At 70.8% G+C, this 57,671-nt stretch carries 20 protein-coding genes (2 of these 20 cut by a window edge); 16 read left to right on the top strand and 4 right to left on the bottom strand.

Features of this window, described 5'->3' with window-relative positions:
• The 13 genes from ABIE65_RS15845 to ABIE65_RS15785 all read left to right on the top strand — a co-directional run.
• Positions 1-894, top strand: partial view of an ATP-binding cassette domain-containing protein gene (locus tag ABIE65_RS15845; protein ID WP_354078962.1) — the 3' portion only. It extends 756 nt beyond the left edge of the window; 894 of the gene's 1,650 nt are visible here — the last part of the coding sequence; the start codon falls outside the window, past its left edge; its stop codon occupies positions 892-894.
• On the top strand, positions 891-1,439 hold the full coding sequence (locus ABIE65_RS15840) for a hypothetical protein (RefSeq protein WP_354078961.1): 549 nt from the start codon (positions 891-893) through the stop codon (positions 1,437-1,439). The genes ABIE65_RS15845 and ABIE65_RS15840 overlap by 4 nt, the downstream gene beginning before the upstream one ends.
• A 40-nt stretch (positions 1,440-1,479) precedes the next feature.
• The gene (locus ABIE65_RS15835) at positions 1,480-2,556 is read left to right on the top strand and encodes a prohibitin family protein (RefSeq protein ID WP_354078960.1); all 1,077 of its coding nucleotides are present in this window, start codon (positions 1,480-1,482) and stop codon (positions 2,554-2,556) included.
• On the top strand, positions 2,553-2,774 hold the full coding sequence (locus ABIE65_RS15830; RefSeq protein WP_354078959.1) for a hypothetical protein: 222 nt from the start codon (positions 2,553-2,555) through the stop codon (positions 2,772-2,774). Before ABIE65_RS15835 ends, ABIE65_RS15830 begins: the two co-directional genes overlap by 4 nt.
• Positions 2,771-3,484 carry a thioesterase II family protein gene (locus ABIE65_RS15825; protein ID WP_354078958.1) on the top strand — a complete coding sequence of 238 codons (714 nt, stop codon included), beginning with the start codon at positions 2,771-2,773 and terminating at the stop codon, positions 3,482-3,484. The genes ABIE65_RS15830 and ABIE65_RS15825 overlap by 4 nt, the downstream gene beginning before the upstream one ends.
• Complete coding sequence (locus ABIE65_RS15820) at positions 3,477-4,211, top strand: 4'-phosphopantetheinyl transferase family protein (RefSeq protein WP_354078957.1); 735 nt, start codon at positions 3,477-3,479, stop codon at positions 4,209-4,211. The genes ABIE65_RS15825 and ABIE65_RS15820 overlap by 8 nt, the downstream gene beginning before the upstream one ends.
• A complete protein-coding gene (locus ABIE65_RS15815) occupies positions 4,208-5,299 on the top strand; it encodes an ABC transporter substrate binding protein (RefSeq protein WP_354078956.1) in 1,092 nt (363 codons plus the stop codon). The genes ABIE65_RS15820 and ABIE65_RS15815 overlap by 4 nt, the downstream gene beginning before the upstream one ends.
• Before the next feature lie 491 nt (positions 5,300-5,790).
• On the top strand, positions 5,791-14,253 hold the full coding sequence (locus ABIE65_RS15810) for an SDR family NAD(P)-dependent oxidoreductase (protein WP_354078955.1): 8,463 nt from the start codon (positions 5,791-5,793) through the stop codon (positions 14,251-14,253).
• A 5-nt stretch (positions 14,254-14,258) separates the two neighbouring features.
• On the top strand, positions 14,259-18,377 hold the full coding sequence (locus ABIE65_RS15805) for a non-ribosomal peptide synthetase (protein ID WP_354079165.1): 4,119 nt from the start codon (positions 14,259-14,261) through the stop codon (positions 18,375-18,377).
• 23 nt (positions 18,378-18,400) lie between these two features.
• Positions 18,401-25,195 (top strand): non-ribosomal peptide synthetase, encoded by a 6,795-nt coding sequence (locus ABIE65_RS15800; protein WP_354078954.1) that lies wholly within the window; start codon positions 18,401-18,403, stop codon positions 25,193-25,195.
• Positions 25,192-29,826, top strand: a complete 4,635-nt coding sequence (locus ABIE65_RS15795; protein WP_354078953.1) for a non-ribosomal peptide synthetase — start codon at positions 25,192-25,194, stop codon at positions 29,824-29,826. Before ABIE65_RS15800 ends, ABIE65_RS15795 begins: the two co-directional genes overlap by 4 nt.
• A gap of 55 nt (positions 29,827-29,881) precedes the next feature.
• Positions 29,882-40,381 carry a non-ribosomal peptide synthetase gene (locus ABIE65_RS15790; RefSeq protein WP_354078952.1) on the top strand — a complete coding sequence of 3,500 codons (10,500 nt, stop codon included), beginning with the start codon at positions 29,882-29,884 and terminating at the stop codon, positions 40,379-40,381.
• A 5-nt stretch (positions 40,382-40,386) separates the two neighbouring features.
• Positions 40,387-49,239, top strand: coding sequence for a non-ribosomal peptide synthetase (locus ABIE65_RS15785; protein ID WP_354078951.1), 8,853 nt, complete (start codon positions 40,387-40,389; stop codon positions 49,237-49,239).
• A 15-nt stretch (positions 49,240-49,254) separates the two neighbouring features.
• On the opposite strand, the gene ABIE65_RS15780 is transcribed toward ABIE65_RS15785, so the two are convergent.
• Both ABIE65_RS15780 and ABIE65_RS15775 read right to left on the bottom strand, forming a co-directional pair.
• A complete protein-coding gene (locus ABIE65_RS15780) occupies positions 49,255-50,220 on the bottom strand; it encodes a CAP domain-containing protein (RefSeq protein ID WP_354078950.1) in 966 nt (321 codons plus the stop codon).
• Between the two features lie 82 nt (positions 50,221-50,302).
• Positions 50,303-51,817 carry an MmgE/PrpD family protein gene (locus ABIE65_RS15775; protein WP_354078949.1) on the bottom strand — a complete coding sequence of 505 codons (1,515 nt, stop codon included), beginning with the start codon at positions 51,815-51,817 and terminating at the stop codon, positions 50,303-50,305.
• A 129-nt stretch (positions 51,818-51,946) separates the two neighbouring features.
• Here ABIE65_RS15775 and ABIE65_RS15770 point away from each other — a divergent pair, with 129 nt between their 5' ends.
• The 3 genes from ABIE65_RS15770 to dctP all read left to right on the top strand — a co-directional run bounded on the left by ABIE65_RS15770 (position 51,947) and on the right by dctP (position 55,726).
• The gene (locus ABIE65_RS15770) at positions 51,947-52,687 is read left to right on the top strand and encodes a polyamine aminopropyltransferase (RefSeq protein ID WP_354078948.1); all 741 of its coding nucleotides are present in this window, start codon (positions 51,947-51,949) and stop codon (positions 52,685-52,687) included.
• Positions 52,688-53,184: 497 nt separating this feature from the next.
• Entirely contained in the window at positions 53,185-54,597 is a 1,413-nt protein-coding gene (locus ABIE65_RS15765; RefSeq protein WP_354078946.1) for a tetratricopeptide repeat protein, read from the top strand.
• Between the two features lie 103 nt (positions 54,598-54,700).
• The gene (gene dctP, locus ABIE65_RS15760) at positions 54,701-55,726 is read left to right on the top strand and encodes a TRAP transporter substrate-binding protein DctP (RefSeq protein WP_354078945.1); all 1,026 of its coding nucleotides are present in this window, start codon (positions 54,701-54,703) and stop codon (positions 55,724-55,726) included.
• Between the two features lie 65 nt (positions 55,727-55,791).
• On the opposite strand, the gene ABIE65_RS15755 is transcribed toward dctP, so the two are convergent.
• Positions 55,792-57,330 (bottom strand): amidohydrolase family protein, encoded by a 1,539-nt coding sequence (locus ABIE65_RS15755; protein WP_354078943.1) that lies wholly within the window; start codon positions 57,328-57,330, stop codon positions 55,792-55,794.
• A 34-nt stretch (positions 57,331-57,364) separates the two neighbouring features.
• Positions 57,365-57,671, bottom strand: partial view of an ABC transporter ATP-binding protein gene (locus ABIE65_RS15750; protein WP_354078941.1) — the final stretch only. The gene runs 503 nt beyond the window's last position; 307 of the gene's 810 nt are visible here — the last part of the coding sequence; its start codon lies off the right edge, out of view — the gene reads right to left on this strand; its stop codon occupies positions 57,365-57,367.

Here is a 57,671-nt window from a genome sequence, read left to right as displayed (position 1 = left end):
GCGGCGATCATCTTCATCCTGCCGATCTTCGTGGAGATCCAGCTCGATGTCCTGATCAAGCTGATCGGCATCACGCTCTTCTCGCTCGGACCGCTCACCAGCGTGATCACGGCGCTGCCGGCGCTGTCGAAGGCCGAGATGCTGATCCGCAACATCCTTGCCTTCGAAGAGCGGCTGCAGACCCTGCGGGAGCCCGAGACGACGCAGCCGGCGGAGCCGCTGCCGTTCGAGCGGATCGCCCTGCAGGACCTGCGCTTCGCCTATCCGGCGCCTGACGGCACCACGCAGTTCTCGGTCGAGGTCGACGCCTTCGAACTGCAGCGCAACGAGATGGTCTTCGTGACCGGCGGCAACGGCAGTGGCAAGACCTCCTTCATGAAGCTGTTCGCCGGGCTCTATACGCCGGATACCGGGTCGATCAGGCTCGACGGCGTCGCCGTCCCGGAGATCGGGATCGACGCCTATCGCGGCCTCTTCTCCATCGTCCTCATGAACTTTCACCTGTTCGAGCGTCTCTACGGCGTCGGCCAGCGCGACGACGCCTACGCCAATCGGCTGCTGACGGAACTGCAGCTCGGCGGCCGGACCAGCCTCGCGGAGGACGGAAGTTTCGTGACCACCGATCTTTCGAGCGGCCAGCGGCGGCGCCTGGCGGTGATCGCGGCCTTGCTGGAGAAGCGTCCGGTCCTGCTCTTCGACGAGGTGGCGGCGGACTTCGATCCCCAGTTCCGCCGCTTCTTCTACGAGACCTTTCTGCCGCGCCTGAACGAGGAAGGACGCACGATCCTCGCCATCTCGCACGACGACCGCTACTTCCATGTCGCGGACCGCGTCGTGACGATGCGCGACGGCCGGATCGTGTCGGTCGACGGCGGCGAGGCGCGGGACCGATGACCGCTCGTGCACCCGACGGCGAGGGCGGCGTACCGGCGCCGGATCCGGGACTGCCGGCCGGGAGCCGCGCGATGCTCGCGGCGATCTTTGCGGCTTCGGCCGTCGTCGCCGTCCTGTTGCTGCTGGTGTTCGTTCCGTGGAACGTCTCGCCCGTGCGCACCGAGAGCGATGCCGAATTCCTGGTCCGGCTCTCCCGCGAGGTGCCGCATCTCCCAGTGCCGCTGCGCGAGGCGGAGGCGTTCGGCGCCATCGTCGACGCTCGCCTTCGCTGCTATCGCGACAGTGCCAGCCTTGGCGATCGCATAAGGGGCTGCGCCAGGCGCTATACGCGCGACGTCCTGGTGTTTGCGCACCAGTCGGCGCGCACGAACGCCGGTCTCAGCGAGTTCGTCGGGCGCGTATCGGCCTGCCCGGCGCTCTTCAACATCTGCCGGGGCGAGGGAGGCGGTACGGCCGACGTCTGCGTCACGCGCGAGTTGGAGTGCCTGAACTTCGCGCTCGACGGCTACCGGTATGGCAGCCGCACCGCGCGGTCTTTCCAATGACACGCGATACCATTCCGGGGAGAGGGCGGGGGGACCCGGCATGAACCAGACCAGAAGACGGCGCAGACCGAATCTCGAGGCGGTCATCGCGATCATCGTCGGCCTCTTCGTGCTCGTCGCGCTCTGGCCATACGTCACGGTCAGCATCAAACCGGGCGAGGTGGGCGTTCTCTACTCGCGGCTGTTCGGCGGCACGGTGCGCGACCGGACCTATGACGAGGGCATCCACTTCATCCTGCCTTGGGACATCATGTACGTGTACGATGCGCGCGTGCGGGAGGAAGGCACGGAGATACAGATCCTCAGCCGCGAGGGGCTCGCGATCGAGGTCTCGGCCTCCATCCGCTACCGGATCGTCCGCAGCCAGGTCACCGAACTTCACGTGAACTACGGGCCCGCCTACGAGCGGGTCCTGATCCGGCCGGTGTTCCTGTCCTCGATCCGCGAAGCGATCGGCCAGTACCGTCCGGAGGAACTCTACAGCACGGCCCCGGAAGAGATTCAGGAGAAGGCCACGATCGAGGCAGTGCACGAACTCAACCGGCTGCCCGTCGAGGTGGATGCGATCATCTTCAAGTGGGTGCGCCTGCCCGCCGGGCTGAGCACGACGATCGAGGAGAAGCTCCGCGAGGAGCAGCAGGTCCTGAAATACCAGTTCATCCTGGAGCGTACCTACAAGGAGGCGATCCGGCGCGTGGTCGAGGGCGAAGGCATCCGGCTCTACCAGCAGGCCATCAACGAGGGCCTGTCCGAAAACTTCCTGCGCTTCAAGGGCATCGAGGCGACCCAGGCCCTCGCCGCGTCCGACAATGCCAAGATCGTCGTCGTCGGCGGCAAGGACGGTCTGCCGCTCATTCTCAACCCGGACGGCGGCGGCGCCGGCCTATCGAAGAGCGCCTCGGCCGAACAGGCGGGGCCGCCGGCCGCGCCGGACGACGATCTGCCACGCTCACGGCCGCATAGCCTGCCTGCCGAACATGCGGAATCGGCGGTCGAGACTCTCGACGAGCGGATCGCACGCTTTTCCGACAGGCTGCACGGCTTGTGGGACAGCGTCGTGTCCGCCAGGATTCCCGCCAAGGTGATTGTCTCTCCCACCGAAGAGGGTAGGCCGTGATCAAGCTCGGCATCCTGTACTTCGTTCTCGCGCTGCTGATCGCCTGGCTCGGCAGGAACCGAAAGCTGGGCTTCTGGGGGTACTTCTTCGCCTCCCTGCTTCTGTCGCCGCCGATCGGCGCGCTTCTGGTCCTGGTCAGCGGTCCGCTGAACCCGCCGGCTGCGGCGGGCCGGGATGCCCGATATCGCGATTCCGCCCAGCGCGAGCCGTCGCGATGACGCGCCTGTACGTGCTGCCGCACGCAGGCGGTGCAGCGCACGGATATGCGCCGCTGAAGCGGGCGCTGGAGCCGCAATTCGACGTGGTGTGCTACGATCTGCCCGGCCACGGCAAGCGCGCGCGCGAGGCGCCTCCGGCGACGGCGGAGGCGGCGATCCGCGACATCGCCGCGACGCTGGCGCCGCCCGACGACCGGCCATGGGCGATCTTCGGGCACAGCATGGGCGCGCTTCTCGCGCACGGGCTGGTGCATGCGCTGCACCAGGGCGGCCGGCGCATGCCGGAGGCGCTGTTCGTCTCGGGCACGGTGGCGCCGCCGGCCCGGAAGGCGAAGGCGATCTCCCACCTGCCGAAGGAGGCGTTCTGGTCCGAGGTGCGCAATTATGGCGGCGTCCCCGACGAGATCATGCAGGTCGAGGAGTATCGGGACTTCTTCGAAACGATCCTGCGCCGCGACTTCGCCCTGCTGGAAGGCTACCGGACGCCGGCGCCGCGGCCGGTCCCCGTGCCGATCGTCGCCTTCTTCGGCATGGACGACATGAACGAGGCGCAGGCGGTGTCGTGGGAATGGGAGACGAGCCGGTCCTTGGAGACGCACGCGTTCCCCGGCGGCCACTTCTTCCTGTTCGACCATATCGATGCGATCGCCCCGATCATCGTCGAGACGCTCGCCCGCGCTCCTGCGGCGGCCGGCCGCCGCTATGCCTGACATTGAGGGGGCGGGCGGTGCGCCTGTTCTGGTGATCCTTTGCCGGGTCGCCGGCAGCGATCCCGAGCACGCCCTCATGCGCGGCCTCCCGCACCTCACGCCGCGCATGCAGGGCGAGATCCTCCGCTACCGGCGCGCCGAAGACCGGCTGGCGCGTCTCGTTGTCCGCCTCGCCCTGCGGCATGCACTCCTCCGTCTCGGCTTCGCCGCCGAGAGCGACCTGAACGCCTGGACGCGAACGCCGACCGGGCGGCCGCACCTCGCCGGCTCCGCCGCCGACTTCTCGTTGAGCCATGCCGGCGATCTCGTCGCGGTGGCGGTCGGCACCGGCTATCGGCTCGGGGTGGACGTCGAGTGGTTCAGGCCGGTGGAGCGCGAGGCGTTCCGCCGATTTCTCCTGCCTCGCGAGGTGGATGGCGACGATCCCGACTGCCGTCGCCTCCTGCGGGCATGGTCGCTGCGCGAGGCGGTCCTGAAGGCGGACGGTAACGGCCTGCTGGCCTCCGAAGCCGATGTGAGAAGGGTGGGCGAGGGATGTGGACCGGGCGGCCGGCGCTGGTGGACCGACACCCTCGATGTCGAAGGGGGGTGCCTGACACTGGCGGCGGATCGTCGCCCCGATCGGGTGGTGCGAGAAGATGTCGGGCTGTCCGATCTGTTGGGAACCGCACCGATCGTGGGATGGTCGGGGCCTGCTTCCGCACCGGAACGGGAATGGACGGTATGAGGCGCCTTCTCGCCGCGGCGCTGTTCGTTCTGACGCTCGTGCCTCCGGCAGCCGGCGCTCAGGTCGACCCGCCGCCCGTTAGGATCGGCATTCTCCAGGCGAGCGACGCCTGGAGCCACCGGCTGGCGGTCGACGGCTTTCTGCACGGAATGGCGGAGAGTGGCTGGCGGGATCGTATCGTCGTCCCGGACGGTGCGCGGATCACCCTCGATGCGCCGCTCACGCCGGACACCATGCAGGCTGCCGCCCGGCGACTGACGTCGCGCGTCGACCTGGATCTGATCCTCTCGCTCGGCACGGCCGCGTCGCGGGCGCTTCTCGCGGAGGATGGCGGTGCTCCGGTCCTCGCGCTCGATGTCGTCAATCCCGGCCAGGCGGGACTCGTCGGCGGCGAGCGCCATCGGAACCGCGCGAACTTCGCCGTGCTGCAACTGACCCGGCAGTGGAACGACATGTTCCACCTCTTTCACGAGGTGGTGAACATCCGGCGGCTCGGCGCGATGGTCGCCGAACACGAGAATGGACCGATCGTTACGAAACTGCGCGAGGTGGCACGGGACGGCGGATTCCAGCTGGAGCTCTATCGTGGCATGGACGGCGCGCCGGATGCCTGCGAAACCGCCCTGCGATCCCTGCTCGCGACGCATATCGATGCCTTCGTCATTCCGTCCCTGGGCTGCTTCGACCCCGATACGCCCGGCAGCGCCGCGCTTCTCGAAGCGCTGGCCGACCGGCGCGTCGCGACGCTCGCGTTCGAAGGCACGCCGCTGGTGCGGCACGGCGCCCTACTCGGTCCCTCCGCTACGGCCGCGGAGCGCGCCGGCGCTAAGGCGGCGCAGATGGCCATCAGCATTCTCGGGGGTGCACCGCCGGGATCGCTCGAAACGGAGATGACGTTCGCGCCGTCGGTCGCGGTGAATCTCGCGACTGCCGCTCGTCTGGGGATCGACGTTCCGATGGACCTTCTACTGGCTGTCGACCAGGTGTTCCTGTCGCGTGGAATGCAGCCGAAGACCGATGACCGTGGTGCGGCGGCGCCATCGCATCCCCGGGCGTTGGCGACAGCCACCGCGCATTCCGGCTTGTAGGGCCTTTCTCCTGCCGAAGAGCGTGCCATTCGAAGATTGCACAATTCCGCGTCTATTGCTGATCGGAACGTCAATATTATCGCGAATTAAAGAAAATATCCGACGGAATTTACTTTTGAGAAACGCGCTGGTGATCTTCGCGGATCTCGGGTCTGCTGCGCGTGGGGGCGTTGTGCCTCGCCCGGTCTGTGTCACGACTGTGGAACATGTGAAGTACCAGAATTGGGGGGGTGACTTGCCGTTGCGGCAGGTACGGCACCCTAGTACACTTCATGAACGATTGCGGGGCCCTGCGCACGCAGGACGGCGCAGAGCGAACACGGAGAAGTGCGTTCGGGGTGCGCCATCGGTTCGGCGTCGGCAATGCCGTTGTTCTTCGTCGCGCTGGTGGCGGCGACGGCCCCCGGTATCCAAGAAAGAGCGAAGTCGGTTCGCATGCCGGAGCGTCGCGCAAAGCGATCGTCCGGTCCGTCGCGTCGGGGAGGGTGAGGATGAGCGGCCGCGGGGATGACGGCGAACGTCCGGCATGGTCGGCTGGCGGTGCGCTTCGCCTTCCGGCCAATGCGCCGCCCACCATGGGCGAGGCGCTGCTGCGCGCTGGAGCCGACGCCGCGCGCGGCGTCGTCTATGCGGACGGCGTCGATGCGGGGAGTTTTCAGTCCTATACGGCGCTCGCCGAGGATGCCCGCCGCATTATCGGCGGCCTGCGCGAACGTGGTGTGCGACAGGGCGATCCTGTCGTCTTCCAGGTGGATCGCGGCGACGACTTCATACCGCTGCTCTGGGCCTGCTTCCTCGGGGGCCATGTCGCCGTTCCGGTGACGGTGACGTCAGTCTTCTCGCCGGACAATGCGAACTTCCTGAAGCTGCGCAACGTCTGGACCATGCTGGGCGAGCCGCTGCTGGTCGCTGACAGCGCGGCGCTCGATGCGCTCGGTCGGGCGCTGGGAGGTGAGCCGGCGGCCTGCAACCTCGCCTCGCCCGAAGATCTCCGCCGCGGCGATCCGACAGTCGATCTGCCCGACGTCGACCCCGAAGACGTCGCCCTGCTGCTGTTCACGTCGGGAAGCACGGGGTTGCCGAAGGGCGTCGTCCAGCGCCACGCGAACCTGCGCGCCATGGCCGCGGGCACGGCACAGATGAACGGCTTCCACGCCGGCGACGTCACGCTGAACTGGATGCCGCTCGATCATGTCGGCGCCATCGTCTTCATGAGCGTCCTGCCCGTCTGGCTGGGTGCGTCTCAGGTGCACGTGCCGACGCGGCTGGTCGTCGAGCAGCCGCTGGCTTGGCTGGCCCTGATCGACCGGTATCGGGGCTCGATTTCCTGGGCGCCCAACTTCGCCTTCGACCTCGTCAACAAGTGCGAGGCGGAACTGGCGGAGCCGCGGTTCGACCTCTCGTCGATGCGCTTTCTGGTGAATGCCGGGGAACAGGTCGCGGCGCAGACGGGTCGTCGCTTCCTGGAGATCCTGGAGCGCCAGCGCCTGCCGGCCGATGCACTACGCCCCGCCTTCGGCATGTCGGAGACATGTTCAGGCGTCACCTGGTCCTCCGGCCTGACCCGCGAGCGGCTCACCGACGACCTGATCTACGTGCCGCTCGGCCGGCCCATTCCGGGTGCCGAGATCCGCATCGTCGACGAGCGCGGCGATCTGATGCGCGAAGGCGAAATCGGCCGGTTCGAACTGCGCGGACCGTCGGTAACCTCCGGCTATCACCAAAATCCCGATAAGAACGCGGAAGCCTTCTCGCCGGACGGCTGGTTCCGCACCGGCGACCTCGGCTTCGTGCGCGACGGCGAACTGCACGTCACCGGCCGCGACAAGGACGAACTGGTCGTCAACGGCCGCAACATCCCGGTCCACGAGATCGAGGCGGCGGTCGAGGCGGTCGACGGGGTGGCCGTCTCCTATTCCTGCGTGTTTCCCGTCCGTGCACCGGGGCAGCCGACCGAGGCTATGGCCGTCGCCTTCAGCCCCGAGAGCGACGATACGGCCGCCTGGGGGGAGGTGGCGGTTCGGGTCAGGCGCCACCTCGTGCGCAACGTCGGACTGTCGCCCGCCTTCGTCATTCCGCTGGCGTGCGCGGCGATGCCGCGTACCAGCATCGGCAAGATCCAGCGCAGCAGCCTCCGGCAGGCGTTCGAGGCGGGTGAGTTCGCCGGCGCGATCGCCACCTACGACGCGGCCCCCGGCACTGCCGGTAACGCCGCGGATCTGCCGGCCTCCGAGATCGAGCGCCGGATCGCCGAGATCTGGCGCACAGTCCTCGGCGTGCCGGCCGTCGGGCGCAACGACAATTTCTTCGACCTCGGCGGGCATTCGCTGCTGCTGATCAAGGTCCATGCGCGGCTGGAAGGGCTGTTCGGCGACGTGCCGCTCTCGGAACTCTTCCTCCACCCGTCCGTCGCGGCACAGGCGGGCTATTTCGGCGGCCGGGCCGCGGGCGGCGAGGCGCGGGCGCCCGAGGATCCGGTGCGCCGGTCGCGGATCGCGCGCCGGCGGGGCGGGGCGCGCGAGACCGACATCGCGGTGATCGGCATCGCCTGCCGCTTCCCCGGGGCCGACGATCCGGACCAGTTCTGGCGCAACCTCTGCGAGGGCGTCGAATCGATCCGCTTCTTCGATCGCGCCGAATTGACCGGTGCGGTCGATCCACGCAGCCTCGGCGATCCCGCCTATGTGCCAGCCAGCCCGGTGCTGAACGACGCAGCGGGCTTCGATGCGACCTTCTTCGGCTTCTCCGAGAAGGAGGCCGAGACCATGGACCCGCAGCACCGGCTGTTCCTCGAATGCTGCTGGGAGGCGATGGAGGCCGGCGGTTACGATCCGCTGACCTGGCCGGGCGCGATCGGCCTCTATGCCGGCGCCAGCATGAACACCTATCTCGTCAACAACGTGCTGCCGAACCGCGGCCGGTTCGATCCGCAGGACGATCTGCGGACGATGACGCTGGATTCCATGGGCGGCTTCCAGCTCATGGTCGCCAACGACAAGGATTATCTGAACACCCGCGTCTCCTACAAACTCAACCTCCGCGGGCCCAGCCTCAATATCCAGACCGCCTGCTCGACCGGGCTCGTGGTGATCCACCAAGCGGTGCAGAGCCTGATCGCCGGCGAATGCGACATGGCGCTCGCCGGCACGTCCTCGGTCCAGAGCCCCCAGGCGATCGGCCATCTTTACCAGGAGGGCATGATCGTTTCGCCCGACGGTCACTGCCGGGCCTTCGACGCGGCCGCGCGCGGCACGATCTTCGGCAGCGGCGTCGGTGCCGTGCTGCTGAAGCGGCTGAGCGATGCGCAGCGCGACGGCGACCTTGTCCTCGCAGTGGTGAAGGGCTCGGCCATCAACAATGACGGCCTGCGCAAGGTCGGCTACATGGCCCCCAGCGAGGCCGGTGAGAGCGACGTGGTCCGCGAGGCGCTGGATGTGGCGGGCGTCGATGCCGCCAGCATCGGCTTCGTCGAGGCACACGGCACCGGCACGGCGATCGGCGATCCCATCGAGGTGGCCAGCCTGACGCGCGCCTTCCGCGCCGACACCGATGCCACGGGTTTCTGTGCGCTGGGCTCGGTGAAGACCAATGTGGGTCACCTGCAGATCTCGTCGGGGATCGCCGGCTTCATGAAGGCGGTGCTGGCGGTCCGGCACGGCCGGATCCCCGCCACGCTGCATTTCGAGCGCCCGAACCCGGCGATCGACTTCGCACGAACGCCGTTCCGCGTGAACACCGAGGCGACGGCTTGGCCGGCCGGCGCCTCGCCGCGGCGCGCCGGCGTCAATTCGCTCGGGATCGGCGGCACCAACGCGCACGTCATCCTGGAAGAGGCGCCGGCGGTCGAACGGGCGGTGCCGGCGGTGGAGCGGCCCTGCCACGTGCTCGGCCTCTCCGCCCGGACGCCATCGGCGCTCGGCTTGCTGATCGAGCGCTATCGCGCGCGCGTCGCCGCCGACCCGTCGCTGCCCCTGGAAGACCTCTGCTACACGGCTAACACCGGCCGGCACGCTTTCCCGCACCGTTTCGCGGCCGTGTTCGCGACGCGGGCGGAACTCGTCGCCCAGCTCTCGCTGCCGCCCGAGGGCGGCGCTGCAGGCAGCGATGCCGGGGGGGTCGCCTTCCTGTTCACCGGCCAGGGCGCCCAGTATGCCGGCATGGCGCGCGAGCTCTACCGCATCGAGCCGGTCTTCCGGTCGACGCTCGACCTCTGCGCCGAGATCCTCGCCGAGGACCTGGATCGCCCGCTCCTGGACGTGATCCATCCCGCCGAGGGCGCGGCGACGCCGCTCGACGACACCGCCTATACGCAGCCGGCGCTGTTCGCCGTCGAATATGCGCTGGCGAAACTGTGGCAGTCGTTCGGCATCGCGCCGGCCGTGCTGATCGGCCACAGCGTCGGCGAATACGCCGCGGCCTGCGTCGCCGGCGTCTTCACCCTGGAGGAGGGGCTGCGGCTGATCGCAGCGCGCGGACGCCTGATGCAGGCTCTGCCGCGCGACGGATCGATGACGGCGGTGATGGCCGATGAGGCCACGGTGTCCGCCGCCCTCGCGCCCTTTGCGGATCGCGTGGCCGTCGCCGCGGTGAACGGCCCGCACAGCACCGTCATCTCGGGCGATGCCGGTACGGTGGCCGCACTGGCAGCGACGTTCCAGACCCAGGGCGTGCAGACCGTGCCGCTCAAGACCTCGCATGCGTTCCATTCGCCGCTGATGCGGCCGATCCTCGACGCCTTCCGCGCCGAGGCCGAGACGGTGCAGTTCCGCTTGCCCCGCATCCCGGTGGTCTCGAACGTCACCGGCCGCATCGAGACGGACCTGCTGGCGGATCCCGACTATTGGGTGCGGCACATCGTCGAGCCCGTCCGCTTCATGGCGGGCGTGCAGGCGGCCCAGGCTGTCGGCTGCGCGACCTTCGTCGAAGTGGGGCCGAAGCCCGTGCTCCTCGGCCTGATTCGCGGCGCGCGCGACGGTGCGGTGGACGGCCCGATCCTGCTGCCGTCGCTGCGCAGCGGCGTCGGCGAGAGCCGCCAGATGCTGGAGAGCGTCGCGAGCCTGTTCCGCGCCGGACACCCGGTTGCGTGGACGGCGCTGTACGACCCGGCGGCGCGCCGCCGGATCGACCTGCCGACCTATCCGTTCGAGCACAGGCGTTTCTGGCTGGAGCCGCCGCGCATGTCCGGCGCCGTCGCGGCGGAAGGGCCGATCCTGCACCCGCTCGTCCACCGCCGCATCCGCACGCCGGGCCTGCCGCAGATCGTTTTCGAAGCCGATCTCGACCCCGCGCGCCTGCCGCTGCTGGGCGAGCATCGGGTGTTCGGGCGGATCGTCGTCGCCGGCGCGGGCCATCTGTCGATGCTCCTCGCGGCGAGCGAATTGGCGTTCGGCGCGCGGCAATGCGTCCTGTCGGACATCGCCTTCGCCGAGGCCCTCGTGCTTCCCGACGACGGAGGCCGCCGCGTCCAGGTGCAGTTCCTCCCGGCGCCGGCAGGACAGGAGGTGCGTCTCGTCAGCTTCCCCGTCCAGGAGGAGACGGACGAGGACGGCGGCGGACACAAGCTGCACGTCACCGGTTTGCTGCGTGTCCTCGGTGAAGAGGAGCCTGCGCCGACGCGCGATGCCGATGCGGTGCGGCCCCGCTGCGGCGAGCGGATCGAGGGTGCCGCCGTCTATCGTCGGCTCGCCGACCGTCGCATCGACCTTGGCGCCGCCTTCTCGTGGCTCCGGACCGTGTGGACGGGCGACGGCGAGGCCCTGTTCGAGATCGAGCCGCCGATTGGCGTGGCGGTCGATCCCGCCTTCCAGCTCCACCCCGGCCTGATCGACTCGCTGCTCCAGCCGGCCCTCGCCGTGCTGGCGATGGGCGAGGGCGACGAGACGTACGTGCCCTTTGCGATGGAAACCTTCCGTTTCCGCCGCAGGGCGAACGCCTTTCCGCTCCAGGGGCATGCGCGCCGGCGGCTGGCCGACGGCGGCCGGGAGGTCGCGGACATCGCCGTCTACGATGCGGACGGTGCCTGCGTCGCCGAGGTGCGCGGCTTCGAGTTCCGGCGGGCCGATCCCGCCCTGCTGCTGAAGAGCGGCGGCCTCCGTGACGCCCTCTACGAGATCGTCTGGCGCGAGATCGAACCTGGCGCCGCAGCCACTCCCGCCTCCGAGGCGATCCCGTTGGGGGCGTTCATGGCGGACCGGGCGCGGCTGGCGGCCGGCATGGCGACGCTGCTGGAAGAGGTCAACGGCCCGCACTATCGCGAGCAGGCGGATGACCTGGAGACCCTCGGCCTCGGCTATATCGTGGCACTCCTGCGCGACGCCGATGCGTTGCCCGCTCCGGGTACGACACTGTCGACGGCGGAGATCTGCGACCGACTGGGAGCCGCGCCCCGCTTCCGGCCGTTCGTCGGCCGGATCCTGCAGGTGCTGGAACAGCACGGCCGCGTCTTCGCCACCGGCGACCGCTGGGAAGGGTGGGTCTGCCCCGAGCTGCCCGACGTCGCGGCGCAGACCGCGCGGATCCGCCGACGCCACGGCGAACGGGCGGCGGCGGAACTTGCGCTGCTGCAGCGCTGCGGCGACGCGCTGCCGGCGATCGTCCGCGGCGCCTCCGATCCGCTCGAAGCGCTCTTTCCCGGCGGCGATCTCGGTCCGGCGACCCGCCTCTACCGCGATTCCGCCGGCTTCCGCGCGCTCAACCTGCTGGTTGCGAACGCGGTCGCCGCGCTGGTCGCGACCATCCCGGCGCCCGCCAAGGTGCGGATCCTCGAAATCGGTGCGGGAACAGGCGCCACCAGCCACCACGTCCTGCCGCGCCTCGACCCGGCGCGCAGCGACTATTGCTTCACCGACGTCTCCAACCTGTTCCTCGCCCGGGCCCGCCAGTCGTTCCCCGACTATCCCTTCGTCGACTATCGCCTGCTCGACATCGAGCGCGATCCCGCCGCGCAGGGGATCGAGGGCGGCTATGACATCGTCATCGCGGCCAACGTGCTGCACGCCACGCGCGACATCGGCGAGACGCTCGCCAACGTCCGCAGGCTGCTCCGGCCGGGCGGACACCTGATACTCCTGGAGGTCAATGTTCCGACGGTGCCGGTCGACCTGACGTTCGGCCTGCTGGAGGGGTGGTGGCGGTTCGCCGATCACGGCCTCCGGCCTGACTACCCGCTGCTGTCGCGGCGGCAATGGCTGCAGCAATTGGCCGCGAGCGGCTTCGGCGAGGCGGCGGCCGCGGACGTGGAGGTGCCGACCCCCGGCGGGCTGCAGAGCGTCGTCGTCGCGCGCGCCGGCCAGGCCGTGGCGCCGTCCTCCGGCGCCTGGGCGATCCTCGCCGACCGCGGCGGCATGGGGGTCGCCCTTGCCGCAGCGCTCGAAGAGGCGGGCCAACCCTGCCGCCTGTTCAGCGCCACCGATCCCGGTACAGGGGCGGCGCGCGGCCCCTGGCGCGGCATCGTCCATCTCGCTGGGCTCGACGGTGCCGCCGACCCGGACCGGCCGCTCCAGGTGGGGTGCGGCCGCCTCGTGGCGACCGTTCAGGCGCTTCTGCGCGGCACGGCCTGTCCGATCCATATCGTCACCCGCGGCGCGCAGCAGGCGGGCGCGGAGCCGGTCGATCCGGTGCAGGCGGCGCTCTGGGGGCTCGGCCGGGTGCTGTTTCGCGAGCATCCCGAACTGGCCGGGGCGCTGGTCGACCTGGATCCGGCCGAAGCGCCGGAGCTGTCGGCCCGCCGGCTCGCGGATCGACTGCAGCGTGATACGGCCGAGCGGGAGGTTGCGCTGCGGTCCGAGGGAACCTGGGTGCCACGGCTGACCCCCGCCGCGCCGACCGTCCCGGCCGGCGCTGCCCCGATCCAATCCGACGGCACCTACCTGATCACCGGCGGACTGGGAGGACTCGGCCTGCGGCTGGCGCGGGCGCTGCTGGAGCGCGGTGCGCGGCATCTGGTGCTGGTCGGCCGCTCGGCGCCGGACGCGGCGGCGCGGGACGCCATCGCCGCCATGGCCGGCGCGCACGTCGACCTGCGGATCGAACAGGCCGACGTGACCGACGAGGCGGCCCTGCAGGGCCTGCTCGAACGGATCGCTGCACGCGCGCCGCTGCGCGGCGTCTTCCACCTCGCCGGGACCCTGCAGGAGACGGCGCTGCACCGCCTCACGGAGGAGGATCTCGACGAGGCCACGGCGGCTAAGGTCCTCGGCGCGCGGCATCTCGATCGGCTGACGCTCGGCCTGCCGCTCGACATGTTCGTGCTGTTCGCCTCGGCGGCCGGGCTCCTCGGCCTGCCGGGACAGGGCGCCTATGCGGCGTCGAACGCGTTTCTCGATGCGCTGGCTCGTTTGCGCCGCGCCGACGGCGAGCCCGCGCTGGCCATCGACTGGGGACGCTGGTCGGAGATCGGCATGGTGGCGGGGGATGCCGAGCGCCTGTCGCGCGAAGGCTTCGACCCGATCACGCCGGACGACGGGATGGCGATCCTCTTCGACCTGATCGCGACGGACCGCAGCCAGATCGCGGTACTGCCCGTCCGCTGGGAGCGCGTCCTGGCCGACGTGCAGCCGGTGCCGAGCCTGCTCGCCGACCTGCGCCGAGGTGCGGCACGGACCGCGGCCGCGGCACCGGTGGCGGAAGCCCGCCGCAACGTGGCGGCGGTCCTGCCGGCTGTGCCGACGGTCGCCGATATCCGCACCTATCTCGCGGTTCAGGTGCGCGAGCTTCTGGGTACGCCGGCCGATCCGGAGCCGGCGGCGCTGCTGACCGAACTGGGGCTGGATTCGATGATGAACATCGACCTGCGCAACCGGATCGCGCGCGACGTCGGCATCAACCTGCCGCTTGGCGCGCTCCTCGAAGCCAGTATCGAGCGGTTGGCCGTCGACCTGCAGGCGCGCCGAGGTGTCGCCGGCGCGGATGACACCGCGACGGACGGCGAGCTGGAAGAGGAAATCCTGCTGTGAGCGGGATGCGCGAGCTCATCCAGGAACTCGCCGGGCGCGGCGTGCGCCTCGGCGTCGAGCAGGGGCAGCTGCGCGTGCGGGCGCCGAAGGGCGTCGTCGACGATGCGCTGCGTACGCGTCTCGCGTCGCACAAGGCGGAGCTGATCGCGTGGCTCGAACGGGACGCCGCCGGCGAGGACCGGCTGCCCACGGTCGTGCCGGACCCAGCCCGCCGGCACGAGCCGTTCCCGCTGACAGACATCCAGCAGGCCTACTGGGTCGGCAGCAGCGGCGGCCTCGAGGATGGCGGCGGCTACCACTACTACCTGGAGTTCGACTGCGCCGACCTCGATCTCGTGCGCCTGAACGCCGCCTGGCAGGCGCTGATCGACCGGCACGAGATGCTCCGCGCCGTCGTCCTACCGGACGGGCGGCAGCAGATCCTAGCCGAAACGCCTTCCTACCGCTTCGCCGTCCACGAATTGGAAGGCCATGCCGATCCCGAGACGGCGGTGGCGGCGATCCGTGCGCGGCTCTCGCATATGGAGCGGCCGCTCGACCGCTGGCCACTCTTCCAGATCGAGGTGAGCCGGCTCGCCGGGGGCCGCCAGCGCCTGCATGTCAGCCTCGGCCTGATCGTGCTCGATAGCGGCAGCATGATGATCCTGTTCGACGAATGGCAGCGTCTCTACCGAACACCCGATCTCCGCCTGCCGCCGTTGCCGACCTCGTTCCGCGACTATGTGACCGCCGAGGCCAGACTCGCGGACACGCCGATCTACCGCCGCGCCGAGGGCTATTGGCGGCAACGCCTCGACTGGCTTCCGCCGGCGCCAGACCTGCCGACGGCGCGGGGCACGGGCAGCGGTCGTTTCGTTCGCCTCACCGGCGGCCTCGATGCGCCGGCCTGGGCTGCGTTGAAGCAGCGGGCCGGTCGATTCGGCGTCACGCCGTCCGCCGTGCTGCTGACGGCCTTCTCCGAGGTCGTCGCGACCTGGAGCGCCGACCCGCGCTTCACGCTCAACCTGACGCTGTTCAACCGCCTGCCGATGGGCGAGGGGATATCCGGCGTCGTCGGGGACTTCACCTCGGTGACGCTGCTGGCGGTCGACTTCGGCGCGCGGCGGGCCTTTGCCGAACACGCGGCGGCCGTAAACCGCCAGCTGCGCGACGACCTCGATCACCGTGCCTATTCGGGCGTCAGGGTCCTGCGCGAATGGGCGGGGCGGCTCGGCAGTACGGGCAGGCCGCTGGCGCCCGTCGTCTTCAGCAGCACCCTGGTGCTCGATACCAATCCCGATTTCAGCCTGCACCGGCTGTTCGGTGGGTCGCTCTGCCACGCCATCAGCCAGACGCCGCAATGCCACCTCGACCATCAGCTCATGGAGGACGAGGGGCAGCTGGTCTTCCACTGGGACGTGCTCGACGGCTTCTATCCCGACGGCATGGTCGATGCCATGTTCGCCGCCTACGGTGCACTGCTCGCCCGCCTCGCGGTGGACGAGACGGCCTTCACCGAGGTGCGCACCCTGGCTCTGCCCGCCGAGCAGGCGGCCCGCCGCGAAGCGGCGAACACGACCGCCGCCGCCGTTCCCGAGGACACGCTGGTCGACCTTTTCACCGCACAGACGCGCCGGCGGCCGGATGCACCCGCGGTCGTGGCGGGCGACGTCCGTCTCTCCTATGGCGAACTGGACCGCCGCGCCCGGCAGGTCGCGTCGCTGTTGCGCCGGCAAGGGGTCGCACGCGAGGAATGCGTCGCCGTCGTCATGGACAAGGGATGGGAGCAGGTCGTCGGCGTACTCGGCATCCTGATGGCCGGTGCCGCCTATCTTCCCGTCGACATCGCACAGCCCACGGCGCGTCGGGCGCATCTCCTGCAGGAGGGCGAAGTTCGCGTCGCGCTGACGCAGCCCGGGCACCGCGCGGCGCTGGAGGCCGATCATCCCGCCGTTCGCTGGATCGCGATCGAGCCACGCTCGGACGCCGTCGACCCGCCGCCTCCATCGCCGTCGTCGCCCGGCGACCTCGCCTACGTCCTCTACACATCGGGTTCGACCGGGCGACCCAAGGGCGTGATGGTCGAGCAGCGCAGCGTGGTGAACCGGATGACCGACGTCGTCCGGCGTTTCGGCCTCGGCCCCGGCGACAGGGCGATCGCCCTCACGGCGCTGCATCACGACCTGTCCGTGTTCGACATCTTCGGCATGCTCTGCTGTGCCGGGGGCACGCTGGTCTTCCCCGACGCGGCCGGACTTCGCGAGCCGGCGCACTGGCAGTCGCTGATGGCCCGCGAGGGCGTGACGGTCTGGAACACGGTGCCGGCCTTCATGGGCATGCTGGTCGACCATCTGGAGGCAAATCCCGGCACGCGGCTGCCGCTACGCTGGTGCATCCTCTCCGGCGATTTCATCCCCGTGCCGCTGCCCGACCGGATGCGTGCCGTGATGCCCGGACTGGAGGTGGTCGCGGCGGGCGGCCCGACCGAGACGACGGTCTGGGACATCTGCCATCCCCTCGGCAGCGTCGACACGTCCCGGCCCAGCATCCCCTATGGCCGCCCGATGACGAACGCGCGCTACCACATCCTGAAGGACAATCTCGACGCCTGCCCCGACTGGACGCCGGGCGAACTCTTCATCGGCGGCGTCGGGCTGGCGCGCGGCTACTGGCGCGACCCGGAGACGACGGCGGCGAAGTTCATTGAGCACCCGGTGACGGGCGAGCGTCTCTACCGCTCCGGCGACATGGGTCGGTGGCTGCCCGACGGCACCATCGAGATCCTGGCGCGACGCGACTTCCAGGTGAAGATCCAGGGCCAGCGGATCGAACTCAGCGAGATCGAAGCGGCGCTCGAAGGTCTGCCGCAGGTCGAACGCGCGGTGGTCACCCTCGGCGGCGAGGACGGCCGGCGCACCCTCGTGGCGCATGTCGTGCCGAGCGGCGGCGGCATCCCTGCGTCGCAGCCGGCCGCTGCCGCCGACGCGATGGAGTTCAAGCTGCGCCAGCCGGGCGTGCGCCGCCCCGCGCCCGGCGATCGGCTCCTGCCGCTCCCGTCCGCCGAGACGGATGCCGCAGGGATCATGGCGCGGCAGAGTCACCGGCGTTTCACCGGCGAGGCCGTGCCGGCGGAAGCGCTGTCCGTGCTGCTGGCAGGCCTTCGCCAGAACAGTGTCGACGGCGCGGCCCTGCCGAAATATGCCTACCCCTCGCCGGGCAGCCTCTATCCGGTGCAGGCCTACCTTCACGTCCGACCGGGCGGCGTGGCCGGGGTCGATGCCGGTTTCCACTATTATCACCCGCAGCAGCATGCGCTGGTCCGGGTCGGCGACGATGTGGGGGACCTCTATTCCGGGCCGAACGCCCCGCTGTTCGCGGCCTGTGCCTTCACCATCATGCTGGTCGGCAACCTGGATGCGGTCGAGCCGCTCTATCCCGGCGCGGGCCGCGACTTCTGCCTGATCGAGGCGGGGCATATCGGACAGCTGCTGATGCAGCGGGCGGCCGACGGCACCATCGGCCTCTGCGGCGTGGGCATGGGCGTCGACGAAGCACGCCTGCGTGCCGCCTGCGGCCTCGGCGACAGGCATCTGCTCGCCTACGCCATGGTCGGCGGCGGGATCGAGGCGGCCTGGAAGACGCGCTGGATGAGCCATGCGGCGCCTGCGGCCGCGGTGGCGTGGCACGAACCGCTCCGCCGGGCGCTGGCCGACGTGCTTCCTGCTCACATGGTGCCGTCAGTCTATGTCCGCCTGACCGAACTGCCGCTGACGGCGAACGGCAAGGTCGACCGCCGCCGGCTGGCCGAACCACCCGTGCAGGCGCCGGAAGCCAACGCGCCGCCGGCGACCGAGGCCGAGGCGAGGTTGGCCGCGCTGCTGGCCGAGATCCTGGGTGCCGGCCCGCTCGACGTGCAGACGCAGTTCTTCGAACTCGGCGCGAATTCGCTGACGCTCGTGCAGTTCCGCAACCGTATCCGGCAGGAATGGGGACGGACGGTGCCGATGGCCGACCTGTTCGCCCAGGGCACGATCCGTCGCCTGGCACACCTGATCGACGGCAGGCCGGATGCGGCAGTGACGAGCCTGCGCGAAGCGACGGCGGGCGCACGACGGCGGATCCTGGAGGCGGCGGGTACCGGATGATCAAGGCTGGCGCAGGACGCGCGATGCAACCGACCGCAGGCGACACGCGCAACTGGATTGCCGTCGTCGGCATGAGCGGGCGCTTTCCGGGCGCGCGCGACATCGACCAGTTCTGGGACAATCTGGTCCAGGGACGGGACTCCATATCGCGCCTGGAGCGGGCCGACCTCGTCCGTGCCGGGGTCGACGCCGGCCTGATCGACAGGCCGGATTACGTCCCCGCGTCGCCGGTGCTCGACGACATCGACCAGTTCGACGCGGCCTTTTTCGGCATCAGTCCCCGCGAGGCGAAGGAGCTGACGCCGGCGATGCGGCTCTTCCTGGAATGCTGCTGGGAGGCGTTCGAGGACGCCGGTCATGTGCCGGGAACGGCAGCCGGACCTGTCGGCGTCTTCGCCGGTGCCAACATGAGCAACTACTGGCGCCTGAAGGCCGGCACGCTGGAGCCGACGCTCGAGGAGATCCTCGGCAACGACAAGGACTATCTGGCAACCCACGTCGCCTACAAGCTCGACCTCAGGGGCCCTGCCGTCGGCGTGCAGACTGCCTGCTCGACGTCCCTCGTCGCCATCCACCTGGCGGCGCAGGCGCTGATCGGGAACCAGTGCGACATGGCGCTGGCCGGCGGCGCCGCGGTCCGCATCCCGCACGAGACCGGATATCTGCGCGAAGAGGGCAGCATCCTGTCGCCCGACGGCCGGTGCCGGCCATTCGACGCCGCCGAGAGCGGTCCCGTCTTCGGCAGCGGCGTCGGCGTCGTCCTGCTGAAGCGGTTCGACCGGGCACTCGCCGACGGAGATCGCATCCGCGCCGTGATCCGCGGCTCGGCGGTCAACAATGACGGTGCCGGCAAAGTCGGCTTCGCCGCCCCCAGCGTCGATGGTCAGGCCGCCGTGGTCGCATTGGCGCAGGCGCTGGCCGACACGCCGGCGCGGACGATCTCCTATGTCGAGGCGCACGGCACCGGTACCCGTCTGGGCGACCCGATCGAGATCGCCGCACTCGACCGCGCCTTCGGACTGGATACGCAGGACCGCGGCTTCTGCGCGATCGGCTCCGCCAAGGGCAATGTCGGGCATTTGGAGACGGCGGCCGGCGTCGCCGGATTTATCAAGACGGTGCTCGCCCTGGAGCATCGCGAGATACCGCTGAGCCTCCACTTCGAGCGCCCCAACTCCGAAATCGATTTCACGCGGACGCCGTTCTTCGTCAATACCGCCCGCCGGGCCTGGGCCGGCGATGCGCCGCGGCGCGCGGGCGTCAGTTCGTTCGGCATGGGCGGCACCAACGCGCATTTGGTGCTCGAGGAGGCACCGCCGCAGCCGCGCGCCGATGCGGAGGAACGCGCGCAGCTCATTGTCCTGTCGGCCCGGACGCCCTCGGCGCTGGCGCGCGCCGGCCGCAACCTGGCGGCGCATCTGCGCACGCACCCCGAGGAGCGGCTCGCCGACATCGCCTTCACGCTGGGCGCCGGCCGGGCGCGGTTCCGCTTCCGCCGCGCGCTGGTCGTCGGCTCGGTCCGCGAACTGGCCGAACGGCTGGCGCTGCCGATTTCTGCTGACGGTGCGGCCCGCGACCGGGGGCAACCTGCGGAGGCGACCCGAGCGGCCGCCGACCTGTCGGTCGATCTGGCGAACGCTGCGGGGGGTGCGGATGCCGCTTCCGCCCGGCAAGCCCTCCTCGAACGGCTCGCCGATCTCTGGCGCGCCGGTGCGGACATCGACTGGAAGACGGTCGTCGCGGACCCCGACGTCCGCCGGACACGCTTGCCGACCTATCCGTTCGAGCGCCAGCGCTTCTGGGTGGATGAGGGGACGCGGGCCGTCCGGTCCCAGGAGGCGCCCGCGGAACAGGAGGCTCCGAAGCCTGCACGGGCCCCGGCACCGGCGGTCGTCGATGCCGCAGGCATTCGGGACAGCCTGTGCGCGATCGTCGGCAAGGCGCTCCACCTGCCGCCGGCGCAGATCGACCCGCAACTGCCGTTCATGGAGTTCGGTGCCGACTCGCTGGTCCTCATCGAATCGGTCCAGGCGATCCAGCGGGCCTATGGCGTCCAGCTCGCCGTGCGCGACGTCTTCGAGACGCTGACCACCGTCGCGGCGTTGGCCGCGCACATCGAGGGCGAACTGCGCGCCGGCCGCGCGGCCGCGCCGCAGGCCGAAGCAGCGCCCATACGTGCGCCCGCCCTCGTCCCCCCGCCGGCGGCACCCGCCGCCCCCGCGCTGCCGGGCCGGATCGCGGCACCACGCTGGGGGATCGCCGACACGAAGGGCGAGACGCTCGATCCGCGCCAGCAGGGCCATCTCGACGCATTGATAGCGCGATACACGGCAAAGACCGCGGGATCCAAGCGGATCGCCGCGGAGAACCGCGCGACGCTCGCCGACGTGCGCGCGACGGCCGGCTTCAAGCTGTTCATCAAGGAGATGCTCTACCCGATCGTCGTCGAACGTAGCCGCGACGGCCATGTCGTCGACGTCGACGGCAACGACTATGTCGACGTGACGATGGGCTTCGGCGTGCATCTGTTCGGGCACAAGCCGGCCTTCCTGACGGCGGCCCTCGCCGACCAGTTGGAGCGCGACGTGCCGCTGGGCCCGGAGAACCGCGACAGCGGCGTCGTCGCGCGCCTGATGACCGAGATGGCCGGGGTCGAACGCGTCGCCTTCTTCAACACCGGCACCGAGGCGGTGATGACCGCGCTGCGCCTGGTGCGCGCCAGGTCGAAGCGCGACAGGATCGTGCTCTTCAAAGGCTCCTATCACGGCCATGCCGACCTGACCCTGGCGATTGGCCTGGGCAACGGGCAGGTGGCGCCGCTGTCGGGGGGCGTTCCGGCCGACACGCTGCGCCATCTCGTCATCCTCGACTATGGCGACCCGGAGGCGCTGCGGACGATCGAGGCCTTGGCGGACGACCTCGCCGCCGTGGTCGTCGAGCCGGTGCAAAGCCGCTATCCGGACCGCCAGCCGGCCGATTTCCTGCGCGAACTGCGGCGGATCACCGAACAGCGCGGCGTCGCGCTGATGTTCGACGAGATGATCACCGGGTTCCGCATCGGCCCGGGCGGCGCCCAGGCTTGGTTCGGCGTGCAGGCCGACATCGTCACCTACGGCAAGATCGTCGGCGGCGGCATGCCGGTGGGCGTGATCGGCGGCAAGGCCGTCTGGCTCGACTGTCTCGACGGCGGCCAGTGGCGCTACGGCGACGCCTCGTTCCCGGCCAGCGAGACGATCTTCTATGCCGGCACCTTCAACAAGAACCCGTGGACCATGGCGGCCGCGCGCGCGACCCTGGAGGAGATACGGCGCCTCGGTCCGGCGCTCTACACCCGGCTGAACCGTGCCACGGCTTATCTCGCCACCACGCTCAACGCCTTCTTCGCGGCCGAAGGCATCCCGATGGAGGTGGTGCACTTCGCCTCGCTGTTCCGCTTCGTGGCGCGCGGGCGCGTGGATCTGTTCTTCTTCCACATGATCGAGCGCGGCATCTATGTCTGGGAGGGCCGCAACTGCTTTCTGTCGCATGCGCACAGCGACGCCGACATCGAGGCGATCATCGATGCCGCGAAGGCGAGCGTCCTCGCCATGCGCGACGCCGGCCTCCTGGACGCGGTCGCGGTGGCGCGGCTGCGTCACCCGCTGACCGAGGCGCAGCGCCAGCTCCTGCTGCTGGGCGAGGTCGCCGAGGACGGGCTGCTCGCCTATAACATCCACCTGACGACGGCGGTATCCGGCGAGGTGGATGCGGATGCGCTCGAACTCGCGCTGAATGGCCTCGTCCGACGCCACGAGGCGCTGCGCACGATATTTCCGTCCGGCGCCGACCATCAGGAAGTGCTCCCCGCCCTCTGGCTGGCGCTGCACCGTCGCGATCTCGGCGGCGAACCCGACCCCGCGGCCGCCTTCGCCGCCTGGTTCGAGGCCGAGAACCACCACCGGTTCGATCTCGCAGAGGGGCCGCCCCTGCGCGCCCACCTGCTGCGCCTCGGCGCCGGCGATTTCCGGATCGTCCTGACAATCGCGCACATCGTCGGCGACGGCATCACGCTGAACATCCTGCTCGAGGAGCTGACCGCCCTTTACGGCCAGGAGCGGACCGGGCGGCTGGCCGCGCTGCCGCCGCCCGTGCCGTTCGGCGCGTACGCGGCCTGGCAGTCGGCGCAGATGGCAAGCGCGGCGTTCCGGTCGCACGAGCGCTACTGGCTCGAACGGCTCGTCGCGCCGCTGCCGCAACTGGATCTGCCGCTCGACCATCCCCGTCCCGCGGCCAAGCGCCACGCGGCTGCGGTGGCCGAGATCCGTCTGGACGCCGACGTCGGAACGCGGTTGCGGCGCTATGCGCGCGAGCGTCAGGCGACCGTCTTCGCCACCTGTCTCGCCGCCTTTCTCCTGCTGCTGCACCGGATCGGCGGCGAGGAGGAGCTGCTCGTCGGCGTCCCCACGGGTGGCAGGGGCATGGAGGGCGGCGACCGCGTGGTCGGCTACTGCACGCATTTGCTGCCGATCCGCAGCCGTCTCGCCGGCGAGCCGAGCTTCCGGGCGCATCTCGACAGGGTGAAGTCGACGCTGCTCGATGCGTTCGAGCATCAGGACTACCCGTTCGCGGCGCTGCTGACGAAGCTCGACCTGCCGCGCGACCCCAGCCGCCCGCCGCTCCTGTCGGCGACCTTCAACATGGACCGGCCGCCCCCGGTGCCGAGCCTCGGCGGCGCGGCCATGACGATGCTGCCGCCGCCCGTCCGCTTCGCCAGCTACGAACTCGCCTTCAACGTTACCGACCTCGGCGGCGAACTCGTGCTGGAGTGCCGCTACCACACGTCGCTCTTCGCGCCGGAGCGGATGGACCTCATGCTTCGCCAGTACGAGGCGCTGCTCCGGCAGGTCGCCGACGGCGGCGACCCGTGCGTCTTCGACTTCGACCTCGGCGATGTACCGGGTGGGCCGGCACTGCCCGACCCGTCGCTCGCCTTGCCGCAGCCCGCCTACGCGCTGCCCGTCGACCTGATGCTGCGCCATGCCGACGCCGCGCCCGAGCGGCCGGCGATCGTCGACGGCGCCGGCACCCTGTCGTACGGCGATCTCGCCCGGCAGTCGCAGGCGTTCGCCCGCCTGCTGGTCGCGCGCGGCGCTGCACCCGGCGACCGCGTGGCGGTGGCGGGACCGCGCGATGCGCGCCTGGTGGCGGCGTTCTGCGGCATCTGGCGTGCCGGTGCAGCCTTCGTCGCGCTCGACCCGAACCTTCCCGCGGCGCGGCGCAGCGCCATCGTCGCGCTCAGCGGTGCGCGTTTCCTGCTGGACCTGGGTGAGGCGCCGGCAGAGCCGGTCGCGGACGGGGTGACCGTCCTGCGCGTCGGCCGGCTCGGCGACCTCCCGGCGGGCGACGAAACCGTGCCGCTGCCCGCCGTCTCGCCCGAGGATGCGGCCTGCGTGTTCTTCACCTCCGGCACGACCGGCGTGCCGAAAGGCATCGTGACCCTGCACAAGGGCATCGCGCATTTCGTCGCCTGGCAGCGCGACCGGTTCGGCATCGGCGCCGACGACCGGGTGGCGCAACTGACGGGCGTCGCGTTCGACGCCGTGCTGCGCGACATCTTCCTGCCGCTGTCGGCCGGCGGGACGCTGCACATCCCGACGGCGGAGGTCATCGACGAGGCCGAGCGGCTGATCGACTGGATCTGCCGCGAACGCGTCACCGTCCTGCACACCGTGCCGTCCCGAGCCGCGAGCTGGCTGGCGGCGGCGACCCGCCGGAGCGACTGTTCCCTGCGCCACGTCTTCTTCTCGGGCGAGCCGCTCACCCCCGGCCTCGTCGATCGCTGGCGCGCGGTGTTCGGCGAGGCGGCGCTGCTCGTGAACCTCTACGGCAGCACCGAGACGACGATGACGAAATGCTATCGCGTCGTGGCGCGGGACGACGTGGCGGGGGAGCCGCTGGGTGCCGTGCTGCCGATGAGCGACACCCAGGCCCTGGTCATGCGCGGCGACTGGCGCTGCGGCGTCGGCGAGCCCGGCGAGATCGTCATCCGCACGCCGTTTCGGACCGCCGGCTACGTCGACGGTGGCAAATCGGCGGCCTTCGCCGCGAACCCCTATCTGCCCGGCGACCTGCTCTATCGCAGCGGCGACCGTGGCCGCTATCGCCCCGACGGGTCGGTCGAGGTGGAAGGCCGCCTCGACGATCAGGTGAAAATCCGCGGCGTCCGCGTCCAGCCGGCCGAGGTGAAGGTGGTCATCGATGCCCACCCGGCGGTCGTCAGCAGCGCGGTCGTCGCCCGCACCGTGAGCGGGGATCAGGAACTGATCGCCTATGTCGTCGCCGCGGGACACGCGATGCCCGACGCGAGCGACCTGCCCGAACGGCTCCGGCAGCATCTCGTGGAAAACCTGCCGCTCGGCTTGGTGCCGCGCGCGATCGTCGTGCTCCCCCGTCTGCCGCTGCTGCCGACGGGCAAGGTCGACAGGGCCGCACTTCCCGAACCCGAGGCGGCAGCGGCCTGCGCGCCGGTGCCGCCGCGCGACGGCACGGATGCCCTGCTGCTCGCGGCCTGGGCGGACGTGCTGCCGGTGGCGCCGCGGGGCGTGCGCGACAATTTCTTCGAACTGGGCGGCAACTCGCTCAGTGCGACGCGCATCGTCTCGCGCGTCCGAAGCGAGACCGGGGTGGAACTGCCGCTCAAGGCCCTGTTCGAGTGCCCGACCGTCGAGACTCTCGCCGACCGTGTCGCCCTGCTGCGCATGGCTGCGGCGATGCTGGAGCCGGCCCCTGCCGACGAACGGGCGAATGCCGACGACTGGGCGCTGGCGGAAACCCTATGAGGACGATCGACCAGCTCGTCGCCGCCCTGAACGGCGCCGGCGTGCGCTTCCGCCTGGAGGACGGCACGCTGCGCTATCTCGGCCCGCCGGACCTTCCGGCGGCGTTGCGCGCCGAGATGGTGGCGCGCAAGGACGAGATCCGCGCGCTGCTCGCGGGCGTTCCGGCCGAGGCCGAGCCTGCCATCCGCCCGGTGCCGCGCACCGGCCCGCTGCCGCTCTCGTTCGCACAGCAGCGCCTGTGGTTTCTCGACCAGTGGCAGCCGGGCAATCCGATCTACAACGAGCCCGCCGCCGTACGGATCGAAGGTGCGCTCGACGAGGCGGTCCTTTCCGGCGCGCTGCGCGAGATCGTCCGCCGCCATGAAATCTTCCGCACCGTGTACGAGGCCATCGATGGCGAGCCGCGGCAGGTGGTCCGGGAGGACTGGCGTCTCGAACTCCAGCTCGTCGACCTTTGCGGCCAGGGCCGGGAAGACCGGGACGCCGCCCTGGTCGCCGAGGCACGCCGCCCGTTCGATCTGAGCCGCGACATCATGCTGCGTGCCGTCCTGTTCCGGACGGGCGACGACGAGCATCTGCTCTCGCTGGTGATGCACCACATCGCCTGCGACGGCTGGTCGGCCGGCGTACTCGTGCGCGAGCTGGTGGCGCTCTACACGGCCTTCCGCGAGAAGCGTTCGTCGCCGCTGCCGCCGCTGCCGATCCAGTATGCCGACTTCGCCTCCTGGCAGCGTGCGCCGGAGCAGGCGTCGAGACTGGCGCGGGACCTCGATTTCTGGCGCGATCACCTTTCCGGGGCGCCGACGCGCACGGACCTGCCGACCGACTTTCCGCGTCCGGCCCACGAAACCTTCAACGGCGCCCGCCACGACTTTCGGATCGACCCCGAGACGACCGCGCAGGCGGGCGCGCTCGCACGCCGGCACGGCGCATCGCTGTTCATGGTGCTGCGCGCCGCGTTCGACGTCCTGATGTACCGCTACAGCGGACAGTCCGACATCGTCGTCGGCACCGCCATCGCCAATCGGGACCGCGCCGAACTGGAGCCGCTGGCCGGCTTTTTCGTGAACACGCTGGCGCTGCGGAGCGACCTGTCGGGGGAGCCGTCCTTCGCGGTGCTCGTCGAGCGCGTCAAGGCCGCGGCCCAGGCGGCCTATGCGCACCAGTCCCTGCCGTTCGAGCGGCTGGTGGAGGTGCTGTCGCCGCAGCGCGATTTGAGCCACGCGCCGCTCTTCCAGGTGATGTTCACGCTCCAGAACGCGCCGGAGACGGTGCTGGAACTGCCGGGGCTGCGCATCGCCGCGGTGGATGTCCCGCGCGACACCGCGAAGTTCGATCTCATCCTGTTCATGCGCGAGCGCGACGGCGGGCTGGCCGGAACGTGGGAGTACAACACCGACCTCTTCCTGCCGGCGACCGTCGCCCGCATGGCGCGGCACTTCGCGAACCTGCTGAAGGCCGCCCTCGCGTCTCCCGATACAGCAATCGGCCGCCTCGCCATGCTCAATGACGCCGAGCGCCGGCATCTCGTCGAGGGGTGGAACGGTACGGCGATGAACTATCCGCGCGACGCTTCCATTCCCGCACTGTTCGCGCGCCGCGCCGCGGCGGCGCCGGATGCGCCGGCGGTCGAAGGTCCGGACGGCCGCCTCGACTATCGCGACCTCGACCGGGCGTCGAATCGTCTGGCGCATCGGCTGCTCGCGGCCGGCGTCTCCGTGGGCGAGCCGGTGGGGCTGGCGCTCGACCGGTCCGCGGCGTTCGTCGCAGGCGCGCTCGGCATCCTCAAGGCCGGGGCGGCCTATCTGCCGCTCGATCCAACCTATCCGCGCGAGCGGCGCGACTTCATGGTGGCCGACGCGGGCTTGCGGCTGCTGGTCACCGATGCCGCCGGGGCGAAGGCCTTCGCCTCTTTCGCCGGCACCATCGTGCGGCTCGACGATCCGGACGGGTCGCTCGCCGCGCAGCCGGCGCACGATCCCGACGTCGCCGTCCATGCCGTGTCGCCGGCCTACGTCATGTACACGTCCGGGTCGACCGGTTGGCCGAAAGGGGTGGTGGTGCCGCACCGGGCGGTGGTTCGTCTCGTCTCCGACACCGACTATGTCGACTTTCCGGCGATGCGCAGGATCGCCCACGCATCCAACGTCGCCTTCGACGCGGCGACCTTCGAGATCTGGGGCGCGCTGCTCCATGGCGCCGAGATCGTCGTGATCGCCAAGGACACGCTGCTCTCGCCGGAAGCGCTCGCGCGCGACCTGCGCGAGAAGCGGGTCGACGCGATGTTCCTGACGCCTGCGGTCTTCCGGCAGGTCGCCGCCGCACGTCCGGACGCCTTCGCCGGATTGAGCCATCTGCTCGTCGGCGGCGATGCCATGCCGGTCGACGCGGCACGCCGGGTTCTGCTGTCCGGCGCGGCGCCGCGTGCGATGGCCAATGTCTACGGCCCGACCGAAACCGTGACCTTCGCCTGCTGGCATCCGGTGGCGTCTGTGCCGCAGGGGGCCGTGGCTGTGCCGATCGGCCGGCCGATCGCCAACACGACCCTGCATGTCCTCGACGCCGCGATGCAGCCGGTGCCGGTCGGCGTCTACGGCGAACTCCATATCGGCGGCGACGCCGTCGCGCTGGGCTACCTCAACCGTCCGGAACTGACGGCCGAGCGTTTCGTCGGCAATCCGTTCGGCGAAGGCCGCCTCTACCGCACCGGCGACCGCGTACGGCGCCTGCCCGACGGCAACATCGTCTTCGGCGGCCGGTACGATCAGCAAATCAAGCTCCGCGGCTACCGTGTGGAACCGGGCGAGATCGAGACGGTCCTGCGCAGCCATCCGCGTGTCCGGGACGCGATCGTCCTGCCGCGCGACGCGGCCGCTGGCGATCCGCGCCTCGTCGCCTACGTCGTCGCGGCGGAAGCCGACGCCGCCGCGCGCACCGATCAGGTCGCGCAGTGGCAAGCGCTGTTCGACACGACCTATCGCGGCGAGGTCGCGACCCGCACTGCGGCCCCGGTGGAACAGGGCGATCCGGCGCGGAACTTCACCGGCTGGGAGAGCAGCTACACCGGCGAACCCATCCCGCTGACCGAGATGGAGGAGTGGCTGGAGCGCACGCTCGACGAGATCGAGGCGCTGCGGCCGCGCCGGATCCTGGAGATCGGTTGCGGCACGGGGCTGCTGCTGGCGCGGCTGGCGCCGGGGCGGGACACGTACCACGCAACCGATTTCTCCCAGGGCGCGCTCGACGGTATCGAGGCGCTGCGACGGCTCAGGCCCGACCTCGACCATGTCGTCCTCGCCCGTGCGTCGGCCGACGAGGCGCCACCGGCCGTTGCCGGCGGCTACGACCTGATCGTCCTCAATTCCGTCGTGCAGTATTTCCCGAGCATCGCCTATCTCGGCCGTGTGCTCACCCTGGCCGCTGAACGGCTGGCACCGGGCGGCCGGATCTATGTGGGCGACGTCCGGAATCTCGATCTGCAGGAGGCGTTTCACGCATCGGTCGAAGGACGCCGTGCGGCAGGCCGCGGCACCATCGGCGAACTGCGCCGTCGGATCCGCGAGGCGGTGACGGACGAGGAGGAACTGCTCGTCGCACCGGACTTCTTCCGGGACATCGCGCGTTTCGTGCCCGGTCTCTCCTGCGAAAGGGTCTCTCCGAAGCGCGGCATCCATCGCAACGAACTGACGCGGTTCCGCTATCAAGCGGTGCTGCGCCGAGCCGATGCGTCGCGCTCGGCCGATGAGGTGCTGCCGGAGTGGCTCTCATGGCGGGATATCCCGGAGGGTCTTCACGGTGTGGCGCGCCTGCTGGACCATGCCCGGCCTGCGGTTCTGGCGATCGCGGCCATCCCGAACGCGCGCCTCGGATACGAGAACGCCCTGCTGGCGGCGCTCGGTGCCGCCTCGGATCCGGACGCGATCGTCGCACTCGACGAGGGCGACGACACAGGCGCTGATCCCGAGGCGCTGCATGGGCTCGCCCACCGCTTCGGCTATGGCGTTGCCGTCACCTTCTCCGATATCGCCGAAGCCGGGGCCTTCGACGCGGTGTTCCAGCGGGAGACACCCGCGGCCGTGGCCTGGAGCGGCAGGCCGCGCGGGCGCGCGGGCACGCTGCCCGACATCGACACCTACGCGAACGACCCGCTCCTCGGCAGGCAGAGCCGCCAACTCACGCCGGAACTCCGCGCCTTCATGCAGGAGCGCCTTCCGGACTACATGCTGCCGGCGGCCTATGTCTTCCTCGCCCGTTGGCCGATCAGCCCGAACGGCAAGGTCGACCGCAAGGCGCTCCCGGATCCCAATTGGCAGCGATCGGCCGCCAGTCGCTTCGTGGCGCCAGCGCCCGGGATCGAGCGCCGCATCGCTGAGATCTGGCAGGCCGTTCTCGGGCTCGACCGTATCGGTGCCACGGAGAATTTCTTCGAGATCGGCGGACACTCGCTGCTCGCGACGCAGATCGTCTCCCGCCTGCGTGCGGCGTTCGGCCTAGAGGTCGGGCTGCGGGCCTTCTTCGAGAACCCGACCATTGCCGAACAGTCCCGGTATCTCGATCGGGCCGGTGTCGGCGCTGCGTCGGCCCCGCAGGACCCTGTCCGGGACACGATGCAGGAGGAATTCGTGATCTGACGGTCGCCGTCCACCCGCCACCGCCTAGTCCATCCCGCCGGGACGCGTTGCAGCAATGAACCATCAGGACACCAAGGCCTTCGTCGAGACCCTGCGCAATGCGGGCGTCACGCTGGCGGCGGACGGCGAGCGGCTGCGGCTGCGGGCGGACCCGGGCGTCCTGACGCCATCGCTCCGCGAACACCTGGCGGCGCGCAAGGCGGAAATCCTGGCGCACCTGCTCGAGGAGGCGTCTGAAGACGGTGCGCTGCGGCCTATGCCGCGTCCCGAGCGGATCCCGCTGTCCTTCGCGCAGCAGCGGCTCTGGTTCCTGGACCAGCTCGTCGGGCCGGGTCCGACGTACAACATCTCCAGTGCGCTGCGTCTCGACGGGCCGCTCGACCGCACCGCGCTGCAGGCGGCGTTGGACGGCATCCTCGCCCGTCACGAGGTGCTGCGCACCACCTTCGACACCCGGGACGGCGAGGCGTTCCAGCGCATCGCGCCGCCGGCCCGCATCGACATTGCGGAAAGCGACCTGTCGGCGCTGCCGGAAGCGGAGAAGGCGGCGGCGTGCGGGCGGGCCATCGCCGCCGCCGTGTCGGCGACGTTCGACCTGCGTCGCGATCTCATGCTGCGTGCCACGCTGATCCGGCTGGCGCCCGAGCGTGTCGTGCTGGTGCTGCTTGTCCACCACATCGCCGCGGACGGATGGTCGATCGGCGTTCTGATCGACGAACTGACGGCGGGCTATGCGGCGCATCTGGAAGGCCGTGCCCCGCGGCTGGCGCCGTTGCCTATCCAGTATGCCGACTTCGCGATCTGGCAGCGTGCCCATGCCGACGGCCCCGTTCTCGCGGCGCAGCTCGACTTCTGGCGCCGGACGCTGGCCGGAGCCCCGCCGCTGCTCGACCTGCCGGCGGATCGCCCGCGTCCCCCCGTCGAGAGCTTCCGCGGCGCCCATGCACGCTACCGGCTCTCCGCCGCGCTGACCGCGGATCTGAAGGCGCTCGCCCTGCGCCTGGGTACGACGCTGTACGCAGTCCTGCTCGGCGGCTTCTACGCGATGCTGTACCGCTACACGGGCCAGGAGGACCTGGTCGTCGGTACGCCCATCGCCAACCGGAATCGCCGCGAACTGGAGCCGTTGGTCGGCTTCTTCGTCAACACGCTCGCCTTGCGCGCCACGGTCGCCGCCGACCTCCCGTTCGAGAGCCTGGTCCGGCAGGTCGCACTGACGACGCGCGAGGCCTTCGACCACCAGGACCTGCCGTTCGAACGACTGGTGGAGGAACTGGCGCCGGAACGGGACATGAGCCACGCCCCGCTGTTCCAGACGGCCTTCGCCCTGCAGAACGCGCCTCGGCCGCCGCTGCGACTCGCCGGGCTGGCGATCGAGCCGATCGATCTCGACAATAAGACGTCCAAGTTCGACATCTTCCTCTCGATGCACGAGGAGGCGGGCGAACTGGCGGCGGTGTGGGAATACGCCACCGACCTGTTCGACGCGGCCACCATCGAACGCTTCGCCGTCCATCTGCGCACCCTGCTGGAGGGGGCCTGCGCCGATCCCGAGCTGCCGATCGGCCGTTTGCCGATGCTGAGCGCCGCCGAGCGCCGACGGCAGCTGGAGGAGTGGAACCGCCCGGTCGCACCGGCCGCCGCCATCGAGGTGTTCCCGCAGCGGTTCCTGCGCCTTGCCGCCGCTAACCCCAACCGGCCCGCCCTCCGGCTGTCCGGGGTGGAGATGAGCTATGGCGACCTCGCCGTGCGGTCGGGCCGGCTGGCCGCGCGGCTGGCGGCGATGGGCGTCGAGCCCGGCGCACTGGTCGGCGTCTGTCTGGATCGCGGGTTCGACTGCTGGATCGCGATCCTCGCCGTTCTGCGCGCGGGCGCTGCCTACGCGCCCCTCGACCCCGCCTATCCCGCCGACCGCCTGGCGCACATCGTGGCGGATTCCGGCATGGCTCTTGTCCTGACGCGGACGGCGCTGCGCGAGCGGCTGCCGGAAGGCGCCTGCCCGACCCTCTGCCTCGACCTTCCGGACGCGGTGGCATATCCGGCATCGGCGCCACAGGTCGCGCTGTCGCCCGGCAGCGCAGCCTATGTCATCTACACGTCGGGCTCGACCGGCCGTCCGAAGGGCACGATCCTGACCCATGCCGGCCTCGGCAACCTGGCTGCCGCGGTCGCCGCGCGCTTCTCGCCGGGTGAGGGCGACCGCATCCTGCAGTTCTCGTCGCTCAGCTTCGACGCGTCGACCTGGGAGATGGTGATGGCGCTCGGCTCGGGCGCCTGCCTCGTGCTCGCCGAACAGGAGCGACTGCTTCCCGACGACGCGTTCGCGGGGTTCCTGCGGCGCGAACGTGTGACGCATGCGACGCTGCCCCCGTCCTTCCTCGCGGCCCTGCCCGAAGCCGCACTGCCCGACCTGCGCGAACTGATCGTCGCCGGCGAGGCGGTGCCGCTGCCGCTGGTCCGCCGCTGGGCGCCCGGCCGTCGCTTCACCAATGCCTACGGCCCGACGGAGAATACCGTCTGCGCCACCGCCGGGCTCTGCACGCCGGAGGAGGACATCGTCACGGTCGGCACCCCGATCGACAACGTCACCGCCTATATCCTGCGCGACGGCGACCTGCTGCCGGCCGGTGCGCCGGGTGAGCTGGCCCTGGGCGGTCTGGGTGTGGCGGCCGGCTATCTCGGACGCCCCGATCTGACCGAGCGGCACTTCGTCCCCAATCCCTTCGGCCCGGGCCGCCTCTACCGCACGGGCGACCTCGTCCGCTATCGTCCGGACGGCCGCATCGCGTTTCTCGGCCGCATCGACCACCAGACCAAGCTGCGCGGCTTCCGTATCGAGCCGGGCGAGATCGAGGCGACGCTGCGCGGCGATGCGCGGGTCCAGGACGCCTTGGTGATGGTGCGCGAGGACGTCCCCGGCGAGCGGCGCCTCGTCGCCTATGTGCAGCCGCGGCCGGCCGAGGAAGACGGCGAGGCGGAGCGCTGCGGCGAATGGCGGTCGCTGTTCGGCACCGTTTACGGCGCGCCGGCCGGCGAGGATGCCGCCTTCAACATCGCCGGCTGGAACAGCGCCTATGACGGCCGGCCGCTGCCGGCGGAGAAGATGCGTGTCTGGCTCGACCATACGGTGGACGAGATCCTGGCCCTGGCACCGCGGCGGGTGCTCGAGATCGGCAGCGGCAGCGGCCTGATCCTGGCGCGGGTGGCGCCGCACTGCGCCGCCTATCACGGCACCGACATCGCCGACGGCGCCCTGCAGCACATCGAGGCGCTGAAGCGCGATCTGCCGGGCCTCGCCCACGTGACGACCAGCCGCCAAGCTGCCGACGACTTCTCGGGCCTGCAGCCGGGCGCCTTTGACCTCGTCATCCTGAACTCGGTGGTTCAGTACTTCCCGGGCGTCGCCTACCTGCGCCGCGTTGTGGACGGTGCGGCGGCGCTGCTGGCGCCGGGCGGTGCCGTGTTCGTCGGCGACGTGCGCAGCCACGCGCTGATGGAGGCGATGCACGCATCCGTCGCGTTCCACCGTGCCGCGGACGAGACGGCGCGGCCGGCTCTGCGCGAGCGGATCCGCCGCCAGATCGCGGACGAGGAGGAGCTGCACGTCGATCCCGCCTTCTTCCACAGGATTTGCTCAGAGCATGCCGCCCTGGATCATGCCGAGATCCGCCTGAAGCGCGGCACGTTGCGCGACGAACTCAACGCCTTCCGCTATCAGGCGGTGCTGCGCAGCACGCCGCCCGGCCCGCCGCCGGGGCGGAGCCTCGACTGGCACCGTGACGGCGTGACCATCCCCTCGCTGCTGCGCCTGCTCGCCGACGACGCCGATCTCGCCGTCACCCGCATCCCGAACGCTCGGCTCGCGGCCGAGGCCGACATGCTCGCCTGGCTGCGCGAAGCCGGTGAGGACACCGTATCCGCTTGGCGACGGCGACCGCGCAGCGATGCCGGCGTCCAGCCTGAGGCGCTGCACCGGCTCGCCGCAGCGGCGGGGCGGTACCTCGCGCTCACATGGTCGACGGACGGCGGTCCGCTCACCATGGACGCCGTCTTCCATCGCGATGCCGCGGCACCGTCGCTTCCGGCGCCGACGCGGCGCGGGCCGCTGGCCAACGATCCCCTGTTCGGCAGGTCGACCCGTAGCCTCGTCGGCGATCTGCGCGCCACGCTTCGCGCCGCGCTGCCGGAATTCATGATGCCGGGGGCGTTCGTCGTGCTGCCGGCGTTCCCGGTCACGCCGAACGGCAAGATCGACCGGACGGCACTGCCGCCACCGGATGGCAACGCCGCGTCCGACACGGCCTTCGTGCCGCCGAGCGGCCGGGCGGAGGAGATCCTGGCCGGCATCTGGCGCGACCTGCTGCGCCTCGACCGTGTCGGCGCGGACGACAATTTCTTCGCGATCGGCGGCGATTCCATCGTCTCGATTCAGGTCGTCGCGCGGGCGCGGCAGGCGGGGCTGCATCTCGACGCCCGCGACCTGTTTCAGCACCAGACCATCGCCGAACTGGCGCGAGCGGCGCGCACCGAAGGCGCCGCCGCCGCCGAGCAGGGGCCAGTGGTCGGCCCCGCGCCGCTGACCCCGATCCAAGCATGGTTCTTCGCGACCGTCGCCCCCGACCGCCATCACTTCAACCAGTCGCTGCTGGTCGCATTGCGCCCGGATGTCGAGCGGGGCCATTGCCTGGGCGCGCTGGCTGCGCTGATCGACCATCACGATGCGCTGCGATCACGGTTCGTGCATGACGCCGCCGGCTGGCGGCAGGCGTTCCTGCAGCCGGCCGGGACCGACACGGCCGCCGCGGCCCTGTCCTGGATCGTCCTCGACCCCACGGAGGCGCCAGATCGCATCGAGGCGGAATGCGCGCGGCTGCAGGCCGACCTGGATCCGGTCGCGGGGCGGCTCATGCGGGTGGCCGTGTTCGACCGGGGCCCCGACCATCCGAAGCTGCTGTTCTGGACGATCCATCATCTGGCCGTCGACGCGGTCTCGTGGCGGATCCTGCGCGAGGACTTCACCGCCGCCTACGCCGCGCTGGCCGCAGGAGGGGCACCGTCGCTGCCGCCGAAGACCACCTCGTTCAAGGCGTGGGCGGAAGCGCTGCCCGGCCTGGCCGTCGCGGCGGAAACCGAGGCGGCGCATTGGCGGCACGTCCTGGCCGGACCGGCTTCGCTGCCGCGCGACCGCGACGCCGGTGCGGACACGAACACCGTCGCGTCCGCGGCGGTGGTGGAATGCCGCCTGCCGCCGGCGGCGAGCCGCGCCTTCGCCGGCCGCGCCCAGGGCGCCTACCGGACCCAGGCCAACGACCTCCTGCTGGCGGCACTGATCGAGACGCTGGCGGCCTGGACGGGCGGCGCCGAACTTCGGCTCGACCTGGAAGGTCACGGGCGCGATGCGGCGGGTGAGGGCGTCGATCTCTCGCGGACCGTCGGCTGGTTCACGACCCTCTTCCCCATTCGCCTGTCGGCCGATGCGGCCGAGCCGGGCGCGCTGATCCGGTCGGTAAAGGAGCAGTTGCGGAGCATACCGGGGCAGGGGGCCGGCTACGGTCTGCTGCGCTGGCTGAAGCAGGTGCCGGACCTCGCCGCGGCGCCGCCGGCCGAACTCTGCTTCAACTATCTCGGCCGCTTCGACAGCGGCGGCGGCGACGCGCTGGTCGTCGGCCTGCCGGACATGGCGACCGGCCCGATTCATGCGCCGACGCAGCGCCGTCCCTACGTCCTTCAGGTCAACGCCTCTCTCGTGGACGGGGTGCTGCGCTTTCGCTGGCACTACAGCCGCAGCCTGCACGAGGAGGCGACGATCCGCCGGCTGGCGGACGATTTCGCGCAGCGCCTGCGGGCCCTGATCGATCATTGCCTGACGGTCGAGACGCCGGTGTCAACGCCGAGCGATTTTCCCGCGGCGACGCTGACCATGGCCGAACTCGACCGTCTCGACCTGGGGCCGGATGTGGTCGACGTCTACGATGCGGCACCGCTCCAGGAAGGCATGCTGTTCGAGAGCCTCGCGGCACCGACGTCCGGCGCGTACATGGAGCAGATCGGGCTCGACCTGACCGGCTCACTCGACCCGCAGGCCCTGCGCACCGCGTGGCGCCAGATCGTGGCGCGCCACGCGATCCTGCGCACCGGCTTCCGCTGGGAGGGCCAGAGCCGTTGCCGCCAGGTCGTCCACCGGGTCGCCGAACCGCCGTTTGAGGAGGTCGACTGGCGCGACGCTGTGCCTGCCGTCCAGGATGGCCGTTGGGCGGCCCTGCGCGAGGCCGACCGGCGCGCGGGTTTCGACCTCGACCGCCCGCCGCTCATCCGCTTCACCCTCGCGAGGCTCGGGGAGGATCGCTGGCGGCTGCTGTGGTCCAGCCATCACATCCTGATGGACGGCTGGTCCCTGCCGATCCTGTTCGGTGAGTTGCGCACCGCCTATGCGGCCGCCGTCGCCGGCAGCCCCCCGGCGCTGCTGCCGCCGCCTCCCTATCGCGACTTCATCCTGTGGCGCCGCCGGCGCGACGAAGCCGCCGCCGAACGCTATTGGCGCACCGCGTTGGAGGGCTTCGACAACCCCACGCTGCTGGCGCGCGCCGAGAGCCTCGGATCGGAGGCACGCACCTGTGCGACGCATCGTTTCCGCCTCGATGCCACGGCGAGCGACGCCCTGGACGGTGCCGCGCGCGCACACCGACTCACCCTCGGTGTCCTGCTGCAGGGCGCATGGGCGCTGCTGCTCGCCCACGAGACCGGTACGACCGACGTGGTGCACGGGATGACCGTCTCCGGCCGCCCGCCGGAGGTGCCGGGCGTCGAACGGATGGTCGGCCTCTTCATCAACACGTTGCCGGTCCGCACGCGCCTCGCCTGGGAGCGACCGCTGCATGCCTGGCTGGCGGACCTGCACCGCGAGGCCGCGGAGCGCGACGAGCACGGCTTCGTGTCACTGCGCGACATCCAGTCCTGGAGCGATGTTCCGCGCGGCACGCCGCTCTTCGACACGCTGCTGGTCTTCGAGAATTTCCCGTTCGACCCGGCTCTCCAGCGCGCCGCCCTGCATGACGAGGTCGCGATCGCCGGCTTCCAGGCATCCGGCGAGACGAGCCTGCCGCTGGCGGTCGTCGCGAGCCTGTCCGACGGCTGTCTGTCGGTGCGCCTCACCTACGATACCGCGCGCTTCGACGCCGATCGCATCGAGCGCCTCGCGCGACGGTTCGAAACGCTGCTGCGCGGGTTGGCCGACGATCTGGAGCGACCGGTGACGGCGGTCGCGCCCTTCGATGCGGACGAGCGTAGCCGTCTCCTGGCGGCGGCGGCCGGTCCGCACCGCCTTTGGGATGGCCCGGCGACGGTGCAGGCGCTGTTCGACGCCCATGCCGAACGCGATCCGCACGCGGTCGCCGCGTCTGGGGCCGGCCCCGACGTCACCTATGGCGCGCTGGCGGGGATGGCGGCGGGCCTCGCGTCCGCCCTCGCCCAGGCGGGGCACCGGCCCGGCCGGCCGGTCGGTCTGCTGCTCGACCGTAGTGCCGCCTTCGTCGCCGGTGTGCTCGGCGCGTGGGGCGCCGGGTCGCCCTTCGTGCCGCTCGATCCGCGCTGGCCCCCGGCGCGCCTCGCCGAGGTGATCGCCGAGGCGGGCATCACGCACGTCGCCGTGGACGACGCTTCGCCACCCTCGCCGCGCGGGATCGCGCGTGTGCCCGTGGGCTCCCCGGACCAGGAGCGGGGCCGCGAGGCAACGGTACGGCTGCGCCGCGCCGCGCCCGACGACCTCGCCTACGTGATCTACACCTCCGGTTCGACCGGTCGGCCGAAGGGCGTGTGCGTCGAGCATCGCAGCCTGCACAATTATGTGCACGCCATCGCCGAGCGGCTCGACCTTCCCGGCGCCGGCGAGTCGACACGCTACGCCACGACCTCCGGCTTCGCTGCCGACCTCGGCTACACCATGCTGTTCGCGGCGCTCGCGACCGGCGGGCGCCTGGTGCTCGTTCCGGACGGCCTTGCCGGCGATCCCGACGGCCTCGCCGCCCATCTGCGCAGCCAGGGGGTCGAGTACCTCAAGACGGTGCCGTCACATTTCGAGGCGCTCCTGACGGCTGCCGACCCGGCGGGCCTCGTGCCCTACCGCGCGCTCGTCTTCGGCGGCGAAGCCTTGCCCTGGACCCTGGTCGACCGGGTCGGCGCCGTTGCACCGGATGTGGCCATCTTCAATCACTACGGACCGACCGAGACGACCATCGGCGTGCTCTGCGGTCGCGTCGATACGGTTTCGCCAGCCGCACGAACGGGCGACACGGCGCCTCTCGGCGCACCGCTCGCCAACTGCGCCGTCCATCTGCTGAACGCCGCCATGCAGCAGGTGCCGTTCTGCGCCCCGGGCGATCTTCATGTCGGTGGCGCACAGGTCGCGCGCGGCTATCTCGACCAGCCACGCCTCACGGCGGAGGCGTTCGTGGCCACACCGCTCGGCCCCGACCGTCTCTACCGCACGGGCGACCGTGCCGTCCGCATGCCGGACGGCAGCCTTCTGTTTCGCGGCCGCGCGGACCGCCAGCTGAAGATCCGCGGCTACCGCGTCGATCCGGAGGAGGTCGCCGCCGTCCTGCGCCGCCGTCCGGAGGTGCGCGACAGCGTCGTCGTCGGGGCAGCCAGTCCCAACGGCGGCCAGCGGCTCGTCGCCTATGTCGTCGTCGGTGATGCGTCCGTACTGGCCGAACTGCGCGTCCATCTCGAGGAGCGGCTGCCGGATCACATGGTGCCGGCGGCGCTCGTGGCAGTGCCGACGATCCCGCGCCTCGCCAACGGCAAGGTCGACCATGCGGCGCTGCCTGCACCCGACGCAGCGGAGCCGTCGTCCTCCGGCCCGGCAGTGCCGAGCACCGACATCGAGCGGCGCCTCTGCGCCGTCTTCGCCGAGGTGATGCGCCGGCCCGCTGTCGGCATCCACGACAATTTCTTCGACCTCGGCGGCGATTCGATCGTCTCGATCCAGATCGTCGCGCGTGCGGCGCGTGCGGGACTTCGGGTCACGACGCGGCAGATCTTCAATCACCAGACGATCGCGGAACTCGCCTTCGTCGCCGAAAGCATGGCGGACGATGGCGCCGAACAGGGCGAGGTGACGGGGCCGGCACCGCTGACGCCGATCCAGGCACGGTTCTCCGCTGCCGCACCGCCGGATCCGTCGCACTACAACCAGGCGATGATGTTCGAGACCGCCGCCGATCTTGGTCTGGAGATCCTGGAACCGGCCCTCGGGGCGCTGCTCGCCCACCACGACGCGCTGCGCCTGCGCTTCGACGGGACGCGGACGACCCCGCTGCAGCGCGTCGCCTCCGTGGCCGAGGCGGGCAGCGCCGTCGGCCTGGTGGCTGTCGTCGACGTTGCGGCGATAGCCGGGCCGGAGCAGCGCGTTGCGATCGAGGCGCACGTCGCGCGCGCCCAGTCCACCCTCGACCTCGTTCGCGGTCCGCTCACAAGACTGACCCTGTTCCGCCGTGGTGCGGCGCGGCCGCCGCTGCTGCACTGGGTCGTGCATCACATGGCGGTCGACGGCGTCTCGTGGCGCATCCTGCTGGAGGATCTCGACACGGCCTGCCGCAGCCTGCGCACGGGAACCCCGATCGTCCTGCCGCCGAAGACGCTGTCGTTCCGGCGCTGGGCCGAGGTCCTGGCGGCGCGCGCAGTCGCACCGGAGACGATGGCTGAACTGCCCTGGTGGGTGGAGGCGGGCGACGGCAGCGGCACCATGCGTCTGCCGTCCGAAGGTGACGCCATGTCCGCTCCCGACGACGTCGCGTCGGCGGACCGCGTGTCGGCGGTGCTGCCGGCCGTCGACACGCGCGCGCTGATCGAGACGGCGCACGCCGCCTACAACACGCGCATCGACGATCTGCTGCTGACGGCGCTGGCCAGGGTGCTGCGCACCTGGGCTGGACCCGGCGACCTGCGCGTCGACCTGGAGAGTCATGGGCGCGAGGCGATGGGGGAGGCGGTCGACGTCGCCCGGACGGTCGGCTGGTTCACGTCGATCTATCCGGTGCGCCTAGCGCTGCGGGGGACGGGGATCGGCGACGACATCAAGGCAGTCAAGGAGCGGCTGCGGCAGGTCCCCGGCCATGGCGCCGGCTACGGGCTGCTCCGCCATCTGGCCAACGCCGCCCCGCTGCGCGACCAGCCGACGCCGGAGATCGTCTTCAACTATCTGGGCCAGTTCGACGGCCTCGCCTCGGGCACCGCGGCCGACTGCGTCGTCGCGGGCGAGGCCGACGTCGGCGCTGGGCCGATGCGCAGCCCACGCCAGGTCCGCAGTCACGCGTTGCAGGTGAACGCACTCGTCCTGAAGGGCGAGCTTCGCCTCTCGATCGACTTCGGCCGCCATCGCTTCCACAGGGAGACGATGCAGCGCGTCGCCGACGGCGTCGTCGCGGAACTGCAGGCCATCCTCGCCCACTGCCTGTCTCCCGACGCCGGCGGCCACACGCCGAGCGACTTCGGCATGGCCGGCCTGGACGACGCGGAACTCAGCCGTCTCGCCGGTTTGCTCGACGGGGTGGAGTGACGACGATGAAGATGCAGAACGTCGCCGACATCTACCCGCTGTCGCCGCTCCAGGGCGGGATTCTCTTCGAGTCCCTGTACGCCGATGCGGGCTCCGGCCTCTATGTCGAGCAGTTCAGCTACCGGTTCACGGGGCCGCTCGACGCCGCCGCCTTCCGCCGCGCCTGGCAGACCCTGGTCGACCGGCACGCCGTCCTGCGGACCGCCTTCTTCTGGGACGGGCTGAAGAATCCATTGCAGGTGGTGCACAAGCGGGTCGCGGTGACGCTCGCCGAACAAGATTGGCGCGACCGTGCGCCGTCGGCGCAGGACGAGGCGTTCCATGCGCTCCGCGGTGCCGACCGCGAGGAGGGCTTCCGCCCGGACCAGGTGCCGCTCATGCGTCTCACCCTGATCCGGCTGGCGGACGACGCCCACTATTTCCTGTGGTCGCACCACCATCTTCTGCTCGACGGCTGGTGCATCCCGACCCTCGTCGGGGAACTGGTCGAGGCCTACAACGCCGAGGTGGCCGGGCGGGCGCCGGTCCTGCCGCCGGTCCGCCCCTATCGCGACTATATCCAATGGGTTGAGAAGCAGGACCGCGCGGCCGCGGACACCTATTGGCGGGGCCTGCTCGCCGGGATCGTCGCGCCGACGCCGCTGCTGGCGAACCTGCCCCCGAGCGCAACGCCCGACCAGGGCTACGGCTACGAGGAACTGACGCTTACGGCGGACCTGTCGGCGTCGCTGGCCGACCTGGCGCAGCGCGGCCGCATCACGCTCAACACCGTCTTCCAGGGCGCGTGGGCCCTGCTGCTCGCCCGCTACTGCAACCTGGACGAGGTCGTCTTCGGCGCCACGGTCTCCGGCCGTCCGCCCGAACTGCGCGGCGTCGAAGGCATGGTCGGCCTCTTCATCAACACGCTGCCAGTGCGCATCGACATCCCCGAGGGAGAGATGCTGCTGCCGTGGCTCGGCCGGCTGATGGCGCAGCAGCGCGAGCAGGACGCCTACGCCTACAGTTCGCTCGCGGACGTGCAGCGCGTGGCGGACCTGCCGGGCGGCACCGCCCTGTTCGAAACCCTGTTCGTCTTCGAGAACTTCCCGGTTTCCAACGCCGAGGCCTCCGCGGGCCTGGCGGGCGGGCTCCGGGTCGAGACCCTGGCCGTGGCCGAGCACACGAACTACCCACTGACCGTCGCCGTCCTGCCGGGCCGGGAAATCGGTCTCCGCCTCTATCACGACCGCGGCCAGATCGATGCCGCCACGGTGCGCCGCCTCGCCGGCCACTTCGCGACACTGCTGACCGAGGTGGCGCGGGATCCCGACCGAGAGCCGCTCCGCATTCCGCTGCTGCCCCCTGCCGAACGGCAGGCGCTGCGCGCACCCCGATCGATGCCGGCAGCGTTCCCGCCCGCCTGCATCCACCGCCTGTTCGAGGCGCAGGCCGCGCGGCGGCCGGACGCCTCGGCGCTGGTCTGCGTCGACGGCTTCGGCATGCGCCGTGCTGTCGACGGCGAGCTCACCTACGGCGCCCTCAACGCACGCGCCAACCGGCTGGCGCATCACCTGTCCGCCCGCGGGGTCGGCCCCGACGTCCGCGTCGGTCTGTGCCTCGACCCGTCGGCCGATCTGATCGTCGCGATCCTGGCGATCCTGAAGGCGGGCGGCTGCTATGTCCCCGTCGACCCGGAACACCCGGCCGACCGCCAAGCCTTCGTGCTGTCCGATTGTGACGCCGACCTCCTCGTCACCGACGCGGCGCTTGCCGCGCGGCTGCCCGCCACCGATGCGGTGGTCATCCGGCTCGACGCGGATCGCGCCCTGTTCGAGCACCTGCCGGAGACCAACCTCGGGACGCCGGTCGAGCCGCATCATCTCGCCTACGTCATCTACACGTCCGGGTCGACCGGCCGGCCCAAGGGGGTTCTGGTCGAGCACCGCAACGTGTCCCGTCTCTTCGCCGCCACCGACCGCTGGTTCGGATTCGGCGACCGGGACGTCTGGACGCTGTTTCACTCCTTCGCCTTCGACTTCTCGGTCTGGGAGATCTGGGGCGCCCTGCTGCATGGCGGGCGGCTCGTCGTCCTCCCCTACCTGCTGTCGCGCGCGCCGCTGGATTTCCACCGGATGCTGCGTCGGGAAGGCGTCACCGTCCTCAACCAGACGCCCTCGGCGTTCGGTCAGCTGATCCAGGCGGACGCTGAACTGGCGGCGGAGGCGCCGGGCCTGTCGCTCCGAACGGTGATCTTCGGCGGCGAGGCGCTGGACCATGCGGCGCTGGCGCCTTGGTTCGCGCGCCACCCGGAAGACGCGCCGCGTCTCGTCAACATGTACGGCATAACCGAAACCACCGTGCATGTGACCTATCGGCCCGTGCGTGCGGCCGATACGGTCGAGCGGCGGAGCCTGATCGGCGAGCCGATCCCGGATCTCCGCCTGCATGTGCTCGACCGCTATGGCGAGCCGGTGCCGCCCGGCCTGCCCGGGGAGCTGCACGTGGGCGGCGCCGGCGTTGCGCGCGGCTACCTGAACCGGCCCGAACTGACCGCAGAGCGGTTTCCGGCCGATCCGTTCGCCTCGGCCGCCGCGGCCGGATCCCTCTACCGCACGGGCGACCTCGTCCGGGCCGTCCTGGGCGCCGACGGAGCCGTGGTCGACATGGCCTATCTCGGCCGTGCCGACGAGCAGGTGAAGGTGCGCGGCTTCCGCATCGAGTCGGGCGAGGTGCGCGCCGCGATCCTCGGACACCCGGCCGTCGCCGACTGCGTCGTTCTCGCCGAGGCTGAGGCGGAGACGGGCGGCAGCCGCCTCGTCGCCTATCTCGTCCCCGACGCGACTCAGGCCGCGCCGGTGTTGCGCCGGCTCGCGGCGGGATCGGACGGGACCGCCACCGGCGCCGATACGACCCTGCCCAACGGCCTGCCGGTCGCGCATCTCAACCGCAGCGAGACCACCTTCCTCTACCGCGAGATCTTCGAGGACCGCGTCTATCTCCGGCACGGCATCGCACTGGCATCGGGCGACATCGTCTTCGACGTCGGTGCCAACATCGGCCTTTTCGCGCTGTTCGCCGCGGAGGCCTGCGGGCACGACGTCACCGTCTACGCCTTCGAGCCTGCAGCGCCGGCATACGAGGTCCTGCGCCGGAACTTCGACCTGCACGGCATTCCCGGCGAGCCCGTGCCGCTCGGCATCTCCGACCGCAACGGGGAGGGCGCGCTTACCTTCTTCCCTCGCATGTCGATCATGTCGGGCTGCGGCGTCCGGCTGGCGGACGCGCAGGCGGCGGTCCTCGCCTACGAGGCGCAGCGCGACGGCGGCAGCATCCCGCGCGAGGTGCTGGACTACAGCCTCGAGCACCGCGAACTCCCGGCGCGCTTCATCACCCTGTCCGACGCGGTTCGCCGCTTCGGGGTCGACCGCATCGACCTGCTGAAGATCGACGTGGAGAACGCCGAACAGCAGGTGCTCGCCGGTCTCGATCCGGCCGACTGGATGCGGGTGCGCCAGATCGTGATCGAGGTGCACGATACGGACGGCCGGGCCTCGGCGATCGAGACATTGTTGCGGAGCCGGGGCTTCGAGGTCGCCGCGGAGCGCGACCGCACCCTGGGCGACGGCTCGCCGCTGGTGAACCTCTATGCCCGCCGGTCGGGCGCGTCCCGCGCACGTCCGGCCGCCGCGCAGACATGGCGGACCGTGGCCGGGCTCGTTTCGGACGTCCGCGAGAGCCTGAAGTCGACGCTGCCCGCCTACATGATCCCGGCCGAATTCGTCCCCGTCGCGGCCATCCCGCTGACCCGCAACGGCAAGACCGACCGGCGCGCCCTGGAGCGCTTGTCGCAGCGACGCCCGGCCGAGGCCGCCGTCCGCACGCCGCCCGCCGACGAGACGGAACAGCTGCTCGCCGACATCTGGCGCGCCGTGCTCGCCGTCGATCCCGCGCAGCCGATCGGCCGCGACGACGGCTTCTTCGAACTCGGCGGCCACTCGCTGCTCGCCACGCGCGTGATGTCGCGCATTCGCGAGACGTTCGCCCTCGACCTGCCGATCCGCGAGCTGTTCGAACATCCGACGGTGGCGCGGTTGGCCGAGCGCATCGCGCTGTTCCGCCGCGAGACGGCCACCGGCGGGGCGCGTGCGGTGACGATGCCGGCCGTGGTCGCCGATCCGGACGGCCGCCACGAACCGTTCCCGCTGACCGAGATCCAGCAGGCCTACTGGCTTGGCCGGAATGCGGGCTTCGAACTGGGCAACGTCTCGACCCACGGCTACATGGAGGCAGACTGTCCCGACCTCGATCTCGGCCGGTTCGAGCGCGCCTGGCAGGCGCTGGTCGCGCGTCACGACATGCTGCGGGTGGTCATCCTACCGGACGGGCGCCAGCAGGTGCGCGCCGACGTGCCGCCCTACCGGATCGCGGTCGAGGATCTGCGCGGCTGCGGCGCCGACGCCCGCGAGACCGCGTTGGCCTCGACCCGGGCGGCCATGTCGCACGAGATCCTGCCGGCCGAGACGGGGCCGCTCTTCGACATCCGCGCCAGCCTCCTGGAGGGCGGCGTTACGCGCCTCCACATCGGCATCGACGCGCTGTGGGGCGATGCGCACAGCCTGCGGGTGCTGGTGGCCGAGCTGTTCCAGCTGTACCGCGATCCGGACGCCGTGCTGCCGGCGCTCGGGATCGGCTTCCGCGACTATGTCCTGGCGGAGGAGCAGTGGCGGCGCACGGAATGGTATGCCGACTCCCTGCGCTACTGGCGCGAGCGCCTGCCCGACTTCCCGCCGGCGCCGGACCTGCCCCTGGCGGCCAGCCCGGCGAGCCTGACGACCCCGCGCTTCCGGCGCCACGCCGGCACGCTCGACGCCGAGGCCTGGAGCGCGCTCAAGCGGCGGGCGGGTCAGGCGGGCCTGACCCCGTCCGGGATGCTGCTGGCCGCCTTCGCCGACATCCTGGCGTTCTGGAGCAAGAGCCCGCGCTTCACGATCAACCTGACCCTGTTCAACCGCCACCCCGTCCATCCGGACGTGAATCGCGTCGTCGGCGACTTCACCTCCCTCATCCTGCTCGCCGTCGACAACACGCCCACCGACACCTTCGAGGCGCGCGCCAAGCGCCTGCAGCGGCAGCTCTGGCGGGATCTCGACCATCGCTACGTCAACGGCGTGACCGTGCTGCGCGAACTGGCGCGCCTGCGCGGCGGGGGCGGCTCGGCGCAGATGCCGGTAGTGTTCACCAGCACCCTCGGCCTCGACGCCGGTGCCGGCGCGGCGGCACCCATCGGCGACGTCGTCTACAGTATCACCCAGACCTCGCAGGTCTGGCTCGACCACAAGGTCTCCGAACGAGGCGGCGTCCTGCATTTCGAGTGGGACGCGATCGAGGAGCTGTTCCCGGCGGGGATGCTCGATGAGATGTTCGACGCCTACCGCGACCTGTTGGCGCGCCTCGCCGCCGAGGACGCGGCGTGGCGCGAGAGCAATGCCGCGCGCCTGCCGCCCGCGGCCCAGCTCGCCCTGCGGGCGGCGGTGAACGCCACGGCGGCACCCGTGCCGGAGGGGCTGCTGCACACGCTCTGGCTCGACCGCTGGCAGGATTTCGGCGAGCGACCGGCGGTCGTCGCAGCCGACCGCACGCTCAGCCACGCCGCGCTCGCCGGCCTCGTCTACCGGACCGGACGGCTGCTGCGCCGCGAGGGGGCGGCGCGCGACCGACTCGTCGCCATCGTCATGGAGAAGGGGTGGCAGCAGCCGGTGGCCGTCCTCGGGATCCTCGTCTCCGGCGCCGCCTACGTCCCCATCGATCCGGAGCTGCCGCACGAGCGCCTGCACCATCTCCTGGAGCAGAGCGGTGCCGCCATCGTCCTGACGCAGCGGCGGTTCGCCGACACGCTCGACTGGCCGGCCGGCCTGCGGATCGTCGCGGTCGACGGCGGCGATCTCGACGGCATCGACGATGCCACCCTGCCGAGCGTGCAGGCGGCGGACGATCTCGCCTACGTCATCTTCACCTCCGGCTCGACCGGATCGCCCAAGGGCGTCGCGATCGACCATCGCGGCGCGCTCAACACCGTCGCCGACATCAACCGGCGGTTCGACATCGGCCCCGACGACCGCGTGCTGTCGCTGTCGGCGCTCACCTTCGACCTCTCCGTGTGGGACATCTTCGGCGCACTGGCCGCCGGCGGTGCCGTGGTCGTGCCGGACCCCGCCCGCCGCCGCGAGCCCGGGCACTGGGTCGAGGCGATGGAGGCGCACGGCGTCACCGTCTGGAACACGGTTCCGGCGCTGATGCAGATGCTGGTCGACCATGTCGAGGAGCGCGGCATCCGGCCACCGCCCGGCCTGCGCGTGGCGATGATGAGCGGCGACTGGATCCCCCTGCCGCTGCCCGACCGCATCGCTTCGCTCTGGCCGGGCTGCCGCCGGATCAGCCTCGGCGGTGCCACCGAAGCCTCGATCTGGTCGATCTGGCACCCGATCGACACCGTCGACCCGGCCTGGACCAGCATTCCCTACGGCCGGCCGCTCGCCAACCAGACCTTCCACGTCCTCGACGCCCACCTGTCGCCGCGGCCGGCATGGGTGCCGGGCGAGCTGTTCATCGGCGGCATCGGACTCGCCCGCGAATACTGGCGCGACCCCGCCAAGACGGGGGCCGCCTTCGTCAGCCATCCCGCGACCGGCGAGCGGCTCTACCGCACCGGCGATCTCGGCCGCTGGCGCCCCGACGGCAGCATCGAGTTCCTCGGGCGCGAGGACCAGCAGATCAAGCTCCGCGGCTACCGCATCGAGCTTGGCGAGATCGAGGCGGCGCTGCTGCAGCATCCGCGCATCCGCGAAGCCGTGGTCGGGGTCTATGGCGAGCGCCATGCCGGGCAGCGGCTGATCGCCCATGTCGTCCTCGAAGCCGAGCGGGATGCGTCTCCCGACGTGTCACCCGAACAGGCCGGCGACGCTCTGCTCGACCCCGTCGAGCGCCTCCAGTTCAAGCTCGGCGCCCCCGGCCTGCGCCCGGACGCCGCCGGCCTCGCCGGCCCCGTCCTGGCGTCTCCGCCGCGGGACGAGGCGCTGACGGCGCTGTGGCAGTCGCGCCGGAGCCAGCGCTCCTTCGCCCCGGATCCCGTTCCGGGCGAGGGGTTCGGCCGCTTCCTGTCCTGCCTGATGGCGGTCGACCTGGGCGGCGCCTTCCCGAAATACCGCTACGCCTCGGCCGGCAATCTCTATCCGGTCCAGACCTACGTCGCGGTGAAGGCGGGGCGCATCGAGGGCTTGGCGGGGGGCGTCTACTACCATCACCCGGTGCGGCACCAGCTTCTGCTCGTCTCCGACCGGGAGATCGGCGCCGAGGCCTTCGGCCCACCCGGCGGCTTCAACCGGACGATCTTTGAGGGCGCCGCGTTCGTGCTCTGCCTCGTCGCCCGGCCGGCGGCGATGCGTCCGCTCTACGGCGACCTCACCCGGGACTTCTGCCTGCTGGAAGCCGGCTATATGAGCCAGCTCCTGATGCAGGAGGCGGACGCCCACGGCCTCGGCCTGTGCCCGATAGGCGCGATGGACTTCGACGCCTTCAGCGGCCACCTCGGCCTCGACGCCGACCAGATCCTGCTGCACGCCCTTGTCGGCGGCTGCGCGGCGCCGGAGACCGCCGGCACCGAGGATGATCTGGCGGCCTTCCTCGGCCGCAAGCTGCCCGCCTACATGGTCCCGTCGGCCTTCGTCGTCCTGGATGCCCTGCCGCTGACGGCAAACGGCAAGGTCGATCGCGCGGCGCTGGCCGCGCCGGACGCGGCGGCGCCGGGTGGCGGCTTCACCGCCCCGCGCGACTGGCTCGAGCACGAACTGATGCGCCTCTGGCAGGGCCTGCTGGAGCGCGGCGAGCCGATCGGCGTCGAGGACAACTTCTTCGACCTCGGCGGCAATTCGCTGCTCGCCGCGCGGCTGGCGACGCAGCTGCTGAAGCGCTTCCAGTGCCAGCTGCTGCTGACCGACCTGTTCCGCAGCCCGACGCTCGCCGAGCAGGCCGACCTGCTGCGCGGACGGGTGGCGCCGCGCCGGGCCTCGTCCCTGGTGCCGATGCGCACCGACGGCGACCGCGCGCCCTTCTTCTGCTTCCCCGGCTCGGGCGGTCACGCGCTCTATCTCTACCACCTCGCGCGGCACATGCCCGCCGACCGCCCGTTCTATGCCCTGCAGCCGATGGCGGTGGACGGCGAGAGCGCGCCCCTGACCAGCGTCGAGGCCATGGCCGAGCACTATCTCGGCCTCATCCGGGAGGTTCAGCCGCACGGTCCCTACCTGCTCGGCGGCCACTCCCTGGGCGCCAAGGTGGCACTCGAGGCGGCACAGCAGCTGCTGCGCGACGGGGAGGCGGTGGCATCGCTCGCGGTGTTCGACAGCGTGCCCTTCTTCACCGGTGAGATCGAAGGCGAGGGGTGGGACGACCTGCGCTGGCTCGCCGCTCTGGTTCGTGCCGCTGCCGCGTTCGGCGGCCTGCCCGTGCCCGATGCCGAGGCCGAACTGGCGCCCCTATCCGACACCGCGCGGATGGGGCGCGTGAAGACGCACCTGGAGCGCAGCGGCTTCCTGCCGGCCGGCTCCAGCCCGCGTCAGGTCCGGGCGATGGTCGACGTGTTCCGGGCCAACACGCAGGCGAACTGCGCCTATCGGGCGCGCGTGACCCGACCGGTGCCGGTGATGCTTTTCTCCCCCGCCGCGCAGCCGGCTGCGGAGCGCGAGGCGATGGCCGCCGCTTGGCGCGCGGTCGGCCCGGTGGATCTCCAGATCACCCCGGGCACGCACCTGACCATGATGGCGGAACCGCATGTCCGCGATCTGGCGGCGCTGCTGGCGCTCCGCCTGCGCGAGGGGCGCTGACGGACTGCCTGCGTCTCATTCCTCGCGACGGCCGGCGACCGCCGCGGCGCGCTTGCGGCCGTCACCGTCGGCGACGAGGAAGAAGCCGAGATGCGTCGTGCCGGGCTCCAGCAGCCGCTGGCGATAGCCCGAATCGTTCAGCCACTGCTCGGCGAAGCCGGTCACGTCGGCCTTCGTGCGCCGGGTCCCGCACCCGCCGCAGGCCGCCGCGAGCACGTCGAGGCGCCGCCACTGCTGCCTCTCCCCGGCGGGGAGCAGGTCGAGCAGGTTGGCCGGCTGGCGGATGATGCCGTGCTTCGTATCGCCCTCGAGCAGGCGCTGCGCCACCGTGTCGAGCGCGTCGCTCGCCTCCAGCGGCGGCGCGCCCGCCTCACGCCGCGCTTGGTTGATCGCCGCCAGGGCCGCCGCGGCGGCGGCTTCGGCGGAGATCGCGGGCGCGGAGGCCTCGCCCGACGTCCCGCGCGGCTCGCCGGGGCCGGCGAACGTCTGGACGGCGAGGATTTTGCCGTCGCGCCCGGCGATCCCGAAGCCGAACTCCGTCAGTCCGGCGCGCAGGATGTTGGCCCGATGGTCCGGGCTGTTCATCCAGCCCTGCTGGAACTGCCGGACCCGCTCCCGGGAGAGATCCCGGCAGCCCTCGCACTGGGCGATATTCTCCGCCGTCAGCTTCCACTGGCTGCCGCCCTCGGCCTGGAAGCGATCGGCGACGTTCCGCCCATCCGGCGATTCGTGGCTGTAATAGCCGCGCTTCAGCATGTCGTCCGCGTGGGCCTGCGCCGCCCGGTTCAGCGGCCCGGTGGTGGTGAGGGGGCCGAGCCCATTGTCGCGCCGCGCCTCGTTCACGAGGCTGAGGGCCTCCTGGCGCAGGCTGGCCAGGTCCGGCGCGGCGTCCTGCGCCTGGGCCGGACGGGTGGTCGCCGCGGGCAGCGCCGCCGCAGCGAGGCAGGCCGCAGAGAGCGCCGCCATGACCGTCCGTCGCATCGTTCGTTTCGTCGCATGTTGCTGGTTCATGCACCGACAACGCAGGCCACGCCCGGACGATCCCTTGCCGCTCAGAAAGGGTTCAGGTCTGCGGCAGGAAGATCCCGTTACGCTCCGGTACACGCAGGCCGCCGGGTGCCACGGCGAACAGCAGCTGGCCGAGTTCGTCGCCGCGCAGCCCCGGTAGCCGATCCACCGCCGCCAGGAACCGCTCCTGCTCCGCGGGTGCCACCACCCCCTCCGCCAGCATCCGGAACTTCGCGACATAGTCCGGCCGGGTCCACGGCCGCGCGCCCAGCGGGTGCGCGTCGGCCACGGCGATCTCATCCTCGATCAGCGTACCGTCGTCGAGCGTCACCGTCACCCGGCCGCCGAACGCCTTCACCGCCGGATCCGCTGAATGATAGCGCCGCGTCCATTCGGCATCCTCGACCGTGCGGACCTTGCGCCACAGCGCGACGGTGTCGGGCCGCTGCGCCCGCTCCGGCGCGTAGGATCGCTCGTGGTGCCAGCCGCCGTCCTGCAGGGCGACCGCGAAGATGTACATGATCGAGTGGTCGAGCGTTTCGCGGCTGGCCCTCGGGTCCATCTTCTGCGGATCGTTGGCGCCCGTCCCGATGACGTAGTGGGTATGGTGGCTCGTGCGGATCAGCACGTCGCGTACGCGGGAGAGGTCGCCGATGCGCGGCCCCATGCGGCGCGCCAGGTCGATCAGGGCCTGGCTCTGATATTCAGCCGAATGCTCTTTCGTGTAGCTCTCCAGGATCGCGCGCTTCGGCTCGTCCGGCTCCGGCAGCGGGACCCGGTATTCCGCGTCTGGTCCGCCGAGCAGCCAGGCGACGACGCCGTCCTCGCCCTCCCAGATCGGTGCCGGCGAACCCTCGCCGCGCATCGCGCGGTCGACGGCTTCGACGGCCATCTTGCCGGCGAAGGCCGGGGCATAGGCTTTCCAACTCGAGATTTCGCCCTTGCGCGACTGGCGCGTCGTGGTGGTGACGTGCAGCGCCTGGCCGATCGCCTGGTGGATCGTCTCGATCGGCAGGTCGAGCGCCGCGCCGATCCCCGCCGCGGCGGAGGTCCCCAGGTGCGCGATGTGGTCAATCTTGTGTTCGTGCAGGCAGATGCCCTTCACGAGGTCGATCTGTATCTCGTAGCCGGCGGCGATCCCGCGGATCAGCGCCGCGCCGTCGAGGCCGCAATGCTGCGCGACCGCGAGGACGGGCGGAATGTTATCGCCGGGATGGGAGTAGTCGGCGGCGAGGAACGTGTCGTGATAGTCGAGCTCGCGCACCGCCACGCCGTTCGCCCAGGCGGCCCATTCGGGCGAAACGCTTCCGCCGCCGCCGAACAGGCCGGCCCCCGGCCGGTACGGATGGGCCGCCGCCTGGGCGCGGGCGTTGGCCACGGCGCGGCGGTTCAGCGATGCGGCCGCTACCGCCGCATTGTCGATGATCCGGTTCCCGATCATCTCGACCACCTCCGCCGCGACGGGCACGGGGTCGGCCGCGACGGTGGCGATCTTCCAGGCGAGCTGTTCCTCCCGCGGAAACCTCTCGGCTGACTTGCGGGTGCGCAAGGTGTGCAGCTTCACGGGCATGTGCTCCTTCTTGGGCCGTCGCGACCGGCACCGACGATACCCCACCCGCCGGGGCCGTCCATGGCGGCTTGGCGCGGCGTCACTGCCTCACCGGTTGACTTCCCCTGCGACGGCGATGGGAATGCAGCGATGAGCATCAATTTCAAAGAACTCGACTATCGCCCGACCGACATCGGCGCGCTCAGCCTGCGGCGGCGCCGGGACCCCGCGCTCGGAATCGACGTGTTCGAGATCAAGCTCGGCGAAGAGTATCTGATGTCGAGCCTGTTCACGGCATCCGAGATCGCCCTGGCGAAGCTCGGGCTGGCCCGGCTGTCACCGGCGGCCTCCGAGGGCACCCTGGATGTCGTGGTGGGTGGGCTCGGCCTCGGCTATACCGCGCGAGCGGTCCTTGACGACCCGGCCGTCGGCACGCTGCTCGTGGTGGAAACGCTGGATGCCGTGATCGACTGGCACCATTCGGGCGTTCTGCCGCTCGGTTCCGGACTGACCGCCGACCCGCGCTGCCGCTTCGTCCTCGGCGATTTCTTCGCGCTGGCAGGCTCGCCGGAGGGCTTCGACGCCGGGATGCCCGGCCGCCGCTACCATGCCATCCTGGTCGACATCGACCATTCGCCGGACTTCTTTCTCGACCCGCACAACGCGGATTTCTATCGGGCTGAGGGTCTCGAACGGGTGATGGCGCACCTGCATCCGGGCGGCGTGTTCGGGCTCTGGTCCAACGAAGCGCCCGATGCGGCGTTCACGGCACGTCTCGCCGACGTATTCGCCGTGGCATCCAGCGAGGCCGTGACCTTCCGCCATCCCGTTCACGACACGGCGTTCACCCAGACGGTCTATCTGGGGCAGGCCGCGTCCGCCACGGGGTGAGGCCTCGTCCCTACGGCCTCTCTCACCCCCGGCTGAGCCAATTCCTCCAGCTTCGGCGCGCACACAGCCGCGTCGTCCCCAAAACCGATTTGTCTGTAGAGCAGCATGGCGTGATCGATTGCGTTGCGTGCGGCGTCGACGTTTGGAGAAACGTCCTACATGATGTGCCTTCGCCCCTCTGCCCGCTGTTGGATATGCAAAGAACCTGCTCGGCGCCTCTACCGCATCGCGAGCCGCGCCGTAAGCCCTGCCCATGAAGGGGAAATGGAACCCCATCGGCACCTCGTGCAACACGTCCCGCAGCATGTTTTACGATGTTGCACAGGGACTGCCGAAGCGGGGATCTGTACGGCGTTCCAACGCCACCCACGAAAAGGAAGGAAAGGTAACGAAAGGGAAGCGTCCGGAAGCGGCGCTTCGCCGCCGTCCACCTGTCCGCTGTGTTCCGCTATGATCCGGGGATGATCGCCAGACCTTCCAGGCCGCCGGGTGGCGGCATGAGCGTGACCGACGCGCTGAAGCGCGGGATCGCGATGCAGTCGGCGGGCGACGCCGCCGGGGCGGAGCGGGTGTACCGGGCGGTGCTGCAGCTCGATGCGAACAACCCGGACGCGCTGAACCTGCTCGGCACGCTGCGGCTCGGCGCCGGGCGGGCGGCGGAGGCGGCCGAACTGGCCGGGCGGGCGGTGGCGGCGCGGCCGGCGGCCGTATCCTACCGGCACAATCTGGCGCGGGCGCTGCAGGCGGACGGGCGGCTCGACGCGGCGGTCGAGCAGTACGCCGAGGCAGCCCGGCTGGCGCCGCACGATGCCGGCCGGCATGAGAATCTCGCCGCCGCGCTGCGCGCCGCCAAGCGCATGGACGAGGCGGTCGCCGCCTTCCGCCGGGCGCTGGCGCTGGAGCCGAAGCGCGCTTCGGCGCTGGTGGCGCTGGGCGACACGCTGCAGGAGATGGACGACCTGGACGGCGCCGTGGCGCAGTATCGCGCCGCCATCGCGGTCGATGCGGGCTTCGCCGCCGGACACAACAATCTCGGCAGCGCCCTGCACAAGCAGGGCCGGGGCGAGGCGGCGCTCGCCGCATACGCCGCCGCAGTGAAGCTGGAGCCGCGCAACGCGCGCTACCGCATCAACCTGGGCGTGGCGCAGTTCGCGGCCGGCGACTTCGCGGCGGCGCTCGCCGCGTTCGAGGCCTGCCTGTTGGTCGATCCGTTCGACCGGCGCGGTGTGGCCTATCGCGAGATCGCGCTGGCGGCGCTGGGGCGGCTGGACCGGGCGGCGTCGGCCGAGGCGCTGCAGGCGAACCTGCACCCGGTGCGGCTCGGCGTGCCGGAGGGCTGGCCCGACATGGCCGCCTTCAATGCCGAACTGGCGCGCGACCTCATGAACCACCGGTCGCTGCGCTGGGACGCACCGGGCACGGCGACCACCGGCGGCGGCGACGTGCTGCTGCTGCTGCAGCATCCGACGCCGGCGATCACGGCGTTCGAGCGCACGCTGCGCCGGGCGATCGACGCCTGCTTCGACGGGCTGGAGCGCGTGCCCGGCCACCCGTTCCTCGACCGCATCCCGCGCGACTGGGGCCTCGACATCTGGGGCACCGTGCTGAAGGCGCAGGGCCATCAGGCAGCCCACATCCACCCGACCGGCTGGATGAGCGGCGTCTATTATGTGCAGCTGCCCGAGGGGCTGGGCTCGGGCGAGGATGGCGACCTCGCCGGCTGGATCGAGTTCGGCCGCCCCGCCGACAGTTTCCGGGTCGCCTACGAGCCGGTCGTCGAGACGGCGCGGCCGGAGGAGGGGCTGGCGATCTTCTTCCCGTCCTACGTCTATCACCGGACGGTGCCGTTCGACGGGCCGCGGGCGCGGATCTCGATCGCCTTCGACGTGCGCCCGCGCAGCTTCCGCTGAGCGCGGGCCTAAGCCGCCTTTACCGTTGCCCGGTGGCCTGCCCGCGGCGAAGATGGCCCGGTACCGGCCGCGAGCCGGATGGGAGAACCGGGAGACAACCGAGATGAGTTTCGTACGTACCGCCAGTGCGGCCGCGATCTGCGCCGCCGCGGCGTTTGCCACGACGGCTGCGTCGGCCGCCGACAAGGTCACCTGGAACGTGTCGAGCTACGGCCCGTCGCGCGCCTACACCCGCGGCATCGAGACGGTCGCGAAGTATGTCGAAGAGAAGAGCGGCGGCAACTTCACGATCAAGATCCACCTGGGCGAGGCGATCTCGCCGGTGAAGGAGAACTTGGACGGCCTGCGCATCGGCGCCTTCGAGGCGGCGCAGCTCTGCAATTCCTACTCGCCCGGCAAGACGCCGCTGATGGGCGTGCTCGACCTGCCGTTCCTGCCGGCGCCGAACCCGGACGTCACTCAGAACGTGCACGAGGCGGTCTTCGCGCATCTGGCGATCAAGGCCGAGCTGAAGCGCTGGAACACGATGGCCTACATGTCCGGCCTGCTGCCGCAGTACGAGTTCATGGGCACCGGCAAGCCGCCGAAGGCGATCGAAGACTGGAAGGGCATGCGGGTCCGCGCACTGGCGGGCATCGGCGAGGCGATGAAGCGACTCGGTGCCGTTCCGACCACGGTGCCGGCGCCGGAGACCTATACCGGCCTGGAGCGCGGCATGTTCGAGGCCGCGTCCTTCCCGTTCAGCTACTCGCATGCCTCGTACAAGCTGCACGAAGTGTCGAAGTGGTACACGATGGGTATGTCGCCGGGTGCAGTCAGCTGCCCGACCTTCTTCAACATCGACGCCTATAACGGCCTGCCGGACGAGTACCGCAAGATGCTCGACGATGCCGAGGCCCCGGCCTACGCGGCGCTGAAAGCGGCCTACAAGGAGGCCGACGACAAGAACATCCCGATGTTCGACAAGATGGGCCTGGAGCGCGTCGTCTACACGCCGGAGATGCGGGCCCAGATCGAAGAGACGGCCGCCAAGCCCGTGTGGGACGCCTGGATGGCCGAGATGAAGGCGAAGAACCTGCCCGGCAAGGAGGTCCTCGACCTCGTCATCGCCGAGGGCAAGAAAGGCTGATACCTGCCTGATCGGGTGGCCTGAAAGTGCCGGACGGTCCTCGCGGGCCGTCCGGTTTCTGTTTCTCAGATCCGCGACGACGGCCTGTAGTAGGGCACGTGGCTCTCCGGGTCGAAGTAGCCTTCGTAGAACGCCTTCACGTGCGGCAGGACCAGCTTCGACAGGCGTCGCCGCTCCAGTTCCTCGTCGGTCAGGTCGGCCTTCATGATGTCGGACAGCTGCTTCAGCGCCGCATCGCGGTCGACCTTGGTGAACTTGCCGTCCTGATACACGACCTCGCCGGCCACCATGACGGCGCGCACGCCCTCGGTCTTCGCCCGCTGCACGACCGCATCGAGCACCGGCGTCAGCACGTCGAGATAGGGGTAGGCGATCTGCTGCCAGTCGAGGAGCACCATGTCGGCGGCCTTGCCCGGCTCCAGCGTTCCGATCTTGGCGCCGAAGCCTGTCGTCTTGGCACCGCCCTCGCTCGCCATGCGGAAGACCTGCGCCATGGTCGGTACGCGGTCGTCGATGCCCGGCTCGCGATGGGCGCGCAGGACCATGCGCATCTCCTGCAGCATGTCGCGGTCGTCGTTGATGCCGGCCTCGTCGAGGCCGATGGCGGTGTTGATGCCCATCGCCTCGAACCGGTTGAGGGCGGCAACGCCGCTGCGCAGGCGGAAGTTCGAACTGCAGTTGTGGCAGATGTTGGTGCCGGTTTCGGCCAGCCGCTCCAGGTCCGGCTCGCTGAGCCAGACGCCGTGACCGAGGGTCATCAACGGCCCGAGCATCTGAAACCTGTCGATATAGTCGACGGCCGTGCCGCCGCCGCGGCGCTTGGCGTATTCCTTCTGGTAGGCCGTCTCGACCAGGTGCATGTGCATCGGCGCCTGATGCTCGTGTGAGCAGGTGGCGAGCGCTTCGAGCGCCTTGTCCGAGCACCAGTGCAGGTTGGCCGGCGCCAGCTGGATCTTCACCCGCTCCTTCGGGTTGTGCTTGGCGTGCAGGTGCGAGAACAGCAGCATGCTGTCCTCCAGCCCCATCTTGAACCGCTCGAAATGCTTCGCCAGCAGCGGCTTCACCTCGTCCGGGACGCGGTTCACGAAGTCCTGGTTGGCCTCGTAGACGAGGTGGTTCTGGTCGCGCAGCGCGAAGCAGTAGGATGCCCGCATGCCGATGTCCTCGTAGGCGCGGATGACGTCCTCGGACTTCGCCTCGACCTCCGAGAGCACGCCCGGCATCCAGCCGTGGATATGCTGCACCGTCGTGATGCCCGAGGCGATCATCTCGAAGGCCGAGTAGAGCGTGTCGAGATAGAGGTCGAGGTTGCGCGTGACGAGGCGCGTGGCGAACCAGAGTTCGAGTGGCATGTCGGGCGAGCCGAGCTGCAGCGGCGTCAGGCCGACATGGTGGTGGCCGTTAACGAAGCCGGGCAGAACGACCTGATCGCCCGTGCCGATGACGGGGACGTCCGGGTGGCGCTTGCGCAGGTCGTCGTAGGACGCGATCTCGACGACGATGCCGTCGCGCTGCAGGACGGCGCCGCCGTCGATCTGCTCCCAGCGGTGGCGGTCGAGGGCGCGCGTGATGACGTATTTGCCGCGTACGATGGATGTCGTCACGGAGTGGCTTCCTTCTTCTTGATGTATGGGGCGCTCATTCGGCCGCCATGCGGCCTTCCTGTTCGGCAAAGGCGCGGTCGACCTCGTCGCGCAGCAGCTTGGTCAGTTCTACGCGCAGCGACAGGAACTCGGGCGAGGTCTCCTCGCGCGGGCGCGGCAGGTCGATCGGTACCACGGCCTTGATGCGGCCGGGCCGCGAGGTGAAGACAACGACGCGGTCGGCCAGCGCCACCGCCTCGTCGATGTGGTGGGTCACGAACAGGACCGAGGCGCCGCTGTCGCGCCAGACGTCGGTCAGGAACTGCTGCATGCGCGCGCGGGTCTGGACGTCGAGGGCCGCG

The sequence above is a fragment of the Constrictibacter sp. MBR-5 genome, assembly GCF_040549485.1.
Classification (GTDB): domain Bacteria; phylum Pseudomonadota; class Alphaproteobacteria; order JAJUGE01; family JAJUGE01; genus Constrictibacter.
This window is presented reverse-complemented; position numbering and strand designations above follow the sequence as displayed.

Coding starts and splice junctions, on each gene's coding strand:
- ABIE65_RS15840 (WP_354078961.1), top strand. CDS start 891: ATGACCGCTCGTGCACCCGACGGCGAGGGCGGCGTACCGGCGCCGGAT.
- ABIE65_RS15835 (WP_354078960.1), top strand. CDS start 1,480: ATGAACCAGACCAGAAGACGGCGCAGACCGAATCTCGAGGCGGTCATC.
- ABIE65_RS15825 (WP_354078958.1), top strand. CDS start 2,771: ATGACGCGCCTGTACGTGCTGCCGCACGCAGGCGGTGCAGCGCACGGA.
- ABIE65_RS15820 (WP_354078957.1), top strand. CDS start 3,477: ATGCCTGACATTGAGGGGGCGGGCGGTGCGCCTGTTCTGGTGATCCTT.
- ABIE65_RS15815 (WP_354078956.1), top strand. CDS start 4,208: ATGAGGCGCCTTCTCGCCGCGGCGCTGTTCGTTCTGACGCTCGTGCCT.
- ABIE65_RS15810 (WP_354078955.1), top strand. CDS start 5,791: ATGAGCGGCCGCGGGGATGACGGCGAACGTCCGGCATGGTCGGCTGGC.
- ABIE65_RS15805 (WP_354079165.1), top strand. CDS start 14,259: ATGCGCGAGCTCATCCAGGAACTCGCCGGGCGCGGCGTGCGCCTCGGC.
- ABIE65_RS15800 (WP_354078954.1), top strand. CDS start 18,401: ATGCAACCGACCGCAGGCGACACGCGCAACTGGATTGCCGTCGTCGGC.
- ABIE65_RS15795 (WP_354078953.1), top strand. CDS start 25,192: ATGAGGACGATCGACCAGCTCGTCGCCGCCCTGAACGGCGCCGGCGTG.
- ABIE65_RS15790 (WP_354078952.1), top strand. CDS start 29,882: ATGAACCATCAGGACACCAAGGCCTTCGTCGAGACCCTGCGCAATGCG.
- ABIE65_RS15785 (WP_354078951.1), top strand. CDS start 40,387: ATGAAGATGCAGAACGTCGCCGACATCTACCCGCTGTCGCCGCTCCAG.
- ABIE65_RS15780 (WP_354078950.1), bottom strand. CDS start 50,220: ATGCGACGGACGGTCATGGCGGCGCTCTCTGCGGCCTGCCTCGCTGCG.
- ABIE65_RS15775 (WP_354078949.1), bottom strand. CDS start 51,817: ATGCCCGTGAAGCTGCACACCTTGCGCACCCGCAAGTCAGCCGAGAGG.
- ABIE65_RS15770 (WP_354078948.1), top strand. CDS start 51,947: ATGAGCATCAATTTCAAAGAACTCGACTATCGCCCGACCGACATCGGC.
- ABIE65_RS15765 (WP_354078946.1), top strand. CDS start 53,185: ATGAGCGTGACCGACGCGCTGAAGCGCGGGATCGCGATGCAGTCGGCG.
- dctP (WP_354078945.1), top strand. CDS start 54,701: ATGAGTTTCGTACGTACCGCCAGTGCGGCCGCGATCTGCGCCGCCGCG.